This window comes from Pantoea sp. B_9, assembly GCF_008632015.1.
Taxonomy (GTDB): domain Bacteria; phylum Pseudomonadota; class Gammaproteobacteria; order Enterobacterales; family Enterobacteriaceae; genus Pantoea; species Pantoea dispersa.
The window spans coordinates 460,088-517,758 of the sequence record NZ_VWVL01000004.1 but is presented as its reverse complement, the minus strand read 5'-3'; the positions used below and the strand labels follow the sequence as shown (position 1 = coordinate 517,758).

Below are 57,671 nucleotides of genomic sequence, written 5' to 3'. Positions count from 1 at the left end.
ATGACGCAGCTCAGCGGGCACGCTCTCTACGCGCTCGTCGAGCATTTTGACGTAGCCACCGAGCGGAATCAGCGCGATCACGTATTCCGTGCCCTGGCGATCAGTGCGACGCCACAGGGCTTTGCCGAAACCGATCGAGAAGCGTTCTACTTTGACACCGCAGCGACGCGCCACCCAGAAGTGGCCGAACTCGTGCACCGTAATCAGCACGCCGAGCGCCACGATAAAGGCGACAAAACTCCAGAGTATGCTCAACATCGTCGCTTATCCTCAGAGGGTGCGGAACACCAGCAGCAGCAGGCAGGCAAATACCGGCACCGCGGCTGTCAGGCTATCAATGCGATCGAGGATACCACCGTGCCCCGGAATCAGGTTACCGCTGTCTTTGATACCGGCTTCACGTTTGAACATACTTTCCGTGAGATCGCCCAGCACGGAGGCCAGCGTGGCAATCACGGCGCAGATAATCAGCGTGCCCGGCGCCACCGATAGCGGGGCCAGCAGCGCAAACAGCCAGGCGATAATCGCCGATGACAGCAGTCCGCCAAAGAAGCCTTCCCAGGTTTTGCCCGGCGAGACTTTCGGCGCCAGCTTATGCTTGCCGAACAGACGACCAAACATGTAAGCACCGGAATCCGCGCCCCAGACGAGGAACATCACGAACAGCAGCCACCAGGCGCCGGCGAAATGGTCGGTGTCATAGTGATACTGGCGCAGCGCCATCATGCCCCAGAAGAACGGCACCACGGTCAGCACGCCAAACAGCAGGCGCAGCGGACGCGATGCGCGCCACAGCGCAGCGGAGGCCGGATAAAACAGCACGAGAAACAGCGCGACAATCCACCAGCCCAGCGAGGCCCAGAGCGAGCTCTCCATCTGGAACTGGTGCAGATTACGTTGATAGGGTTGCAGGGTGAACAGCATCACCGCCAGCAGCAGGCCGCATAGCACCGCCAGCCAGATACGCTGCTGACGCGTTGCCATCCCCGCCAGCTGCCCCCACTCCCAGGCGGCAAGCATGCAGATGATGATGGTGGTAATCGCAAAACCGGACAGCGGCAACCAAAACAGAGCAGCGATCACCAGCGGAATCAGAATAAACGCGGTGATCAGACGAGACTTCAGCAAAGGTTACCCCCAGGTTGCTCAGGCGCCGCCTGGTGCAGCGCCGCCATAGCGTCGCTCCCGCAGAGAGAATGCATTCAGTGCACCTTCAAAAACGTGTTCATCAAAATCAGGCCAGAGAACATCGGTAAACCAAAACTCAGCATAGGCGATCTGCCACAGCAGGAAGTTGCTGATCCGATGCTCTCCCCCGGTCCTTATCACTAAATCCACCGGCGCCAGCTCCTGCATACACAGATGCGGAGCCAGACTTTCTTCAGTTATCTGGTCAGGACGTAGCAGTCCTTCCTGAACCTGTTCAGCCAGTTTTTTTACACCCTGGATAATATCCCAACGGCCACCATAGTTGGCAGCAATGTTGAGGGTGAGTCCATCATTTTGCTGAGTCAGTTCCTCGGCGCGGCGAATGCGTTCCTGAATGCGGTTATTGAAACGGCTGATATCACCAATAATGCGCAGACGCACATTGTGCTTGTGCAGGCTTTTGACTTCGCTGTCGAGCGCCCAGACAAACAATTCCATTAAGGCCGTCACTTCCTGTACCGGTCGGCTCCAGTTTTCACTGCTGAACGCATAGAGCGTGAGCGCTTCCAGCTTGTTGCTGACCGCAAAGCTGACAGCCCGGCGTACTGATTTTACCCCGGCTTTGTGGCCTGAAATACGCAGTTTGCCCTGATTTTTTGCCCAGCGACCATTACCATCCATAATGATGGCCACGTGACGTGGCGTGCAGTACGACCCGTCATCGATTGTATTGTGATTGTTGGACGACATAACGCGTAATAATTCCTTTCATCAGAAATGCTGTGGTTTCTGAATACATTGCGCCTGCGGCAAACGCCGGAAACTTCACCGGATGACATCGAAACAATGTCGGGCCGTAAAACGCGAGCGAGCGACTATACCATTTTCACCCTGAGCGAACAAATAGCGCCACCATCAACCGGCTAAACGAAAGCGCGGCAGCAACGCCGTGGCCCGCACGCGTGCAATCCGATCAATCTCCATCACGTCATCCACGCTGCCCGGCTCCTGACACTGCAGGGTTGCCAGCACTTCACTGTTGATGGCCGCGATATCGGTAAAGCGAATCTGATGCTGCAGAAATGCCGCTACCGCGACTTCATTGGCTGCGTTCAGCGTGGTGGTGGCCGCCTGTCCGGTTGCGCATGCATCGATTGCCAGCTTCAGGCAGGGATAGCGTGCGTAGTCCGGCTCAGCAAACGTCAGCGCCTTCATTCGGGTGAAATCAAGCGGCGTTACGCCTGCGGTAATACGTGCCGGCCAGGCCATGCTGTGGGCGATTGGCGTGCGCATATCGGGTGAACCCATCTGTGCCAGCACGCTACCGTCGCAGTATCGCACCATGGAGTGAATCACCGACTGCGGATGCAGGATGACCTCCATTTGTGCGTCGGTGGCGTTAAACAGCCAGCGGGCTTCAATGTATTCAAGACCTTTATTCATCATGGTGGCCGAATCAACGGAGATTTTACGCCCCATTGACCAGTTCGGATGCGCACAGGCCTGATCTGGCGACATAGCGGCCAGCTCGGCTAATGGCGTGTCACGAAAAGGACCACCCGATCCCGTAAGGAGAATCGACTCGATGCCATTCTCCCGCAGATCAGCGTACCCCAACTGATGCTGTATGGAAGCGGGCAAACTCTGAAAAATGGCGTTGTGCTCGCTGTCAACCGGCAGCAACTGCGCCTGATGCTGGCGCACCGCCTCCATAAACAAACGGCCGCATGTGACAAGCGATTCTTTATTGGCAAGCAGGACGGTTTTGCCGGCGCGAATGGCGGCCAGCGTCGGTTGTAAACCGGAAGCGCCCACAATGGCGGCCATCACCTGATCGACCTCATCCAGCGCGGCCAGTTCGCAGGCGGCCTGAACGCCGGAGAGCACTTCCGTATCTATGTTGAGTGCTTTCAGTCGTTCACGCAGCGCCGCAGCGGAAGCGTCATCGGACATCGCCGCGTAGCGCGGTTTAAATTGCTGACACTGTTCGGCCATCAGCGCCACATTCTGACCTGCCACCAGCGCAGTCACCTGATAGCGCTCAGGATGCGCCGCCACTACCGCCAGCGTGCTGGTGCCAATTGAGCCGGTCGAACCCAGCAGAGTTAATCGCTTCATGGTGCTGTCCCTGTGAAGTCGTGGTGCGCGCCCGCGCGTACGCCGGGCACAATGTAAAACGCCGCCAGAGTCGTACTACGTCTCTGAACGGCGTTTTGTCAGGCAAATGACGGAATCAGAATTCCATCAGTTCCTTCTCTTTCTCGGCCAGCGCCGCATCAACGTGCTTGATGCGAACGTCGGTCATTTTCTGGATCTCGTCCTGCGAGCGACGTTCGTCGTCTTCGCTGATCTCTTTGTCTTTCAGCAGCGCCTTGATCTTGTCGTTCGCGTCACGGCGCACGTTGCGCACGGAAACACGGCCCTGCTCGGCTTCGCCACGCACAACCTTGATCAGATCTTTACGACGCTCTTCGGTCAGCGCAGGCAGTGGAACACGAATGTCGCTACCGGCTGAGCTTGGGTTGAGGCCGAGGTCAGAAGCCATGATAGCTTTCTCGACTGCCGGACCCATTGAGCGATCGAACACGTTGATTTTCAGCGTGCGTGAATCTTCAACGGTGACGCTGGCCAGCTGACGCAGCGGCGTTGGCGTACCGTAATATTCCACAACGATGCCGTCGAGCAGTGAAGGCGAAGCACGACCGGTGCGCACTTTGCTGATGGTGTTTTTGAATGCTTCCACGCATTTGTCCATGCGCGTTTCAGCATCTTTTTTAATATCGTTAATCACGTTGAAACCCTTGGATTCGGTTTGACCTGGCCACTTCCGGACGCAGCGGAACGGAAACGGTATCGATAAACATCGATCATCCTGAATGCTGCGCGACAGCAGTGCAGCGCGCCAACAGAATATACCTTATTTTATCCTGCGTCGGGTATTAATGCGTAATCAGGGTGCCTTCTTTTTCACCCATCACCACGCGACGCAGCGCGCCAGGCTTGTTCATATTGAAGACGCGGATCGGCAGTTGATGGTCGCGCGCCAGCGTAAAGGCGGCCAGATCCATCACTTTCAGCTCTTTTTCCAGCACTTCACCGTAGGTCAGCTGTTCGTACAGCGTGGCATCCGGATTTTTCACCGGGTCGGCTGAGTAGACGCCGTCGACCTTGGTGGCTTTCAGTACCACGTCCGCTTCGATTTCGATGCCGCGCAGGCAGGCCGCTGAGTCGGTGGTAAAGAACGGGTTGCCGGTACCGGCAGAGAAGATCACCACGCGGTTATTGCGCAGCAGGCTGATGGCTTCTGCCCAGCTGTAGTTATCACACACGCCGTTCAGCGGAATCGCCGACATCAGGCGCGCGTTAACGTACGCACGATGCAGTGCGTCACGCATTGCCAGGCCGTTCATCACGGTCGCCAGCATCCCCATGTGGTCGCCGACCACGCGGTTCATACCTGCCTGCGCCAGACCCGCGCCACGGAACAGGTTACCGCCACCAATTACCACACCCACCTGAATGCCCAGCTCAACCAGCTCTTTCACCTCTTGCGCCATACGGTCAAGTACGCTCGCGTCGATACCAAAACCTTCGGCACCCTGCAGTGCTTCGCCGCTCAGTTTCAGTAAGATACGTTGATATACAGGTTTTGCGTTGGTCGCCATGGTCAATTCTTCCTGGAAGATAAGATGAATGAGAAGTTAAATCTGATCGATCATCCGCTTAGCGCGTGAGAAAAGCTATTGGGATGAGACTGAAAATTGCTGCGCCAAAACGCAGACAAAAAAGAACCGCCTCTCGGCGGTTCCTGCAAACCATTAAGACTGTTTGGACATGGCAGCAACTTCGGCTGCAAAGTCAGATTCGACTTTCTCAATGCCTTCGCCCACTTCGAAGCGGATGAAGTTGATCACGTCAGCGCCTTTCTCTTTCAGCGCCTGGCCAACAGTTTTGCTCGGATCGATAACGAAAGCCTGACCGGTCAGAGAGACTTCGCCGGTGAATTTCTTCATACGGCCTTCAACCATCTTCTCTGCGATCTCTTTTGGCTTGCCAGACTGCATCGCGATGTCCAGCTGAACCTGGTACTCTTTCTCAACCACGTCAGCAGAAACGTCTTCTGGCTTCACGAACTCTGGCTTGCTGGCAGCAACGTGCATCGCAATCTGCTTGCTCAGCTCTTCATCAGCGCCGGTGGTAGAAACCAGTACGCCGATGCGCGCGCCGTGCAGATAGCCGTTCAGCTCAGCACCTTCGAGGACAGCAACACGACGGATGTTGATGTTCTCACCGATTTTCGCAACCAGTGCCACGCGCTCTTCTTCGAACTGCGCTTTCAGAACTTCCACATCAGTCACTTTACCGGCAGCAGCAGCGTCCAGCACTTTGTCAGCAAAGGCCTGGAAACCGGCATCTTTTGCCACGAAGTCAGTCTGGCAGTTCACTTCCAGAATCACGCCATAGTCGCCAGCGATTTTGGTTTTGATCACGCCGTCAGCAGCCACGTTGCCTGCTTTCTTAGCAGCTTTGATCGCACCAGACTTGCGCATGTTCTCGATCGCCAGCTCAATGTCGCCGTTCGCTTCGGTCAGCGCTTTTTTGCAGTCCATCATGCCTGCGCCAGTACGCTCGCGCAGTTCTTTTACCAGTGCAGCGGTAATTTCAGCCATTCCAGAATCCTCGATTCGTCTCGCAGTGCTTTCACACTGTCAGAAACTTGTTGCGGAAAATTTACTTGCCCCGCCAGCCCGAACAGGGTGCGTGACTAAGTGAGATAAATAAAGGGGCCTTCACGGCCCCTTAACAGATCACATCTGATGTCTAAGGGCTCTCAGAAAGAGCGAACCTTATTAAGCTTCAGCAGCTTCTTCAGCCTGCTCAGCCAGGTCCTGTGAACGGCCTTCGCGCACGGTAGTGGCAACGGCAGTCAGGTACAGGCTTACAGCACGGATCGCATCGTCGTTACCTGGGATAACGAAATCAACGCCGTCTGGATCAGAGTTAGTATCAACGATAGCAAATACCGGGATACCCAGGTTGTTTGCTTCTTTGATTGCGATGTGTTCGTGGTCAGCGTCAACAACGAACAGTGCATCCGGCAGACCGCCCATATCTTTGATACCGCCCAGGCTGTTTTCCAGCTTGGCCAGCTCACGAGCACGCATCAGTGCTTCTTTCTTGGTCAGTTTGTCGAAAGTACCGTCCTGAGACTGAGTTTCCAGATCTTTCAGGCGTTTGATTGACTGACGAACGGTTTTCCAGTTGGTCAGCATACCACCCAGCCAGCGGTGGTTAACGAAGAACTGGTCGCAGCTCAGCGCAGACTCTTTTACCGCTTCGGCAGCAGCGCGCTTGGTACCAACAAACAGAATCTTACCTTTACGGGAAGAGATCTTGTTCAGCTCAGCCAGGGCTTCGTTGAACATTGGTACGGTTTTCTCAAGGTTGATGATGTGAACTTTGTTACGCGCACCAAAAATGAATGGCTTCATTTTTGGGTTCCAGTAACGGGTCTGGTGACCGAAGTGAACACCAGCCTTGAGCATGTCGCGCATGGAAACAGTTGCCATGATTACCTCTAAAAGTTTGTTTGGGGTTGGGCCTCCATGTATCCCATACAACCGACCTCTTACGAGGCACCCCGGCGTACGTGTCGATACATGTGTGTTTTAGTACACATAATGAGATTTATGCGTTTCCTGCCCTCTCATACGAGGTGACAGAGAATCGTCGGCGCGCTTTATACCACAATGCGCAGGAATACGCCAACAGTTGTTAGCATGAGCGGCAGGGTATAATCCCGATTTGGCAGCCCATTTGCTGACTGCTAACATGACTGCCACAGAACTCATTATTGTCGAAAATTGCGGCGATTGCGGATTATTTAATGGCCATTTCAATCAAAACCCCAGAAGAAATCGAAAAAATGCGCGTGGCGGGCCGTCTGGCTGCCGAAGTGCTGGAGATGATTGCTCCACACGTCGTGCCAGGCGTCACCACCGGCGAGCTTGACCGTCTGTGCCACCAGCACATCACCGAAAAGCAGCAGGCCATTTCAGCCTGTCTCGGCTACCACGGTTTCCCGAAATCAGTGTGTATTTCGGTCAACGAAGTGGTATGTCACGGTATTCCCAGCGACGATCGCGTGCTGAAAGACGGGGATATCGTTAACGTCGACGTCACGGTGATCAAAGATGAGTACCATGGCGATACGTCAAAGATGTTCATCGTCGGCAAACCGACGATTCAGGGCGAGCGCCTGTGCCGGGTTACGCAGGAGAGCCTGTACATTGCGCTGCGTCTGGTGAAGCCGGGCATTCGCCTGCGTGAACTGGGCCGGGCGATTCAGAAATACGTGGAAGCACAGGATTTTTCCGTGGTTCGCGAGTATTGCGGACACGGCATCGGTAAAGGCTTCCATGAAGAGCCGCAGGTGCTGCATTACGATGCCGACGACAGCGGCGTGGTGCTGCAGGCTGGCATGACATTTACCGTCGAACCGATGGTAAACGCCGGTGATTATCGCATCCGCACCATGAAAGATGGCTGGACGGTGAAAACCAAAGATCGCAGCTTGTCCGCACAGTATGAGCATACTATTGTGGTGACGGAAAACGGCTGTGAAATCCTGACGCTGCGCGCCGACGACACTATTCCAGCGGTGCTGGAAAACAACGCGTAACGCTCGTCATCAGGATAACAGGCCGGCTCAAAACGAACGCCTGTCAGTTTAGGTTCACCCATCCCTGCACCTCCCGTAGCGGCGCCATCAGTTGCGCGTTAACCCGCGCCGCTACTGCGGTGATGTCACGGACGGTGGCTAACTGAACGGCATCACGGCGTTAAGCCCGCTTTTTATGGCGCAGAAGAGGCATGTTGATGAGTGGTAGCGTGACCGAAGCAGTACACAAAGGCCTGACCGATTCCCCCGCCAGCTGGCCAGACGACGCGCTGACGCGCGACAAACTCAAACAGTATCTTGAACAGTTCCAGCAGCATCTGGGCAGCGCTTTTGACGCTGGCAGCGATATCGAATCACTGATTGATGCGCGCACGCTGTTTATCGATCGCCTGCTGCGCCGGCTATGGCGACTGTTTGGCTTTGACCAGATGAAAGAGATTGCGCTGGTGGCGGTGGGCGGCTATGGCCGCGGTGAGCTGCATCCGCTGTCGGACATCGACGTGCTGATCCTGAGCCGTCAGCCACTGGACGAAGCTGCCGCGCAGCGCACCTCAGAACTGCTGACGCTGATGTGGGATCTCAAGCTGGAGGTCGGCCACAGCGTACGCACGCTGGAAGAGTGTCTGCTGGAGGGCTTGTCGGATCTCACCGTCGCCACCAACCTGATTGAGTCGCGCATGCTGACCGGCGACGTGGCGCTGTTTCTCGAACTGCAAAAGAATATCTTCAGCGACGGTTTCTGGCCGTCGTCACGCTTCTTCGCCGCCAAAATTGAGGAGCAGCTGGAACGCCATCAGCGTTATCACGGCACCAGCTACAACCTCGAACCGGATATCAAAAGCAGCCCGGGCGGGCTGCGCGACATTCATACTCTGCAGTGGGTCGCGCGCCGCCACTTTGGCGCCACCACCATGGATGAGATGGTCGGCTTTGGCTTTCTCACTGAAGCCGAACGCAATGAGATCAATGAGTGCCAGGAATTTCTCTGGCGCATCCGTTTCGCGCTGCACCTGACGCTGCCGCGCTACGATAACCGCTTACTGTTCGATCGCCAGCTCAACGTGGCACAGCGCCTCAACTATGGCGGCGAAGGCAATGAGCCGGTTGAGCGCATGATGAAAGATTTCTATCGCGTCACGCGCCGTATCGGCGAGCTGAACCAGATGCTGCTGCAGCTGTTTGACGAAGCCATTCTGGCGCTGTCGACCACCGAGAAGCCGCGCAGCATCGATGAGGATTTTCAGCTGCGCGGTAATCTGATCGACCTGCGCGATCCCACGCTGTTTGAGCGCGAGCCGCAGGCGATTCTGCGCATGTTTTACGTGATGGTGCGTAACGAAACCATCACCGGCATCTATTCCACCACGCTACGCCAGCTGCGCTACGCCCGCCGTCATCTGCAACAGCCGCTGTGTCAGATCCCCGAAGCGCGCCGCACCTTTATGGCGATTCTGCGCCATCCAGGCGCGGTAAAGCGCGCGCTGCTGCCGATGCATCGCCACAGCGTACTGTGGGCTTATACGCCGCTGTGGGGCAATATTGTCGGCCAGATGCAGTTCGACCTGTTTCACGCCTACACCGTGGATGAGCACACCATCCGCGTGTTGCAGAAGCTGGAAAGTTTTGCCGACGAAGCCACGCGCCCGATGCACCCGCTGTGCGTCGAGCTGTGGCCGCGCCTGCCACAGCCGGAGCTGCTGCTGATGGCCGCGCTGCTGCACGATATCGCCAAAGGGCGCGGCGGCGACCACTCGATTCTTGGCGCGCAGGACGCGCTGGACTTTGCTGAGCTGCACGGCCTCAATTCGCGCGAAATGCAGCTGGTGGCGTGGCTGGTGCGTCATCACCTGCTGATGTCGGTGACTGCTCAGCGTCGCGACATTCAGGACCCCACGGTGATTCAGCAGTTTGCTGAAGTGATGCAAAATGAAAACCGGCTGCGCTATCTGGCCTGCCTGACGGTTGCCGACATCTGTGCCACCAATGAAAGCCTGTGGAACAGCTGGAAACAGAGCCTGCTACGTGAGCTGTTCTTCGCCACCGAAAAACAGCTGCGCCGCGGTATGGAGAACAGCCCGGATCTGCGCGAGCGCGTGCGTCATCACCGGCTGCAGGCGCTGGCGCTACTGCGCATGGAAAATCTCAACGAAGAGCGCCTGCACCATATCTGGAGCCGCTGCCGCGCCGACTACTTCCTGCGCCATACGCCCAACCAGCTGGCGTGGCACGCGCGGCATCTGATCAATCATGACCTCAGCAAACCGCTGGTGCTGGTGAGCCCGCAGGCCACGCGCGGCGGCACCGAGATCTTCATCTGGAGCCCGGATCGCCCTTACCTGTTTGCCGCCGTAGCCGGAGAACTCGATCGCCGTAATCTGAGCGTGCACGATGCGCAGATCTTTACCAGCCGCGACGGCATGGCCATGGACACCTTTATTGTGCTGGAGCCGGACGGCAGTCCGCTGGCAGCGGATCGCCATCCGCTGATTATCCAGGCGCTGGAGCAGGCGATCACCCAAACGCAGTGGGTGCCACCGCGTACGCGCCGGCCGTCGTCACGTCTGAAACACTTCAGCGTCGATACCGAAGTCAACTTTTTGCCCACCCATACCGACCGCCGCAGCTATCTGGAGCTGGTGGCGCTGGACCAGCCAGGTTTGCTGGCGCGCGTCGGCGAAGTGTTTGCTGACCTCGGCGTTTCGCTGCACGGCGCCCGCATCAGTACCATCGGCGAACGGGTGGAGGATTTGTTCATCCTTGCCAACAGCGAACGACGTGCGCTGGATGCCGAAATGCGCTCCGTGCTGCAACAACGGTTGACAGAGGTACTTAATCCAAACGATAAAATGTGACCCGGCTTCCATTCTTCACGTTGCCGATGCATTGGCCTGGTGACCCGGCCCATCCGTGGATCTCGCCGCAATGAGCGCGCCACCGTTCTGCAGCATGAAGGATGTTTGCCCGATAATTTTACTCTGCACGCCAACTGGCGTGCATCCGCAATGACAGACTCAGGAATTAAATATGCAACAGTTACAGAGCGTTATCGAATCTGCCTTTGAACGCCGCGCCGACATTACGCCGACCAGCGTAGACAGCGCCACCCGTGAAGCGATCAACCAGGTGATTGGCCTGCTGGACAGCGGTGAACTGCGCGTGTCAGAAAAGATCAACGGCGAATGGGTAACGCATCAGTGGCTGAAGAAAGCGGTACTGCTGTCGTTCCGTATCAACGACAACCAGGTGATCGACGGAGCAGAGACCCGCTTCTACGACAAAGTGCCGATGAAATTTGCCGGCTGGGATGAAGCGCGCTTTAAAAGCGCCGGCTTCCGCGTCGTGCCACCGGCGGCGGTGCGTCAGGGTGCATTCATCGCGCGCAACACCGTGCTGATGCCGTCCTATGTCAACATCGGTGCGTATGTCGATGAAGGCACCATGGTAGATACCTGGGCCACTGTCGGCTCCTGTGCGCAGATTGGTAAAAACGTGCACCTGTCCGGCGGCGTCGGCATCGGCGGCGTGCTGGAACCGCTGCAGGCAAACCCAACTATCATCGAAGATAACTGCTTTATCGGTGCCCGTTCCGAGATCGTTGAAGGCGTGATCGTCGAAGAAGGTTCGGTAATCTCCATGGGCGTTTACATCGGCCAGAGCACCAAAATTTATGACCGCGAAACCGGTGAAGTGCACTACGGCCGCGTACCGGCGGGTTCGGTGGTGGTTTCCGGTAACCTGCCGTCTAAAGATGGCAGCTACAGCCTGTACTGTGCGGTGATCGTGAAGAAAGTCGACGCGAAAACGCTGGCAAAAACCGGCATCAACGAACTGCTGCGCACCATCGATTAAGTTTTTTCTTCCCGCTTATTTTTATACCCACGGGCCTGTATTCAGGCCCGTCATTTTTTCTTTACACTCCTGCCGCTATTACCTGTTTCGCGCCGCGAATTAACAGGTGCGTTTGTTTTTCAAACAGGTCATAATCCGCGCCAGTTAACTCCGGTCGCGCACTGTTCATCCCGGTTTTTGTGTCTACAGTTGATTAAGTATGCCGTAAGCGTTCGGTTCGTTGCGCTTATTACGCAGCCGAATGATGATGATAATCCTGCGCGCTCACTCACTCTCAGATGGAATATAAACGCTATGTACGACAACCTGAAAAGCTTAGGTATCAGCAATCCTGAAGACATTGACCGCTACAGCCTGCGTCAGGAAGCCAACAACGACATCCTGAAAATCTACTTCCGCAAAGACAAGGGCGAGTTCTTCGCCAAAAGCGTGAAGTTTAAATACCCGCGTCAGCGCAAAACCGTGGTGGCCGATCACACCACCCAGGGTTATAAAGAGATTCAGGAAATCAGCCCTAATCTGCGTTACGTGATCGACGAACTGGATCAGATCTGCCAGCGCGATCAGGTAGAAGTGGATCTGAAGCGCAAAATCCTCGCCGATCTGCGCCATCTGGAGAACGTGGTGTCGAACAAAATCGCGGAAATCGAATCCGATCTCGATCAGCTGACCCGCAACGGTCGCTAATTCCCGCCACTTCTCAGGCCAGCCATTGCTGGCCTTTTTTATGCCTGCTCATCAAGCTGCAGCGCCACATACAGCAGCAGCCGATCGTCAAAGTTCGCCAGGTTGAGGCCGGTCAGTTCCGAGATGCGGTTCAGGCGGTACTCCAGCGTATTGCGATGAATAAACAGCGCACGCGCTGTGGCGCTCGGCTGCACGTTATGACTGAACCACGCAACCAGCGTGCGCCGCAGCAAACCGTTATTGTCCATACTTTTCAGCTTTGCCAGCGGACGTGCCAGCTCGCTGGCCTGCCAGCCGCCGCGCAGGCTATCCAGCAGCACTGGCAGCACCAGATCCTGATAGAAGAAGCTCCGCTGCTGCGGCATGCGCTGTTTGCCCACCATCATGGTGGTGCGGGCGGTGCGGTAAGAGCGCGCAATGCTGCCGGGCCCGGTAAAGAAATTGCCGAGCGCGATACGCATCCGCACCTGGCCGCTCTCTTTCATGCGCTGCAGCAATTGATCGACGCGGCGGCGATGATCGTCCTGATCGTAACGGCCATGGGCATTCAGCGCTGGCTTCAGCACTACCATTTCGGTGAGCGAAACAATGGCGATCAGGTTGTCGCGATCGGGCGTGGTCAGCAGCGTCTGTAATTGCTGCAGCTCCGACATCGCGCTATCGACCCCCAGCTGTCCGCTGTCCACTTCCACCACCGCCACCACACGCGGCTGATTGAGATCGATGCCCAGTCGCTGCGCCCATTCGTTCAGCGCTGGCGACAGCGTATCGCTGCGGATCAGGTTCAGCACCAGCTCCTCACGCAGGCGGCTGTCCTGCGCCAGCATATGCAGCAGGCGCGCCTGTTCCAGCATCATCTCTGCCGTCATGCACACCAGCTCGCCGTAGTGGCGTAGCGTGCTGGGCTGGCCGGTGAGGCCAATCACGCCGACGATGTCGCCATCAATGCGCAGCGGCAAATTGATGCCCGGCCGCACGCCGTGCAGGTGTTTAGCCACCGCTTCGTCAATATCAACCACCCTGCCCTGTGACAGCACCAGCAGCGCGCCCTCGTGCAATTCGCCAATACGCTCGCGATCGCCACTGCCAATAATGCGGCCGCGCGCATCCATCACATTGACATTACTGTCGATAATTTTCATGGTGCGGGCAACGATATCATGAGCCAGTCGCGCATCAAGATGATAGGTGGCCATCAAACACTCCAGAATTCGGGACGAACCGACAGAATACGCATCCCGATTGCCCCTGGCATTGTGCAACTGCACATAGCCGCAGGGCGATTACCGGAATTGCGGCAGCGGTCACACTGGGAAGGCACAGATGACTGGGGGCGCAGCAACATACAGGCAATAAAAAAGGCGAGCCGCAGCTCGCCTGAGAGACCAATAAAAGGATCACTGCATCAGCAGATAGAGGCTGCTGTCGCCGCGCTTGACGTTGAGCGCCAGCACCGACGGTTTGGTGTCGAGGATTTTACGCAGCTCACCAAGGTTGCTTACCGCCTGCTGGTTCACACCGAGGATCACATCGCCTTTCTTCAGGCCGATACGTGCCGCAGCGCTGCCGGCTTTCACGCTGTCAACGCGCACGCCCTTCTGGCCGTTGCTGTCAACGTTACTGAGATCGGCGCCTTCAATGCCGGTGTAAATCGTCGCGGACTGCACTTTATCCTGTGAGCTCTGCTGCAGCTCAACCGTCACGTTCAGCGGTTTGCCGTCGCGCAGCAGGCCCAGCTGCAGTTTGGTGCCGACTGGCAGCGAGCCGACTTCCGCACGCAGGGCAGCAAAGCTGGTCAGCGCTTTACCGTTCATAGAGACCACCACGTCGCCCGCTTTTACGCCGGCTTTCGCCGCCGCTGAGTTTGGCAGCACCTGGCTGACAAAGGCACCGCGCTGCGCATCCACTTTCATCGCTTTGGCCAGCTCGGAGTTAAGCTCGGTGCCCATAATGCCCAGCTCGCCGCGTTTCACCTGGCCATACTCCACCATCTGCGCGGTCAGGTTTTTCACCATGGAACTCGGGATGGCAAAGCCGATACCGATGTTGCCGCCGTCCGGTGCGAGGATCGCGGTGTTAATACCGATCAGCTCGCCGTTCAGGTTAACCAGCGCACCGCCGGAGTTGCCGCGGTTGATGGCGGCATCAGTCTGGATAAAGTTTTCGTAATTTTCGACGTTAAGGCCGCTGCGCCCCAGCGCCGAGACGATGCCGGACGTGACCGTTTCGCCCAGGCCGTACGGGTTACCGATGGCCACGGTGTAATCACCGACGCGCAGATTGTCGGAGTCTGCGATCTTAATTGCCGTCAGGTTTTTCGCATCCTGCAGCTGGATCAGCGCGATGTCAGACTGCGGATCTTTGCCGATGACCTTAGCATCGTAGCGACGGCCATCGCTCAGCTGTACCTGAATTTTGGTGGCGTTATCCACCACGTGGTTATTGGTCACCACATAGCCTTTGTCGGCGTTGATAATTACGCCGGAACCGAGCGCGCGGAATTGCTGCTTCTGCGCGTTGGCGCCATCGTCGCTACCCTCACCGCCGCCGCCCTGGCACATGGGTGAACCCTGGAACGGCGATCCGTCCTGACAGAACGGGGAATTATCGCCAAAGAATTGCTGGAACTGCTGCGGCATGCGCGGGGTTTTCACCGTAGTGCTGCCTTCCACGCTGATACTGACCACGGAAGGCATCACTTTTTCCAGCATGGGTGCCAGGCTGGGCAGTTGCTGACTGGAGGAAGACGCTGTCTCCGCCGCGAAAACACTGACAGGGCTTAACGCCATGCCCAGACTAAGCGCCAGCGCACTTAACATTAATGTGCTTTTTTTCATTCGTCTGTGTCTCTCTGAAATTAACGTGCAGACCATTGCTGTGGTCGTGATGATGAGATTAAGTTTTTAGCGCGAAGTTCCTGATAAAGTATTGGGTAAAGGTAAAAATTTATTCTTCGTCTTTACAAAACTGCGCTTATTCCACCGCCATCAACCGACGATACTCATCCCAGGCGTAATTGTCCGTCATCCCGCTGATATAGTCCTGAATCAGCCGCGAGCGATAATAACGTTCCCATAACAATCGCTGATATTTATGCTGCACCACCAGGTTACGCATCTGTTGCTGATAAGCTTTACGATGTTTACCGGAAAGTTTATGAAACAGTCGGGTTTCGATCGGATGTTTCGCGAGAAAATCCTCATTCATTAACGTGGTAAACTGTTCATAATCGAGCTGCATTAGCGACTGATAAATTTCCAGTAATCCTTTAATGACCCGATACCCCTGTAATTCCAGCTGCTCAACTTCAGGGTGATTAAACACCTGCTGGCGCGCCACGGTTTTAAATAATTTTAACAGGCGCCCTTCATCACCGTCGTCTTCCAGCAGCGCATGGTTAAAGTTGCCGGCAAAAATGGCAGGTAAATTATCAACAAAGCGGCGCACCGCATGGCTGACCAGCACGCTCTGGACGTAAACCCGCAGCGACATGAAAAATTGATCGCTAATACTGCGACGCTTTTTCTGATTGGCCTCTTTCCACGCTTCATTAATGGTGCGGCTGAACGCGTCGCCGGGTTTCACCGGGCCCCAGGCGTTGAGCAAAGAATGATAGAGCGTATCGACGGTGAAGATGTCTTTTTCTACGGCGTCATCAAGGTCGGCAATACAATAGGAGATATCGTCAGCCGCTTCCATTATCCATGTCAGCGGATAACGGTGGTGCTCAGGTATATCCGTTGCCGCGCGGAGATCGGCCACATATTCACGTTCGGATAAATAGAAACCCGGCTTTTTCATTAACACGCTGAACTCCGCCGGCTTATCACCCTGCCACCACGCCGGCGCGGTGTATTTTAAAATACACGCTACCTGCGCATAGCTAAGATTTAGCTGCAGCAGGGTATGCACCAGCCGAATGGCCTGCGCATTCCCTTCGAAATGGCACAAATCCTGACGAATCATTGCATTTAACCGGTCGAAATCGGCACGCTGCGCGTCATCCGCCACGCCCGCCACCAGCGGATCCACCAGTTCGGCCGGCAGGTTGTCATCAAACCAGTCATTGATCGCCGCTTCACCAAAATGGCCAAACGGCGGGTTGCCGACGTCGTGCAGCAGGCAGGCCATCTCCACCAGGCTCTCGACCGCGCCCTCAAAGCCATCGAGGCCGTAAGCCGCCAGCCCGCCGCCCTGGGTTTTCAGCGTATGCAGAATCTCTTTGGTGATGTAACGCCCGGTTTGCTGCACCTCAAGCGAATGGGTCAGGCGCGAACGCACGGCCGCATTCCGCTCCAGCGGAAACACCTGGGTTTTTTGTTGCAGACGGCGAATCGCGGCAGAATTAATAATGCGTCCACGATCGCTTTCAAAGTGGCGGGTAATAAAGTATTCGCCTTCGGGATCTTTGCGGCTGGTATAAGGGCGGGTGAAACTGATCTTCTTCCTGAAATTGATCGTCGCCATTGTTACCCCTTATTTTTTCCTGAATTGATCCCCATTGAGCCATGTTAGACTATGCCTCACTTTAGCCTTATACATCCATAACTACAGCGAGATTCTTTATGAAAGCAGGCATTATTGGCGCGATGGAGCAGGAAGTCACACTGCTGCGTGACAAAATTGAAAACCGTCAGACGCTGACGCTGGCCGGCTGCGAAATTTACACCGGTACGCTCAACGGCGTTGAGGTGGCTCTGCTGAAATCGGGCATCGGCAAAACCGCGGCGGCGCTGGGTACCACGCTGCTGCTGGAGCTGTGCAAACCGGATCTGGTGATCAACACCGGTTCCGCAGGCGGTCTGGCACCAACCCTGCAGGTGGGCGATATCGTGGTGTCCGATGAAGTGCGTTATCACGATGCCGATGTCACCGCTTTTGGCTATGAGCCTGGTCAGATGGCGGGCTGCCCGGCGGCGTTTGTCGCGGACAGCGCGCTGATTGCCGCCGCAGAGCAGGTGATCAAACAGCTGGATCTCAACGCGGTGCGCGGTCTGGTGGTCAGCGGAGACGCCTTTATCAATGGCGCCGCGCCGCTGGAGCGTATCCGCAGCACCTTCCCGCAGGCGATTGCGGTAGAGATGGAAGCCACGGCGATTGGTCACGTTTGCCATCAGTTTAAGGTGCCGTTCGTGGTGGTACGCGCTATTTCTGACGTGGCCGATAAAGCGTCGCATCTGAGTTTCGAAGAGTTCCTCAGCGTGGCGGCTAAACAGTCGTCGCTGATGGTGGAAAACCTGCTGGCTCAGCTGGCGCGTGGCTAAATATCTGCTGCTCGGGCTGTGGCTGCTGTGCCACAGCCTGCTGGCCGCACCGCGCGTCATTACCCTGTCGCCGCATCTCACTGAACTGGCGTTTGCCGCCGGCATCACGCCGGTGGCGGTGAGCGCCTGGTCAGACTATCCCGCCGCTGCTCGCCAGCTGGAGCAGGTGGCGAACTGGCAGGGCATTCGCGTTGAACGCATTGTGCAGCTCAGACCGGATGTGGTGCTGGCCTGGCGCGGCGGCAATCCGCTGCGCCAGGTGGAGCAGCTGCAGCGTCTGGGCATCCATGTGGAATGGATCGATCCGCAATCACTCGATCAGATGATTGACGCGCTGGCGGCGCTGCAGCGCTGGAGCCCACAGCCCCAGCGGGCCACCGCGGCCGCACTGGCGTTACACCAGCAGCTGCAGACGCTGCGTCAGCGCTATCAGCAGCAAACGCCAGTGCCGCTGTTTCTGCAGTTTGGCCAGCAGCCGCTGTTTACCGCCGCGCGCAGCACGCTGCAGAATGAGGTCATCACCCTGTGCGGCGGTCGCAATATCTTTGCTGACAGCAGCGTGAGTTGGCCTCAGGTGAGCCGGGAGCAGGTGCTGACGCGGCACCCGCAGGCGATTGTCACTGGCGGTGATGCCAGCCGTGCCGCCAGCGTCGCGCGCTTCTGGCAGCCGCAGCTTAACGTGCCGGTGATTGCGCTTAACGATGACTGGCTGAGCCGGCCGGGTCCGCGCCTGCTGCTGGCGGCAAAGCATTTGTGCGAAGCTTTACATCCGACGAAAAATAAAGCATTACCAGACTAAAGATTCGACGATTCATGTCGAAAATCAAATAACAAGGCACAGCGGCCACGTATGCTCTGTGCCCTTTTAGCGCGTAGCGCACTTTTGACATCACCAGGATTTCACCATGACCAGAGCGCTGCTGCTGGCCATAGGGCTGATCGTGGCTGCACCGATCGGTGCGGCAACCACCACGGGCTCTATCGCCGTCTCGCTGACGATCTTCTCCCGCTGCGATATCTCACGCCCGAGTGAGCAGACGCTGCCGTCTGTTGACTGCGGCCGGCATTTCAGCGCGCAGCCGCGCGTGACACAAAGCGTACTGAACCGCGATGCGTTGCGCCGTGAAACGGCTCGCTTAGTGACAATTGAGTGGTAAATCATGGCTGCCAGAACGGCAGCCAGCCCAGCATCAGATGCTGAAAGAGGAGCCGCAGCCGCAGGTGGTTTTGGCGTTGGGATTGGTCACGATAAAGCGGGAACCTTCCAGACCTTCGGTGTAGTCAACCGATCCACCCACCAGATACTGCAGGCTCATCGGATCAACCACCAGCGCCACACCCTGCTTCTCGATGGTCATGTCGCCGTCATTCATTTGATCGTCAAAAGTAAAACCATACTGGAAGCCACTGCAGCCCCCGCCGGTGATATATACGCGCAGTTTCAGCGCCGGATTCTCTTCATCCGCAATCAGGTTTTTTACTTTTTTCGCTGCTGCATCGGTGAACTGCAGAGGCAGCGCGGCTACGTCGTCACTCATCTTTTACTCCGGGTAAACGTCCAGGTCAGAAAACGACCTCAATTTCGCTATTATCTGCCAGCCGTCCAGTGCAATCAAGTAGCGCCCTTGACACTGTGTGCCGCCAGTTATGGCATAAAGTATAGCAATGTCGCAGGCGCAAGCGGCCGCGCGCCTTTCTTCACCGGCCGCTCTTCCGTAGAATGGCGCCAGATTTTTTCCAGAACAGCAGGAGCCGAACCATGAGTAAGTCAGAAAACCTGTATGCCGAAGCACAACGCCTGATCCCGGGCGGCGTGAACTCCCCGGTGCGTGCCTTTACCGGCGTGGGCGGCGTGCCGCTGTTCATCGAACGCGCCGACGGTGCCTATCTGTATGATGCCGATGGCAAAGCCTATATCGATTACGTCGGCTCCTGGGGACCGATGGTGCTGGGCCACAATAACGCCACCATTCGCAATGCGGTGATCGAAGCCACCGCGCGCGGCCTGAGTTTTGGCGCGCCGACCGAGATGGAAGTGAAAATGGCCGAGCTGGTGTGCGAGCTGGTGCCGAGCATGGATATGGTGCGGATGGTTAACTCCGGCACTGAAGCCACCATGAGCGCCATCCGCCTGGCGCGCGGTTTCACCCAGCGTGACAAAATCATCAAATTTGAGGGCTGCTACCACGGCCATGCTGACTGCCTGCTGGTGAAAGCCGGTTCCGGTGCGCTGACCCTCGGCCAGCCCAACTCGCCGGGCGTGCCGGCGGATTTTGCCCGTCACACCCTGACCTGCACCTATAACGATCTCGACTCGGTGCGCGCGGCGTTTGAGCAGTATCCGCAAGAGATCGCCTGTATCATCGTCGAACCGGTGGCAGGCAACATGAACTGCATCCCGCCGCAGCCGGAATTCCTGCCGGGCCTGCGTGCGCTGTGTGATGAGTTTGGCGCGCTGCTGATTATTGATGAAGTGATGACCGGCTTCCGCGTGGCGCTGGGCGGTGCCCAGGCTTATTACGACGTTACGCCAGACCTGACCTGCCTCGGCAAGATCATCGGCGGCGGTATGCCGGTTGGTGCCTTTGGCGGCCGCCGCGAAGTGATGGCCGCGCTGGCCCCCACCGGCCCGGTGTATCAGGCGGGCACGCTGTCCGGCAACCCGATTGCCATGGCCGCCGGTTTTGCCTGCCTGTCGCAGATTGCGCAGCCTGGCACCCATGCGACCTTAACCGCACTCACCGACCAGCTGTGTGCTGGCCTGCTGGCGGCGGCAGAGGCGGAAAATATTCCGCTGGTGGTGAACCACGTCGGTGGCATGTTCGGTATTTTCTTCACCGACGCCGACAGCGTGACCTGCTACGCCGACGTGACGAAGTGCGATGTGGAGCGCTTTAAGCGTTTCTTCCATCTGATGCTGCAGGAAGGTGTTTACCTCGCGCCATCGGCCTATGAGGCCGGCTTTATGTCCCTGGCGCACAGCCAGGAAGATATTCAGCGCACCGTCGATGCCGCCCGCCGCTGCTTCGCGCAGCTGTAAACCTGCCGGGGCGCCATTCATAGCGCCCCGCTTCACTAAGCGCGCCTTAGCAGCCAGATAAAATACGGCGCGCCGAAGAAGGTCGCCATCAGGCCCGCCGGGATTTGATCCGGGAAGGCCAGCATGCGGCCGCACCAGTCGGCGAACACCAGCAGGCACCCGCCGAGCAGGCCAGCCATCAGCAATTGCGGCAGCGCGCGACGGAAGCCGAGCATGCGCACAATATGTGGTGCCATCAGGCCAATAAAACTCAGCGGACCGATAGTGAGCGTCGCGGTGGCGGTCAGCGCAGCCGCCAGCAACAGCAGGCTGAAGCGCGATCGGTTCAGCGCCATGCCGGCTGAGCGCGCCGTGGCACTGCCGAGCGGCAGCAGCGTCAGCCAGCGGCTGGCCAGCGGTGCCAGCGCCACCAGTATCATGCCCACAACAGCACTCTGCAGCGCCTGCGTCATTGAGATGTTATACGTCGAACCGGAAATCCAGCTCAGCAATCCGGCCATGCGCGGATCGCCGCTCGCCAGCAACACCATCAGTAACGTGACAAACGCACTGTTCAGCGCCATTCCGGCCAGCAGCATGCGTTCCGGTGCAAAACCGCCGCGGCTGGCCACCAGCATAATCACCAGCAGCGTCAGCGCGGCACCCAGCACGCCGGCCGGCAGCAGCCAGGCGACCGCGTTGCCGGGCACAAAGAACAGCATCACCACCACCCCGCAGGCCGCTCCGGAGCTGATGCCCAGCACTTCCGGACTGGCCATTGGATTACCGGTCAGGCGCTGAATCAGCACCCCGGCGACACCCAGCATCGTGCCGACCACCAGCGCCGCCAACACGCGCGGCACGCGCCACGGCAGCAGCTGTTGCAGCATATCGCCGCTGACCCACGTCCAGCCGTGTGCGTCGCGCCCAAACGCAATGCCCGCCAGACTGCACAGCACCAGAATCATCACGCCCGCCAGACACCAGCGCAGCACGGCCTGCCGCTCCTGCGGCACTGTGTCGCCGGCATTCATCGCCGGCGGCAGCGAGCCCGTGCGCAGACGCGGCAGCAGCCACAGCAGAATCGGCACGCCAATCAGCGCGGTAGCCGTCCCGGTTGACACTTCACGCCAGTGCGCGGTCAGCCACAGCACGCACTGATCGGCCAGCCACAGCAGCAGTGCGCCAATCAGCGGCGCCAGCAGCAAGCGGCTCAGCAGACGACGCGCCCCCAGCATCTTCGCCAGCAGCGGCGCGAACAGCCCGATAAAGCCGATGATACCGGCGACGTTAACCAGCTGCGCACTGAGCAGGATCGCCAGCGCCAGCGCGGCAATGCGCGCCGCCGACAGCGCAAGACCGAGGTTTTTTGCCACGCCATCATCCAGCCCCATCAACGTCAGCGGACGCAACAGCGCCAGCGCCAGTGCGAACGCCAGCAGCAGGCGCGGCCACAGCAGCGCCACGTTGTGGCCGTCGAGCTGGTTCAGCGCGCCAGTGCTCCACAGAAACATGTTTTGCAGCTGATCGTGATTGAAGATGGCAAAGATTTGATTAACCGCGCCGGCATACAGGCTCAGTACCAGACCGGCCAGGATCAGCGTCACCGGCGACAGACGCTTGCCCCAGGCGATGCCAAACACCAGCACGCCGACCAGCACCGCACCGCCCATTGCGGCAAACTGCTGCGTCAGCTCCCCGCCCGGCAGCTGCCACAGAGTGGCGACGGTCAGGCCAAGCTGCGCGCCGGAAGATACGCCCAGCGTGGTCGGCTCCGCCAGCGGATTGCGCAGCACCTGCTGAAACAGCAGGCCCGCGAGGCCAAGTCCGGCCCCGACCAGCAGCGCCAGCGCCAGCCGCGACAGCAGGCTGTAGTGGAACACCACCTGACGGATGTTATCGATATCCGGCGCGAACATCGCCTGCTGCCACTGCGCCAATGGCAGCGCCTGGCGCAGGTTGATAAACGTGAGCGCCAGCGCCAGTAAACTGAGCACGCTGAGCAGCGCGACGGGAAACAGACGGTTGCGCATCAGTGCGACTCCAGCGCGCGTTCCAGCACGCGAATAAATTTGATGGCTGAGTAAGTGGCGCCGTAGTACCACACCGCCGGCACCCGCCGGAAACGACCGGAACGGACAAACGGCAGCGCCTGCCACAGTGCGCTTTGCGTCACCTGCTGCATATCGCGTTCGTTATCGTGATCGAAGCAGATCACCTCAACGTCACCGACCTCCGCCAGCCGCTCCAGCCCGACCACCGCACTGCCCCAGAAGTTGGTTTCGCCCTGCCAGGCATTGCGCAGGCCAAGCTGCTCCATCACTTCGAGGAACAGGCTGCCTTTACCGAAGGTAATGGCGTGACGCGGATCCATCAGCGACATCAGCAGCAGCGGACGCTGCGCCCACGGACGTAACCGCTCACGCGCGGCCGCCACTTCACCATCCACCCAGTACAAATGGGCCTGTGCCTGCGCTTCAAGGCCAAGCCGGGCACCCAGCGCATGCAGCGATGTGCGCGCGGTGGTGAACGGTTTGCCATCGCCGCTGTTGAGGTCAAAGCCCATCGTCGGCGCAATGCGCTCCAGCTTGTCGACCGCCGGGCCGTAACCGTTGGAGTGCAGGATCAGCGACGGTGCCAGCTGGGTCATCAGTTCCAGATTAGGTTCGGTGCGTAAGCCGAGATCGAGGGTGCCGGCCGGCAAGACCGGGTCACCCACCCAGATAGCGTAGTTGTGCAGATCGGCCACGCCGAGCGGGGCGACGCCGAGCGCCATCAGCAACTCCACCGGCAGCCACTCCAGCGCCAGGATGCGCTGGCTGTCCGGCGGCGCGGCGCGCAGCGGTGCAAGGTTCATCAGCGGTGAGAGCGCCAGCGCAGTCAGCAGACGGCGACGGGAAATGTCGAACATCACGAGGCCTCAGTAGACAAAGCTGACGGGCGCGCCGCCCTGCGGATGCGGCAGAATGCCCATCGGAATGCCATAAATATCACCCAGCACCCCGGCCTGCATAATCGCTTCCGGTCCGCCTTGCGCGATCACTTCGCCCCCGCGTAGCGCCACCAGCTGGTCACAGTAGCGAGCCGCCATGTTGAGATCGTGCAATACCGCTATCACCGTCAGGCCGCGTTCGTGGCTGAGGCGCTGAATCAACGCCAGCACATCAACCTGATGGGCAATATCCAGCGCAGATGTGGGTTCGTCCAGCAGCAGGCAGCGGCTGTTCTGTGCCACCAGCATCGCCAGCCACGCACGCTGCCGCTCGCCGCCGGACAGGCTGTCCACCAGCCGCCCGGCGAAGGGTTTCAGTCCAACCAGCGCAATCGCCTCGTCTACCCGATCGCGATCTTCCTGGCCGTAGCGCCCCAGCGCACCGTGCCACGGATAGCGCCCAATCGCCACCAGCTCGCGCACCGTCATGCCCTCCGCCGCAGGCAGCTGCTGCGGCAGATAGGCCACCTGTCGTGCAAAAGCTTTACTGCTCCAGGTATCAACCGCCTCACCGTTGAGCATCACGCGCCCTTCGCTGGCGGCATGGTGACGGCCGAGCATCTTCAGCAGCGTGGATTTACCGGAACCGTTATGCCCGATCAGCGCGGTGACTTTGCCCGGAGCGAAAGTCAGCGACAGCGGATGCAGCAGCGTGCGGCCGGGCACACGGAAGCTGACGTTTTCCAGTGAAAAGGTGGTTTCTGCGTGGTGCGGATGCTGCATGATAATCCCTGGTTAACGGGCGCCACAGCGCCCTGTGTTCAGTATCAGAAGCGGAAGGTGGCGGTACCGACGATCTGGCGCTCTGCGCCCCAGTAGCAGGCGTAGTCGCGGTAGCAGCTGGCAACGTATTCGCGATCGAACAGGTTGTTGATGTTGACGCCGACGGTTGAGCCCGGCAAGCCGAAGCGGCCCAGATCGTATTTCAGTGCGGCATCTACAGTGGTGTAGGCGGCGACGTCAAAGTTCTGGTTGGCATTTGCGCCGCTGGCGTACAAGCCTTTGCTTTCACCCACGTAGCGCACTCCGGCCCCCACGGTGAAGCCCGACAGGGCGGTTTCGTGGAAGGTGTAATCGCCCCACAGCGAAGCCATATGCTTCGGCACCTGCACCGGCGTACGGCCTCTCAGCAAGGTGTCTTCGGTGTATTCCGCATCGGTGTAAGAGTAAGCCGCCGTCAGGTTGATGTTGGCGTTAAGCGCCGCTTTGGCTTCCAGCTCGACGCCGCGGGAGCGAATCTCCCCTCCCTGCACACTAAACTGCAGGCTGTTCGGATCTGCCGTCAGGTTTTTGGTTTTAGTCAGCTGATAAACCGCTGCGGTGACCACAATCGGGCGATCTTTTGGTACGTATTTTACGCCAGCCTCATACTGCTTCGCGCGGGATGGGTCAAAAGGTTTCCCATCAACCGTGGTGCCAGTCGTTGGGATAAAGGATTCGCTGTAGCTGAAATACGGCGCGATACCATTATCAAACACATAGTTCACACCACCGCGCCAGGTAAATGCCTGGTCGTGGTTTTTTACTTCGCTGTTACCGTTACGGTTCAGTGCGGAGGTCATCGCATAATCGTATCGCCCGCCCAGCGTCAGCACCCATTTATTCCATTCCATCTGATCCTGCGTATACAGGCCAGTTTGCTCCTGACGGTTCAGATATTGATAGGGGAAGGCGGCACCCACAGCATCATTACCATACTGCGGATCAATCGCGTTGATAGGCGCTGCGGAGGCAAAGGCAGCATTGATATCATTACGGGTGCGCTGATAATCAACCCCCATCAGCAGCGTATGATCGACCGCACCGGTAGCAAATTTTGCCTGCACCTGATTATCGACGGCAAACTGATTCAGTTTCTCATCGGAAATGGCTGAACCACGCGTAATCTGTTGTGATTCAGGCAGATAGCCGTTGCCATAAATACTGCGATAATTCGTTTTCAGCTCGGCATAGCGCAGATTCTGGCGCACCGTCCAGGTATCGTTAAAGCTGTGCTCAAAGTTGTAGCCAACCATTTTGGTGTTGCGCGAGATCTTATTGCTGTCTTCGCCTTCATCAAAATTGGTGGGCAGCTTATAGCTGCTGCCGTCCGGCCGGGTGATGCCCACCACGGTGCCTTCACGCGGCAGCCAGCCGTAATAGCCGGTTTCCGGTTCGTTCTGGAAGTAGGTCAGCAGGTCAATGCGGGTATTGGCATCGGGACGCCAGCTGAACGAAGGCGCAAGGGTATAGCGCTTCTCTTTGTTCATCTCCTGTTGCGCATCGGCGCTGCGCGCCAGGCCGGTCAGGCGATAGCTGTAAACACCGTCATCATCCAGTGAGCCGCCAAAATCGAAGCCGGTGGAGAACAGGTTGTCGGTGCCCATCTGGAACTGGACTTCACGCAGCGTCTCCTGGGTCGGCCGCTTGCTCACCAGTGACACCACACCGCCCGGGTTGCTCTTACCGTACAGCACCGACACCGGACCGCGCAGCAGCTCCGCGCGCTCAAGGAAGTAAGGATCGATAGCGAATTCGGAGTAGTTGTCACCCTGCAGCTTCAGGCCATCCAGATACTGGTTGGTGTTGGTTTCGCTGAAGCCGCGAATCGACAGCGCGTCAATTACGTCCGAGCTGCCGCGGTTACCGGTCAGCACGCCTGGCGTGTAATTGAACGCACCTTTGACGCTGGTCACCGCATGCATTGACATCTCTTCCTGCGTCACCACCGACACCGACTGCGGATTCTTCTCGATTGGCGTATCGGTTTTGGTGCCGGTCGCGCTGTGTTTGGCGGCGATGGTCGGCGACGGTCCCCATGCGCTCTCCTGCGCGACGCCGCTGCCGCCATCCGCCGTCACCACCACGGTATCTTCGGCCAGCGCCTGCATGCTGAGTGTGCCCAGAGTCAGGGAAATCAATAACGCGAGCGGTCGACGGGTGGTCACCGCGCGCAGAGAACAAGGAAAAGTGTTTCGCGCATTCATAGTGGGATCTCATGAAAATAGAACAATGCAGGCGAATGGAAACGAGAATGATTATTAGACGCACGGATTTTAGGCGAAACCTGGCAAGCACCGCAAGATGTAATGCCTGCTGGCGGTGAGTTTGCCAGCGGATCGCACATATCCATGATCGCGGCTAAAAATGGCGGGCAAAGAAAAAGGCGCCGCAGCGCCAGAGGGAGTTAAATTCAGCTTTTATGCAAGACTCAGGCTGGAGCGCCGCCATGTATCTGGCACCGCCACGTGGTGGTAAAACGCTGGCACTGCACAGGCTCTGAAGGTATAAAGCCGGTGCAGTGCCGGATGGCTTATTTACTGCCAAACATATCTTTAATCCAGCCCGCGACGCCGTCAGAGTCTTTCTGCTCGCCCTGCGGCTGTTGCTGTTGCTGCTGTTGCTGTTGCTGTTGCTGCTCTTGCTGTTGCTGCTGCTGAATCTGCTGCTGTTGCTGCTGGCACAGCGCGTTCGGATCCAGCGCCCACACCGGCAGCGAACGCCAGGTGCTGCTGCCGCTGCCGCAGACAAAGTTACCGGCCGAATCGATATTCATCTGAGTGATATCTTCCGGTGGCGTCAGGACCAGTGGCATCGGCGCCTGGTTGTCGAGGTAGCGACGATAGATCTGCATCGCACCGCTGGCACCGTACAGCTTCGAGGTCTGGTTGTTGTCGCGGCCAACCCAGGTGATCGCCACTTCTTTGCCATCAATACCGGCAAACCAGCTGTCGATCAGGTCATTGGTGGTACCGGTTTTCGCCGCCAGATGCGCACCCGGGAAGCGTGCGCCCAGCGCCCGCGCCGTACCGTGATCGGCCACCTGCTGCATGGTATACAGCGTCAGATACGCCGCCTGCGCCGGCTCAACGCGCTGCGCCTGCGGGAAGCTCTGATACAGCACCGTGCCATCTTCCGCGATCACCGAGCGCACCGCCGACAGCGCAGCGCGGTTACCGCCGCTGGCAATTGACTGGAACGCCTGCGCCACTTCAATCGGCGTCAGATTAAGCGCCCCCAGCAGCATGGCCGGTACCGGATGCAGCTGATCTTTTGGCACGCCCAGTTTGGTCCAGGTATCCACTACCGCGTCGAGTCCCAGCGTCATACCGAGGTTAACGGTTGGCACGTTCATCGAGTTAGTCAGCGCATCCACCAGCATCACTTTACCGCTGAAGCGACGATCGTCGTTCATCGGCTTCCACACTGAACCGTTTGGCTGTTTCAGCGCGATCGGCTCGTCGGCGATCCAGCTGTTCAGACGATAGCTGTTTGGCTGGCTGAGGGCGGTCAGATAGGTCGCCGGTTTTGCCAGTGAACCAATCGAGCGACGCGCCTGCAGCGCGCGGTTATAGCCGGCAAACTGTGGATCGGCACCGCCGACCATGGCGCGCACTTCACCACTGAAGCGGTCGACCACCACCATCGCGGTTTCCAGATCTTTCAGCCCGCGCTGTTTCTTCAGCGTAGGAATGCCGTCTTCAACCGCTTTTTCCGCCGCATCCTGCGAAATCGGATCGAGCGTGGTGAAGATCTTCACGCCGGAGAGGTCTTTGACCTTATCACCCAGCTTCGCCTGCAGCTCATTACGCACCATCTGCATAAACGCCGGCTGCGGCGTGATCACCCCACCTTTCGGCTGGACGCCAAGCGGCCGCGCCGACAGCATGTCGTACAGCTCCTGGTCGATCACCTTCTGCTGTTGCAGCAGACGAAGCACCAGGTTACGACGCTCCAGCGCCAGCTGCGGATTACGCCACGGATTGTACAGCGACGCACCTTTAACCATGCCGACCAGCATCGCCTGCTGATCAAGGCTCAGTTCGTCCACCGGGCGGCCAAAGTAGTACAGGCTGGCCAGCGGGAAACCGCGGATTTGGTCATTGCCCGCCTGGCCGAGATACACCTCGTTCAGGTAGAGCTCAAGAATGCGATCTTTGCTGTAGCGCGCATCCATGATCACCGCCATATAGGCTTCACGCGCTTTACGCCACAGCGAGCGTTCGTTGGTGAGGAACAGGTTTTTCACCAGCTGCTGCGTCAGCGTACTGCCGCCCTGCACCGCTTTACCGGCGGTGATATTGGCGAGGAAGGCGCGACCAATCGAGTACGGGCTGATGCCGTCATGCTCGTAGAAGTGGCGGTCTTCGGTGGCGATCAGCGTATCGACCAGCAGATCCGGGAACCCGGCGCGCGGCACAAACAGACGCTGCTCGCCGTTTGGCGACTGCAACATGGTGATCAGCCGCGGATCGAGGCGGAAGAAGCCAAAGTCGCGTCCGGTATCGAGGTTTTTAATCTCGCTCAGCTCGTTGTTGCTGAAGGTGAGACGCGCGTTAATCTGGCCCTCTTTGCTGTCCGGAAAATCAAACGGACGGCGCAGCAGGTCGATGGTGTTGCCTTTCACGCTGAACTCACCCGGACGGGTAATGCGCGACACTTCGCGATACTGCGTGCCTTCCAGCAGCGCAATCATCTCTTTCTTGTCGTAAGCCATGCCCGGTTCGAGGCTGACCATGCGCCCGTACACGGCCGCTGGCAGCTGCCACACTTTACCGTCAATGCGGCTGCGGATTTCCGAATCGAGATAGACGCCCCAGGCGGCCATCACCACGACAAACACCAGGAAGAGTTTAATCAACCAGCCTAACCAGCGGCGTTTGCCACGCGCGGGTCGTTTTCCTTTACCTTTGGGTGGCACCGGCGCACTCTCCTCATCATCTTCGTCAAAATCGTCCTGATCGATATCATCTTCAGGCTCCCTGCGGCGACCCCGGCGCGTAACGTTACGCGGCGGCTTTGGCGCTTTTCCTTTGCGCCCAATAGGTTCGCGATCGTTCCCAGACATGCTTTGTTTTCTCCAGGCATAGCTACGGCAGCGCCGCTACTCTAACTGCTTTCTCGTGCCGCGCATGGCAGAACCCTCTGAATTCGATCCACTGCGGGCTACGAGGAATATTTTTTGGTACGCCTCGTCGGCAAGGCGCTGGCCGGATCGTCCGGCCACGGATGTTTGGGATAGCGCCCTTTCATCTCTTTCTGCACTTCAGGATACGCACCGCGCCAGAACGCCGCGAGGTCACGGGTGATCTGCAGCGGACGGTGCGCCGGCGAAAGCAGCTCCAGCACCAGCGGAACGCGCCCATCGGCAACCGCCGGGTTCTGCGCCTCGCCAAACATCTCCTGCATACGCACCGCCAGCGCGGGGGGCTTTTCCGCGTCGTAGCGAATCGGCAGGCGACTTCCGGTCGGCACAGTGTAATGAGTTGGCAGCACAGTATCCAGCCGCTGCCGCTGTGACCATGTCAGCAAATGTAATAAAGCGCTGACAAGATTAACGCTCTGCAGCCCTTTTAAATCGCGTACTGCGCCCATCTCCGGCAACAGCCAGTGCTCCAGCGAGGCCAGCAGCGTGTCATCATCCAGCGTCGGCCACGCCTCTTCCGGCAGCCACTGCGCGGCGCACTGCAAGCGCACACGCAGCTGCTCTGCCTCTGGCGTCCAGCCGAGCACCGCCAGCCCTTTTTCGCGGATCCAGCGCAGCATCGCCGGATGCAGGATCTCCGGCTCGGGCCGCGCCTGCGGCTGGGCCCGCAGGATCAGCGCGCCAATCGCTTCCCGCTTCCACGCGCGCAGCGTGCCTTTGTCTTCATCCCAGTCGACATCGGTGCGCTGCTCCACCAGCTGCGGGCACTGCTGGCGCAGCGCATCCATCTCTACCGGCAGCGCCAGCAGCATGCGTGCATCGGCGCTGCTGGCCCCCTGCAGCAGGCTCGGGGCAATCAGCCACTCATAGCGGCTCAGGCCGTCGTGCTCATCCAGCATCGCGCCGATACCATTGGCGAGCTGATAGCGCGCGCTGTGACCGCGACGCTGCGCCAGCCGGTCAGCAAATCCGGCGGCCAGCAGCGCCGGGAAGCGATCGGCGTCAACGCGACCTTCGCGCGCGTTCAGCCGCTGCTGCCAGTGCCGCGCGCGCCGCAGCCACTGCGGCTGTGGCTGGTTGAGCGCATCACGCAGATCGACACTGCCGCTGCGCGGCGGATCCTCCAGAATCGCCACCAGCAGCGCCGCGCTGGCGATGGCGTGCACATCGTCGCCGGCGGCGCACAGCATCGCCGTGAGACGCGGATCGCTGCCGAGCTGCGCCATTTTACGGCCGCGCGCGCTGAGCCGCCCTTCGCTATCCAGCGCGCCGAGCCGCTGCAGCTGTTGACGTGCCGCCTGCAGGCTGCGCGCCGGTGGACTATCCAGCCATTGCAGCTGAGCCGCGTCCTGACAGCCCCACTGCAGTAAATCCAGCTGCAGCGAGGCCAGATCGCTGGTGAGTATCTCCGGTTCACTCTGCGCCGCCGCACGCAGCGCCTGCTCCTGCGGCAGCAGATGCAGACAGATCCCCGGCGCCAGGCGACCGGCGCGGCCAGCGCGCTGCGTCATCGATGCCTGGCTGATGCGCTGGGTCAGCAAACGCGTCACGCCGCTGCGCACGTCAAACTGCGCCGCGCGCTCCAGCGCGCTGTCCACCACCAGGCGGATACCTTCAATCGTCAGGCTGGTCTCGGCGATATTGGTGGCGAGCACCACTTTACGCCGGCCCGGCGCGGCCGGCAGGATGGCCCGCCGCTGTGCCTCCAACGACAGCGCACCATATAAAGGAGATAAATCCACCTCATCACTGACGCGCGACGCCAGTTCACGCTTCACCCGTTCAATCTCCGCCACGCCGGGCAGAAACAGCAGCAGCGAACCGGGCTCATCCCGCAGCAACTGTGCCACCTCGCGCGCCACTGCCTCTTCAAACCGCTGCTGCGGATTGAGCGAAGCGTAACGTCGCATCACCGGAAAGCTGCGCCCCTGTGACGCAATAAACGGCGCGTCGGGCAGTAGCGTGCGTAGCTGCTGATTATCCAGCGTTGCCGACATCAGCAGAATTTTCAGGTCGTCGCGCAATCCCTGCTGCACATCAAGCAGCAGCGCCAGCGCAAGGTCAGCCTGCAGACTGCGCTCATGGAATTCGTCGAGGATCACCAGCGATACGCCCTCCAGCAGCGGATCGCGTTGCAGCATGCGCGTCAGAATGCCTTCGGTGACCACCAGCAGACGCGTCGCTGCGCTGCTGCAGTTTTCCCCGCGCAGCCAATAACCTACCGTCTCGCCCGGCTGTTCACCCAGCTGTTCCGCCAGCCGCTGTGCCACGTTACGTGCCGCAAGCCGGCGCGGCTCCAGCATGATGATTTGCCCTGGCAGCTGCGCCTGTTGCAGCAGCTGTAGCGGCAGCCAGGTGGATTTCCCGGCGCCGGTCGGGGCCGCCAGCAGCACCTGTGGCGACTGCGCCAGCGCGGCCAGCAATGCAGGCAGTACCTCGCTTACCGGTAACTCACTCACACTCAACTCCCACTCTGCCTGTGCTAAGATGGCGCGCATTGTACACCACCCGGCGCCAATTACCGGAGTTCAGCATGGCCACGCAACGACTGTTTTTTGCCCTCGAATTGCCTGATGCCCTCCAGCAACAGCTGGTGCAATGGCGGGCCGATTGCTTCGCCGCAGACGCGGGTAAACCGGTGGCGGCGGCGAATCTGCACCTGACGCTGGCGTTTCTCGGTGAGGTCAGCACGGAAACGGCGGAGCAGCTGCAGCAGCTGGCGGCACGCATCCGCCAGCCTGGCTTTACGCTGGATCTCGATGACGCCGGTCACTGGCCGCGTCCCGGCGTGGTGTGGCTTGGCTGCCAGCGCGCGCCGCGCGGTTTACTGCAGCTGGCCAACCTGCTGCGCGCCCAGGCCGCGCGCCATGGCTGTGCGCAGAGTACGCAGCCGTTCCATCCCCACATCACCCTGCTGCGCCACGCTGCGCAGGCCGTGGCGCTGCCGCCGCGCGGTTTTCACTGGCGCGTTGAGGTGAGTCATTTCGCGCTGTTTGCGTCCAGCTTCACGCAGGGACGCACGCGCTATCGCCGGCTGGCGCGCTGGCCACTGTTATCTGCCGCAGGAGCATAAATGCAGTTCGATCCGCCGTTACAATCAGCCCGCTTAATCACCCGCTATAAACGTTTTTTAGCCGATGTCATTACGCCTGAAGGTGACACCTTTACCCTGCACTGCGCCAATACCGGTGCGATGACCGGCTGCGCCACACCAGGCGACACCGTGTGGTACTCCACCTCGGCCAGCGCGACGCGCAAATATCCGCATAGCTGGGAAATAACGCAAACCGCGCAGGGCCACTGGATTTGCGTCAATACCCTGCGCGCCAACCAACTGGTGCGCGAGGCGCTGCTGCGCGACGCAATTCCGGAATTATCCGCTTATAGCCACTGCCAGGCTGAGGTGAAATACGGCACGGAAAAAAGCCGAATTGACTTCCTGTTGCAAGCGGAGGGCAAAGCCAACTGCTATATTGAAGTCAAGTCCGTCACCCTTTTACAAAATGGTAAAGGCTATTTTCCGGATGCGGTGACGGCTCGTGGACAGAAACATCTGCGCGAATTAAGCACTATCGCGGCAGAAGGCCACCGGGCCGTTTTGTTGTTTGCTGTTCTGCACACGGGGATTGAGGACGTTTCCCCGGCGCACCATATCGATGCGCAATACGCAGAACTACTGGTACAGGCGCAGCGCTGCGGTGTGGAAGTGTTGGCGTATCAGGCTCAGATTTCACCGGCAGAAATGTTACTTACCCGGCCGTTAACGGTAACGATTAACGCACAGTTGTAATATTTAACGTTATTTGCTGTGATAAGAATGTTCTGAGCGGTGCGCTAAATACGCTGTTCCTCACAGGCTTGTCAAGGTGCGTTCATGAATAATTGCCAACCTTGATTGCTTCTGCTATTTATAGCGGCCTGTTTTTTTCCCTGATGGGAATCGATATGCCCCGCATGCGTCGGGTTGCAGGCAAAGGCTTTCGCAATCTGAAACAGAACGGGTAGTGCGTGTTATCCAGGAGAAACAACATGCAAGAAGGGCAAAACCGTAAAACATCGTCCCTGAGTATCCTCGCCATCGCTGGGGTGGAGCCGTATCAGGAGAAACCGGGCGAAGAGTATATGAATGACGCCCAGCTGAGCCATTTCCGCAAGATTCTGGAAGCCTGGCGCAACCAACTCAGGGATGAAGTAGACCGTACTGTGTCGCATATGCAGGACGAAGCTGCCAACTTCCCGGATCCGGTTGACCGTGCCGCCCAGGAAGAGGAGTTCAGCCTGGAGCTGCGTAACCGCGATCGTGAGCGCAAACTCATTAAAAAGATTGAGAAAACGCTCAAGAAAGTGGAAGACGACGACTTTGGCTACTGCGAATCCTGTGGAGTCGAAATTGGTATCCGCCGTCTCGAAGCGCGTCCGACCGCCGATCTCTGCATTGACTGCAAAACGCTGGCAGAAATCCGCGAGAAGCAGATGGCAGGCTAATGGCCGTTAACAGACTGTCGCCGCACAGCCGGGAAAACCACTGTTTTCCCGCCGTGCGGTGTACCACAGCATGATGTCCGCCACGCTTCCCTGCATCGGGCGTTTCGCCCCCTCTCCTTCCGGTGATCTTCATTTCGGTTCGCTGATAGCTGCATTAGGCAGCTACCTGAGCGCGCGCGCGCAGCAGGGCCGCTGGCTGGTGCGCATTGAAGATATCGATCCGCCGCGTGAAGTCGCCGGTGCCGCAACGCGCATCCTGCGTCAGCTGACGCATTATGGGCTGCACTGGGACGGCGACGTGCTGTGGCAGTCGCAGCGCCACGAGGCCTATCGCGCGGCGCTGAGCTGGCTGCGCGAACATCGTCAAAGCTACTTCTGTACCTGCCCGCGCAGCCGCATCCAGCAGCTGGGCGGCTTTTACGACGGTCACTGCCGCGATTTACATCTGCCGCCGGAGGGCGCCGCGCTGCGGCTGCGTCAGCATGCGCCTGTATACGGTTTTGACGATCGCCTGCGCGGCCACCTGCAGGCGGAGCCGCGTCTGGCGCAGGAAGACTTTATTATTCACCGTCGTGACGGCCTGTTCGCCTATAACCTTGCGGTGGTGGTCGATGACCATTTTCAGGGCGTGACGGAGATTGTGCGCGGTGCGGATTTGATTGAGCCAACGGTGCGCCAGATTGCGCTGTATCAGCAGTTTGGCTGGCCGGTGCCGGCTTATCTGCATCTGCCGCTGGCAATTAACCCGGACGGTAATAAATTGTCGAAGCAGAACCACGCGCCAGCCTTACCGGACGGCGATCCGCGACCGGTGCTGGTGCAGGCGCTAAGCTTCCTGGGGCAGTCGGTTTTACCAGGCTGGCAGGACCATGGGCTGGAGGCGCTGCTGGACCATGCCGTTACATACTGGGATAGCGCATCGATTCCGCGGCATGATGCGCAACAACCGGATGAGGCGACAACGCCATTCCTAAATGGTTCGCAACAGGCTATGATTAGCCGCTGATTTTATTCACACCCATTTTCTCACTGTCGAGGTGTCCCATTTTTACCCGAGTCGCTAATTTTTGCCGGAGAGTCCTCAAGCGTGATGAGGAGGCCCCTGAAGAGGTGGAAACCGTAAGTCTGATGACCGTTATCCCCCGGGAAAGCCACAATATCTCACGCAAAGATATCAGCGAAAACGCTCTCAAAGTGCTGTATCGCCTGAACAAAGCCGGATACGAAGCCTATCTGGTTGGCGGCGGCGTGCGCGATTTGCTGCTGGGTAAAAAGCCGAAGGACTTTGACGTGACCACCAACGCCACGCCGGAGCAGATGCGTAAGCTATTCCGCAACTGTCGCCTGGTCGGGCGTCGCTTCCGTCTGGCGCATGTGATGTTCGGTCCGGAAGTGATCGAAGTCGCCACGTTCCGCGGCCATCATCAGGAAGAGAGCGTCGACGATCGCAACGGTTCGCAGCGCGGTCAGAACGGCATGCTGCTGCGCGACAACATTTTTGGCAACATTGAAGATGATGCGCAGCGCCGCGATTTAACCATCAACAGCCTCTATTACAGCGTGGCTGATTTCACCGTACGCGATTACGTCGGTGGCCTGCAGGATCTGCAGGAAGGCATCATCCGCATGATTGGCGATCCGGAAACGCGCTATCGCGAAGATCCGGTGCGTATGCTGCGCGTGGTGCGCTTCGCCGCCAAGCTGGACATGAGCATTGCGGCGGAAACCGCCGAGCCGATTCCCCGCCTCGCCACGCTGCTGAATGACATTCCGCCGGCGCGCCTGTTTGAAGAGTCGCTGAAGCTGCTGCAGGCCGGTTACGGTTATCGCACCTATCTGATGATGCGCGAATACCAGCTGTTCCAGCCGCTGTTCCCGACGCTGGCGCGCAACTTCACCGAACAGGGCGACAGCCCGATGGAGCGCATGCTGGCCCAGGTGCTGAAAAACACCGATACCCGCCTGCACAACGATATGCGCGTGAATCCGGCGTTCCTGTTTGCGGCGATGTTCTGGTATCCGCAGCTGGAGTCAGCCGAGCAGATTGCGCAGGAGAGCGGCCTGACCTATTTCGATGCGTTTGCGCTGTCCATGAACGAAACGCTGGATGAAGCCTGCCGTGCGCTGGCGATTCCGAAACGTATCACCACGCTGATTCGCGATATCTGGCAGTTGCAGCTGCGCATGTCCCGCCGTCACGGTAAGCGCGCATGGAAGCTGATGGAGCATCCTAAATTCCGCGCCGCCTACGACCTGCTGGCGCTGCGTGCGGAAGTCGAGAACAACGCCGAGCTGCTGCGCCTCAGCCAGTGGTGGGGCGAGTTCCAGTCGGCGGTGCCGACACAGCAGAAAACCATGCTCAACACCCTGGGTGACGATCCTGCTCCGCGCCGTAAACCACGCCGTCCGCGCCGTCGTCCAGCTGGCCCGCGTCGCGACAGCAACCACAGCGCGTCATGACGCGGGTCTATCTCGCCTTAGGCAGTAATCTCGCCGATCCGCTGCATCAGGTTGATGCAGCGCTGGCCGCGCTGGATGCCATTCCCGATACCCACCGCGTAGCCACCTCCGCGTTTTATCGCACGCCACCGTACGGACCGCCGGATCAGCCGGATTATCTCAACGCCGTGGTGGCGCTGGAGACCACACTGGCCGCGGAAACGCTGCTCGATCACACCCAGCGCATTGAGCTGGAGCATGGCCGGGTGCGCAAAGCCGAACGCTGGGGACCGCGCACGCTGGACCTCGATATTATGCTGTTCGGCAATGCGGTGATCCACACGCCGCGCCTGACGGTGCCGCACTACGATATGCACAACCGCGCCTTCATGCTGGTGCCGCTGCTGGAGATCGCGCCGACACTGCGCCTGCCGAACGGCCAGCCGCTGGCCGGCATTCTGGCGACGCTGGACCGCAGCAGCATCCGCTTGTGGTCCGCCTGACGCGGCAGAATCGCACGCACGTCGTATCGCCTTTGCAATCAATCCAGTACACTGCGCGCATCAGAAAATGCTGGAGATTGCGATGAAACCCACCACCCTCTCTCACTTACGCCAGCTGAAAGCCAGCGGCCGCAAGTTCGCCACGCTGACCGCCTACGATTTCAGCTTCGCGCGCCTGTTTGCCGACCAGGGCATTCCGCTGCTGCTGATTGGCGATTCGCTCGGCATGACCGTGCAGGGCCATGATTCCACGCTGCCGGTGACGGTCGACGATATTGCTTATCACACCGCCGCGGTGCGGCGCGGTGCGCCCAACGCGCTGGTGATGGCCGACCTGCCGTTTATGAGTTACGCCACGCCGCAGCAAACCTTTGACAGTGCCGCGCAGCTGATGCGCGCCGGCGCCAACCTGGTAAAACTGGAAGGCGGCGCCTGGCTGGCAGAGACCGTGCGCATGCTGACCGAGCGCGCCGTGCCGGTGTGTGGTCATCTGGGATTGACGCCGCAGTCGGTTAATATCTTCGGTGGCTACAAGGTGCAGGGGCGCGATGAAGCGGCAGCCGAGCGCCTGCTGGCGGATGCGCTGGCACTGGAAGCAGCCGGTATGCAGCTGCTGGTGCTGGAGTGCGTGCCGGTCGCGCTGGCTGAGCGCGTCACAAAAGCGTTGTCGGTACCGGTAATCGGCATCGGTGCCGGTAACGTCACCGACGGCCAGATTCTGGTGATGCACGACGCGTTTGGTATTACCGGCGGCCACATTCCAAAATTTGCCAAAAATTTCCTTGCGGAAACCGGCGACATTCGTGCGGCAATTCGCCAGTATATGGCCGACGTTGAGGCAGGCACCTACCCTGCTGCCGAACACAGTTTCCAGTAAATCAGGAGATTTGCAGTGCTGATCATTGAAACGCTGCCGCTGCTGCGCCGTGAGATTCGACGCTGGCGCCAGGCAGGTAAACGCATCGCGCTGGTGCCCACTATGGGCAACCTGCATGAGGGGCATCTGACGCTGGTGGATGAAGCACGCCAGCGCGCAGATATCGTGGTGGTATCGATCTTCGTTAACCCGATGCAGTTTGATCGCGCCGACGACCTGGCGCGCTATCCGCGCACGCTGCAGGACGATTGTGAAAAACTCAATCGCCACAGCGTCGACCTGGTCTTTGCCCCGGCGCCGGCCGATGTCTATCCGCAGGGTCTCGACAGCCAGACGTTCGTTGAAGTCCCGGGCCTCTCCTCGCTGCTGGAGGGCGCCAGCCGTCCCGGTCATTTCCGCGGCGTGGCCACCATCGTCAGCAAGCTGTTTAATCTGGTGCAGCCGGATATCGCCTGTTTTGGCGAAAAGGATTTTCAGCAGTTGGCGATCATCCGCAAGATGGTGGCGGACATGGGCTTTGACATTGACATCGTTGGCGTGCCGACGGTGCGCGCCAAAGACGGTCTCGCGCTCAGCTCACGTAACGGCTATCTTACTGCCGATGAACGCAAGCTGGCGCCGGTGCTCAGCCAGGTGATGAACAGCATGGCGCAGCGCCTCAGCAACGGCGAGCGGCACGTGGATGAGATTATTGAGCACGCCGAACAGACGCTGCGCGATCAGGGCCTGCGCCCGGACGGCCTGGCCATCTGCGATGCCGATACGCTGCAGCCGCTGACGGTCGACAGCCAGCGCGCAGTGATTCTGATGGCCGCCTGGCTCGGCAATGCGCGTTTGATTGATAATCAGCAAGTGGATCTGACGGTTTAACGCCGTCGTTTATGGGCAGCATGTACCCGCTACACACTGCGCGGTAGAAACCGGCCGCGCACGGGTATAACAAAGGTATCACGCTATGATTCGTACCGTATTACAAGGCAAACTGCACCGCGTAAAAGTGACGCAGGCGGATTTGCATTATGAAGGCTCATGCGCCATCGATCAGGATTTTCTTGATGCCTCCGGCATTCTGCAATACGAAGCCATCGACATCTATAACGTCACCAACGGCCAGCGCTTCTCTACCTATGCCATAGCCGCCGAGCGTGGCTCGAAAATCATTTCGGTCAACGGTGCCGCCGCGCGCTGTGCCTGTCAGGGCGATCTGCTGATCATCTGTTCTTATGTGCAGGTGGAAGATGAAGTGGCACGCAGCTGGCAGCCGAAAGTGGCCTACTTCGACGGCGATAACGAAATGAAGCGTATCGCTAAAGCGCTGCCGGTGCAGGTGGCCTGATCATCCCGCGCGCTGTACGGACAGCGCGCCTTTCCCTTATACGCCCGCCAGCTGCGGCTGCCCTTTGCGCTTCAGCGTAAACAACCAGTCAAACCATCCTTTTGCCCGCAGTACGCACAGCGCCGTTGGCAACGCCAGCGCGACGCTGAACGCCAGCACAAAATGCAGGTCAGCCAGCCACGCAGAGTGGCCGTCGTGGCGCAGCAATTTACTGCACACCTGAATCGCCAGATAGTGCGACAGATAAAACACAATCGAATGGCGGCCAACGTAGTTAACCGCCCGCAGATTGATACGGCAGGCCAGCGCAACGAACAGCGGGATTGAGGGCAGCGCCAGCGGCAGCAGCCACGGCGAATGCTGACGCAGCCCGCCCCACAGGCTGAACGCCGCGAGCAGCATAAAGGCGATCAGCGACAGCAGCAGCGGCGTACGACGCTGCGCGAACGCGGCAATATCAATATCCTGGCGCACCAGCCAGTCGGCGCTGTAGAAGAAGGCAAACAGCACCAGCGACTTGTTCAGATGCAGGTTGTCGAAACTGGCAAACAGCGAGTCAGGCGGCACCGGCGGCAGCAGCACCGCACCGGCAACGCACAATGTCAGCACCAGCGCCGCGGGCAGGCGGCGCGCCGGGATAATCAGCACAAAGAACAGAAACAGCGAGTGCAGAAACCAGGTGATATCGCCGCCGCTCAGATGGCCGAGCGCGATGGCCAGCGGCGACTGTGGGTGATTGGCCATCGCGCTGAAGGTCCACTTCAGCCCGCCGTAGATCAGCGCCCAGACGGCAAACGGATAGAGAATGCTGCTGACTTTGTTTCGCAGATAGCGCGCCTGCCCGTGGCGTAAACCGCTGGCGACGAACAGTCCGGAGACAAAGCACATCAGCCCCATACGCACCGGCGCCAGCAGCTGATTCACCAGCTCGTTAAAGGCAGTGAAGTGCCCGGCCTGCTGGTTCACTGCAATCATGCAGTGCAAAAAAATCACCGCCAGAATGCTCATGCCGCGTAAATTATCAATCCATGATACCCGATTCACTCTTCGCTTCCCCGCTGCTTTTTTGGTCAGCGGCCACTATGGGGAAAGCCACGGGCTGAAAGCACAAGACGCGTCTGGAATTGCGAAGAGTGGGTAAAAAAAAGCCGCCGCCGGACGACGCCGGCAGCGGCTTCTTATTCGGAGCTGCGCCTCAGGTGCGCAAGCCGCGTCCGCGCTGAATCAGCGCATACACCAGCACGTAAAACACTACGATAAACGCCACCAGCACTGACAGCGTCAACACCAGCGGAACATCGTTGATGCCAAGGAAGCCATAGCGGAACCCGCTAATCATGTACACCACCGGATTGAGCTTCGACACCGCCTGCCAGAACGGCGGCAGCAGCGCCAGCGAGTAGAATACGCCACCGAGGTAAGTTAACGGCGTCAGCACGAAGGTCGGGATCAGGCTGATATCGTCAAAGGTGCGCGCAAACACCGCATTCAGCAGGCCCGCCAGCGAGAACAGAATCGCCGTCAGCAGCAGCGTGATCGCCACCATCGGCCACGAGAATACGTGGAACGGCACGAAAAACAGCGACACCGCCGTCACCAGCACGCCCACGCACACGCCGCGCGCTACGCCGCCGCCGACATAACCGGCGATAATAATGTGCGTCGGCACCGGCGCCACCAGCAGCTCTTCAATGTTGCGCTGGAACTTGGCGCTGAAGAATGACGAAGCGACGTTGGCGTAAGCGTTGGTGATCACCGCCATCATAATCAGGCCCGGCACGATAAACTGCATATAGCTGAAGCCGTGCATATCGCCGATACGTGAGCCGATCAGATTGCCAAAGATAATGAAGTACAGCGTCATGGTGATCACCGGCGGCACCAGCGTCTGAATCCAGATGCGGGCAAAACGGTTGATCTCTTTGCTCCAGATACTCTTGAGCGCCACCCAGTACAGATGCGTCATGCGGTTACTCCTGTTTTTCCCTGCGTCAGGCTGACGAACAGCTCTTCCAGACGATTCGCTTTATTGCGCATGCTGAGCACCTGCACGCCCTGCGCGCTCAGCTGGCTGAATACGCTATTCAGCCCCTGTTCACGCATCACTTCCACTTCCAGCGTTGAGGTATCAACCAGACGATACTGGAAGCCCTCCAGCTGCGGCAGCGGGCTGCGCGGCGCCAGGTCGAGGATAAAGGTTTCCGACTGCAGCTTGGACAGCAGCCCTTTCATTGAGGTGTTCTCCACCAGCTCGCCGCTCTGGATGATGCCGATGTTACGGCACAGCATTTCCGCCTCTTCCAGATAGTGGGTGGTCAGGATGATGGTGGTGCCTTTGGCGTTCAGCTCTTTCAGGAACACCCACATTGAGCGACGCAGTTCGATATCCACACCAGCCGTCGGCTCATCAAGAATCAGCAGTTTCGGTTCATGCATCAGCGCCCGGGCAATCATCAGCCGGCGCTTCATGCCGCCGGACAACATGCGCGCCCGTTCGTTACGCTTGCCCCACAGGTCGAGCTGATTGAGGTATTTTTCCGCGCGCTTGTTCGCTTCGGCGCGTTCCACGCCGTAATAACCGGCCTGATTAACCACAATCTGCATCACGGTTTCAAACGGGTTAAAGTTGAATTCCTGTGGCACCAGCCCAAGCTGCCGCTTGGCGTTGACCACATCTTTCTGCAGGTCATAGCCAAACACGCGCACGCTGCCGCTGGATTTGTTCACCAGCGAGCTGATAATGCCAATGGTGGTGGACTTACCGGCACCGTTAGGGCCCAGTAAGGCATAAAAGTCGCCTGCTTCCACGTTGAGATCGAGGCCTTTCAGCGCCTGTACGCCGCCGGGATAGGTCTTGGTCAGCCCGGAAAGTTCCAGTGCATAAGTCATTGCGAGTCCGTACCCTGTTGTAGTGACATCATAGCCATATGAAATGATAGTGCGCTCGCGTCGAGCGTGCGGGGTTATTCAGCGATAACGGTTGTGAAATCAAAGGAATTGCGCAGAGTGATAACCCACCACACTCTACCACTCTGCGTGCCGCAGGAAAACGCGTGCCGAGCCCGTAAGTCATTGAGTTACGGGCTGCGCATTTTATCGCAGGCGGAGGGAATCAGCCTTGGAAGATTGTGCGGTTATTCGTCCAGCAGCGTAACTTTGCCGATATACGGCAAATGGCGGTAGCGCTGTGCGTAGTCGATACCGAAGCCGACCACGAACTCATCCGGAATGGTAAAGCCGATAAACTCAACCGGCACCTCAACCTCGCGGCGCTCCGGCTTATCCAGCAGCGTGCAGATCGCCAGTGATTTTGGCTCACGCAGCTGCAGAATTTCACGCACTTTGCTCAGGGTGTTACCGGAGTCGATGATGTCCTCGACGATCAGCACATCTTTGCCGCGAATGTCTTCATCGAGATCTTTGAGGATTTTCACGTCGCGCGTGGAGGACATGCCGCTGCCGTAGCTGGAGGCGGTCATGAAGTCGACTTCGTGCGCGACATCAATGGCGCGGCACAGGTCAGCCATAAACATGAAGGAGCCGCGCAGCAGGCCGACCAGCACCATTTCGCTGCCGCTGTTGCGGTAGTGCTCGCTGATCTGCTTGCCCAGTTCGGCAATACGGGTTGCGATCTCCTGCTCAGAGATCATCACGTCGACGGTGTGTTTCATTGCATTCGCCTAAGAAGGTTTTCAGAAAGCCGCGCATTCTATCATAGTCGACGCACAGGCTAACGCCGCGCACAGAACGCAAACGTTATCGTGGCGAAATTTATTGCGCTGGCGTTAACTGTAAGCATCCTGCCCCGCTCTCTCTGGAGATCCCTATGGCCGCTTCATCAGGTAAAAAAACGCAGATCGGCACGCGTGAACTGCATCCGGAAACGCAGATGCTCAACTACGGTTACGATCCGCGCCTGTCAGAAGGTGCGGTGAAGCCGCCGGTGTTTCTGACGTCAACCTTTGTGTTTAACAGCGCCGAAGAGGGCAAAGAATTTTTCGATTTCGTTGCCGGCCGCCAGCAACCGCCGGCGGGCAAAAGCGGCGGGCTGGTCTATTCCCGCTTCAACCACCCTAACAGCGAGATCGTCGAAGATCGGCTGGCCATTTATGAAGGTGCCGAAAGCGCCGCGCTGTTCTCTTCCGGCATGTCGGCGATTGCCACCACGCTGCTGACCTTTGCCCGTCCCGGCGAAGTGATCCTGCACTCGCAGCCGCTGTACGGCGGCACCGAAACGCTGCTGAGCAAAACGCTGCACGATCTGGAGATCAAAGCGGTGGGATTCAGCGACGGCACCGACGAAGATAAAGTGTATGAAGCCGCGAAGCTGGCGTGGCAGCGCGGGCGCGTCGCGATGATTCTGATTGAAACACCGGCCAACCCCACCAACAGTCTGGTAGACATCCAACTGATGCGTCAGGTGGCGGAGGTGATCACCCAGCAGCAGGGCTCCCGGCCGATTCTCGCCTGCGACAACACCCTGCTCGGCCCGCTGTTTCAGCGTCCGCTGCAGCACGGCGCGGATATCTCGCTCTACTCGCTGACCAAATATGTCGGCGGTCATTCCGATTTGATTGCCGGCGCCGCGCTGGGCAGCCGGGCGTTAATCAACAAAGTGCGTTCGCTGCGCAGCGCGATTGGCACCCAGCTCGATCCGCACTCCAGCTGGATGATTGGCCGCTCGCTGGAAACGCTGTCGCTGCGCATGGAGAAAGCCGCCAGCAATGCGGAACAGGTCGCGGCATTTTTACGCGATCACGCGCAGGTGGCGAAACTGCACTGGCTACCCTATCTCGACGCCAGCAGTCCGGCAGGAGAAACCTGGCAGCGCCAGTGCAGCGGTGCCGGTTCCACCTTCTCCTTTGATATCGAGGGCGGCCAGGCTGCGGCATTCCGCTTTCTCAACGCGCTGGCGCTGTTCAAACTGGCGGTGAGCCTCGGCGGCACCGAGTCGCTCGCCAGCCATCCCGCCAGCACCACCCATTCCGGCGTACCGCAGGAGGTGCGGGAGCGCATTGGCATCACCGACGCGACGGTGCGCCTGTCGATCGGCATCGAACATGCCGATGATTTGATTGAGGATATCCGCCTGGCGCTGGAAGCAGCCGTCAGCTCACCGTAAAGCCCAGCATCATGCCGGTATCCTCATGCTCCAGCAGATGGCAGTGCGCCATATAGGCATTTTCGCTATCGGCGACGTAGTTGAAGCGCACCAGCACTTCACTGCGCCAGCCGTTGACGCTGACCATATCTTTCCAGCCGGCGCGATGCGCCGCAGGCGGCTTGCCGTTCTCGGACAGAATGCGGAACTGCGTGCCGTGAATGTGGAACGGATGCAGCATGGCGTCGCCTTCGCCGGAGATGGTCCATTTTTCATATTTGCCCAGCGGCACGGCAAACATGGGCTTTTCCATGTTGAAGGCCTGGCCGTTGATTTTGTTGCCGTTGTGGAAATCATATGCGGCGCTGCTGGCGTGGTTACCCTGATCCATCGCCATATCGCCGTGATCCATGTTGCCATGATCCATCGCGCCATGGTCCATGTTCATGCTGCCATGATCCATCGCTTTGCCCGCGCCGTGCTGGCTGCCCATCGCTTTGGCACCGTAGCGCTGCTGCAGCGCCTGCATGCCCTGCTGATCCAGCTGCGGATCCATCATCAGCTGTAGCCAGCGGCTCTGCAGCCCTTCCGTTGCCGGCAGCGGCGGCACATCCACCAGCTGGTCCGGCAGCGTACCGCTGGCCATCACGCGCAGCGGCAGAATCTGCACCAGCGGCAGCGGCTGATCGAACGGCGCCAGCGTCATGCCCATCTGCGTGACCGGCAGCGTTACGATATCAAAGGTTTTGCCGTCTGAAGTATCCACCAGCACTTCAAAGCGCTCGCCCGGCAGCAGCGGCAGGCTCTCCACCTTCACCGGTTCAGCCAGCAGGCCACCGTCGCTCGCCACCACGTACAGCGGACGTTTATCGCTGGCGGCGATGTGCAGCGAGCGCGCGTTGCAGCCGTTGAGCAGGCGCAGGCGCAGCCAGCCGCGCGGCACCGCGTGCTGCGGATACGGCACGCCGTTGGTCAGCATCAAATCGCCAAACCAGCCCACGGCGGCGCGCATGATATCCAGCTGATAATCGATACGCGTGCCGTCCTGAGTGAGCTGCTTATCCTGGAAAATCAGCGGCACATCATCTTCGCCCCACTGCATCGGCAGCCGCAGCTTGCCGGACGCCTCATCTTCCAGCAGTACCAGTCCCGCCAGCCCCTGCGCCACCTGATAGCCGGTTTTGCCGTGCTGATGCGGATGGAACCAGCAGGTCGCCGCCGGTTGATCGGGGGTAAAACTCACCTGACGCGTGGCGCCGGGCGCAATCAGCGCCTGCGGACCGCCATCCACCGCGCCGGGAATTTCCAGCCCGTGCCAGTGCAGCGTGGTGGCTTCCGGCAGGCGATTATGAATATTGACGGTGACACTTTTCTCACGCTGCAGGCGCAGCGCCGGGCCGAGCAGGCTACCGTTGTAACCCCAGGTTGGGACGGATTTGCCGTTCCACTGGCTGCTGCCGGTCATGGCGGTCAGCGTGTACTGGCCGTGTGCATCGGGCTCCAGCATCGACGGGATGGGCAACAGCGGGCGCGTAGCGGCCATCAGTGAGCGGCTCCACAAGGGCAGCGCGCCGGCTGCACTGAGGGCGGCGGTCAGCTTGAGAAAATGACGACGTTGCATATTCATATCCTTATCGTGAATAGGGGCACAGCGTAAACCTTTCCCCTGCGGGAGGGTCAAGCGATGAAAGCGCCCGCCGGGATAAAAAACGCGCCAGTGGCCCATTTAGCCAAATTTAGCGGAATCCCGGCAATAACTGTGCTAACGTCATTAAATTGTCCCTTGTTGAGAACGATTATGACGAAAAGCATCAAGATCCTGCTGCTGGCGGGACTCCTTGGCTTCTCCTCCACCAGTTTTGCCCTGAGCGAATCCGAAGCAGAAGATCTGGCTGACCTCACCGCGGTGTTTGTCTATCTGAAAAATGATTGCGGCTATCAGGATCTGCCCGACGCGCAGATTCGTAAAGCACTGGTGTTTTTTGCCCAGCAAAACCGCTGGGATCTGAGCAATTACAGCGCTTACAACATGAAATCCCTCGGTGAAGAGAGCTACAAAGATTTGAGCGGTATCGCCATCACCAACGACAAAAAGTGTAAGTCGCTGGCGCGCGATTCCCTCAGCCTGCTTGCCTACGTGAAATAATCCTCCGCCCTGCGCTGCTGTTAACGCCCTGACCGTGCAAGCACGGTCATAATTCGTTATGCTTTTTTCTGGCATTATTGCGCGTTAACAGCATAAGGAGCGCTCCGGCATGGCCGACAAAGAGACCTGGCATGAGACGCTGCATAGCGGCTTTGGCCAATATTTCAGCGTAGACAATCTGCTTTACCGCGATAAAACCGCGCATCAGGATCTGGTGATCTTTGAGAACGCCGCCTTTGGCCGCGTGATGGCGCTGGACGGCGTGGTGCAAACCACCGAGCGCGATGAGTTTATCTATCATGAAATGATGACGCACGTGCCGATTCTGGCGCACGGCAATGCCCGGCGCGTATTGATTATCGGCGGCGGTGACGGCGCGATGCTGCGCGAGGTCGCCCGGCATCAGCGCGTTGAGCACATCACCATGGTGGAAATTGATGCCGGCGTGGTGAATTTCTGTCAAACCTATCTGCCTAATCACAGCGCCGGCGCCTTTGACGATCCGCGTCTGCAGCTGGTAATCGACGATGGCGTTAACTTCGTCAGCCAGACGCAGGAACGGTTTGATGTGATCATCTCCGACTGTACCGATCCAATCGGTCCCGGCGAGAGTCTGTTCACCTCGGCGTTTTATGCCGGCTGCAAACAGGCGCTCAATCCCGGTGGCGTGTTTGTCGCGCAGAACGGCGTCTGCTTCCTGCAGCAGGATGAAGCGGTCAACAGCCACCGTAAACTCAGCCACTATTTCGCTGACGTCAGCTTTTATCAGGCGGCGATTCCGACCTACTACGGCGGCATCATGACCTTCGCCTGGGCGAGCGACGATCCGGCGCTGCGCCAGCCGGACCTTGCGACGCTGCAGTCACGTTTTGCCGCGGCCGGACTGCCCTGCCGTTACTACACGCCACAGCTGCACATCGGCAGCTTTGCCCTGCCGCAATACCTTTTAAACGCGCTCAGCTGACCTCAGGAGGTGAACCCAATTGCAAAAGCTAAAACTACATGGCTTCAATAATCTGACCAAAAGCCTGAGTTTTTGTATCTACGACATTTGCTATGCCAATAGCGAAGCCGAACGTGATGGCTATATCGCCTATATTGATGAGCAATATAACGCCAACCGCCTGACGGAAATCCTCACCGAGACCTGCTCAATCATCGGTGCTAACGTGCTGAATATCGCGCGCCAGGATTATGAGCCGCAGGGTGCCAGCGTGACGATTCTGGTCAGTGAAGAGCCGATCAATCCGCAGGATATCGATAATTCCGAGCATCCCGGCCCGCTGCCCAGTTCGGTGGTGGCGCACCTCGACAAGAGTCACATCTGCGTGCACACCTATCCGGAAAGTCACCCGGAAGGCGGTTTATGTACCTTCCGCGCCGACATTGAAGTCTCGACCTGCGGCGTGATTTCGCCCCTGAAGGCGCTGAATTATCTCATCCACCAGTTGGAGTCGGATATCGTGACCGTGGATTACCGCGTGCGCGGCTTCACGCGCGACGTCAATGGCGTGAAGCATTTCATCGACCATGAGATCAATTCCATTCAGAACTTCATGTCCGAGGATATGAAAGCGATGTACGACATGGTGGACGTTAACGTTTATCAGGAAAACATCTTTCATACCAAGATGTTGCTGAAAGAATTTGATCTGAAGTATTACCTGTTCAACACCAAACCTGAAGAGCTGAGCCCGCAGGAACACAAGCGCATTACCAATCTGCTGTGGAAGGAGATGCGTGAGATTTACTACGGACGCAATATTCCGGCGACGGGATTGAAGTTGTTGTAACTCAGCGCCAGCAGTGGGTGAAGGCTGCGCCGCGGTAGCGCAGCGCACGTCATTCACCCGCTGATGCAGGCGGCACATTTACGCGGTCAGCTGCAGGCCAATGCCGCGCTCGCGCAAATCACGGCATACCGCTTCATCAAGGCGGGAATCGGTCACCACATCGGTCAGGCTATCAATCGGTGCCGCGCAGTACAGCGACCATGAGCCATATTTACTGCTGTCGGCCAGCAGAATGCGCCGGCGCGCGTTGGCCAGCAGATCCATCTTCAGCCCGGCTTTGTCTTCCGTCGGCGTGGTAATACCGCGCTCAATACTCCATGAGTTACAGCTGACAAACGCGATGTCCGGATTGATACTGCGCAGCAGGCGCCGGCCGTGCTCACCAATGCACGACTGACTGGAGTCGTCGATGCGGCCGCCGATGATGGTGGTCTCAATCTGTTTAAACTCCGACAAAAACAGCGCAATGTGCAGATCGGCGGTGATCACCCGCAGCTGCAAATGGGTCAGCTGTCGTGCCAGTTCCAGCATGGTGGTGCCGGCATCCAGCACTACCGCATCGCCGGACTGCACATAGCTGGCGGCGAACTGGGCGATGGCCTGCTTCTCCGCCAGGTTACGCTGCATCTTCTCCAGCGTGGTCGGCTGCGTCGGGATAAAGCGGTTCAGCGTGACGCCGCCGTGGCTGCGGCTAATCACCCCTTCCTTGTCCAGCTTAATCAGATCGCGGCGAATGGTGGCTGGCGAAGCAGAAATGGCGCTCACCAGCTGTTCAACAGTGACCAGATTATGACTTTTGAGATAGTCCATAATCTGGTCGAGACGGCTTTGTCCCTTCATATTTCCCTATGCAAGCTGCATCGCGAGTTTTATCGAGATCGCCATGCTCGCAGAGTTCGCTTTACCTGTCCAGGCGATATCAAATGCCGTGCCGTGGTCGGCGGAAGTGCGGATAAACGGCAGTCCCGCCGTGATGTTGACGCCATCGTAAAATCCAAGCAGTTTCAATGGGATATGCCCCTGATCGTGGTACATCGCCACTACCATATCGTACTGCCCCTGCTGGCACTGTAAAAACACCGTATCCGGCGGGCACGGGCCATGGACATCAATGCCCTGCTGCTTCATTGCCTGGATCGCTGGCGTCACCGTGGTGATCTCTTCATCACCAAACAGGCCATTCTCGCCCGCGTGCGGATTGACCCCGGCGACCGCGATGCGCGGTTGGTCATAGCCCACGCGGCGCAGGAAGCTGTCAGCCATGCCGATCACCGTCTGAATACGTTCGCCGTTCAGCGTGTCGAGGAACTTACGCAGCGCGATGTGCGTGGTCACGTGGATAACTTTCAGATGGTCGGTATACAGCACCATGGCGTAATTTTTGGTCTGGGTCAGCTGCGCCAGCAGTTCGGTATGGCCGGGATAAAGGTGGCCCGCCGCGTGCAGCGCCTCTTTGTTCAGCGGGGCGGTGGCAATCGCCTGCACGTCGCCCGCCAGCGCCAGTTCGGTGGCGCGCTTCACGCAGCGCCAGGCCAGATCGCCGGCCTGCTTCTGTACCTTGCCCGGCTGCAGCGCGTCAGGATCGGCCAGCGGCTCATCGATGACGTTAATGATGCCCGGTGCGAAATGCGCATCCTGCACGCTGTCCAGCACGCGCAGCTCGGCCTGCGGCGTAATGTTCAGCGCCAGTACCCGACGCAGCGTCGCGGCACAGCCGACCACCACCGCCGGAATGCCCGCCAGCTCCCCTTCTGCCAGTGCTTTAATGATGATTTCCGGGCTGATGCCCGCCGGATCGCCCATGGTCACCGCAATAGTGTTATTCACTCGACTTCTCCTCAATAAAACGAATGGCTTCTGCCAGGGTGTTTTCATCACCAAAGCCACCCGCTTTGGTCATCACCGGCAGGTGTAATTCACTGTTAAGCAGAACCCCGTGCGGCACACAGCCCGCCACCTGGCCCTGAATCTGAAAGCCGCTGGCCCCGAATGCCTGCGCCACTGCGATGGCCACGTCACCGCCGGAAAGAAACAGGCCGGCAGGCTGAATGTGTGCGCAGACGGCGCGCGTCAGCTGCGCCAGGAACTGGCAGATGCGCTCGCCGAGCTGCTGGCGCGTAATCTGCTGCTGCTGACACAGCTGCGCAATCGCGTGGCGCTGGTCAGCCTGTTGCGTAGTGCGCACCACACAGTGCACGCCCTCGCGCAGCGCCTGGACCATCGCCTGCTGCCAGGCCGCCGCCTGCGGCCATGCCGGTGTGGCAAACAGCTGGCAAATATCAATATCAATCAAGCGGATGTCACGCTGGCTGGCGAGCCTGGCGATTTGCTGCTGCGCCATGGCGCTCATCGAACCGACTATCGCCAGCACCGGGCGAGAGGGCCGCGCAGCAAGATGCGCACCCAGCGCATCGCTTAACCCGGACGCGCCGACCAGCAGCGGACGTTCCGGCAGCGTCGCGGCAGCCGCGATAATGGCGTCGATATCCGCCTGCTGTTCCGCGTCCAGTACCAGCAGGCCCTGACTGGTCGCCAGCCGTGCGGCCAGCGTGCCGCTGCGTACCGTGGCAAGATCGATCTGCTCGCCCGGCAGGTCGCATTGCATCTGCAGGCGCGTCAGCACGTTACTGCTGGTCACCGGGGTTTTAGGATCGCTGGCAAATTCGGTATCAGTCAGGCGCTGTTGATGGATCCACACTTCCCCGCCGCGCGTGATGCGGCCCAGCTTAGGCACCGCCGGCACCACCAGCGCCAGCCGTTTCGCGCTGACCTGCAGCGCGGCCGCCACCTCAGCGCCTGGATTGCCGCGCAGCGTTGAGTCAATCTTCTTAAACAGCCAGCCGTGTTGCGCTATCTGCTGATGCGGCTGCATGGCGGCATGTGTACGGCTGGCGGCTTCCGCTGCGCTGACCGCACGGCTATCGGTGCTGATCACCAGCACATCCGCTGCGCCGGCCTCCGGGGGTGTCAGGTTATTGAACAGCACGTGGACGCGCGCGCCGGCCAGCGCGAAACCGCTGCCTGCGTCATTGGCGCCGGTAAAATCGTCGGCAATCACCAGAACGGGCGTTTTCCATGGCGATGAAGTCATTCTCTCTCCTGTCACGGCCCCTTGCCGTGCTGCATTTGATTATATTCAATCATGATTGATTATATGTGAGCAAGATCAAATTAATTGAAATCGATATCGCCTATAAATTTAGCCTCAGAAAGGGATACATCCCGCACAGCATTGAGCAAACCTAATCATAATGTGCAAAACCGTTATAAGGGCATGACATGAATATCAACAGCACCGTGATCAGTGGCTATCAGGCTCTGAACGATCTCAGCTATTTACTGCAGGATAAGCAGAAGGCGTTGCTGGTCACAGATAAAAACATTCTGGGTATTCCGGCGGTGCAGGCGCTTATCGCCCGGCTGCAGCAGCAGATCGCCAGCCTGAGCCTGGTTGATACGGTGCCGCCCGAGCCGAGCCAGCATGATGTGGCGGCGATTGTTGCGGCGCTGCCGCACGGCGACGTCGATCTGGTGATAGGCATTGGCGGCGGCAGCGTGCTGGATGTGGCGAAGCTGCTGTCCGTGCTATGCGTGGCCGATGCGCCAACCCTGACGGCGCTGCTGGCCGGTGAGAAGCCGCACACGCGTACCGCTTCTTTACTGATCCCAACCACGGCCGGCACCGGCTCGGAAGCCACGCCCAACGCCATCCTTGCCATCCCGGAGAAAGAGACCAAAGTCGGTATTATTTCGCCGGTGATGCTGCCGGACTACGTGGCGCTGATTCCGGAACTGACCACCAGCATGCCGGCGCACATCGCCTCGTCGACCGGAATTGATGCGCTGTGCCACCTGATTGAGTGCTTCACCGCCACCGTGGCCAATCCGGTGAGTGATAACTATGCGCTGATCGGCATGAAAAAGCTGTTCGCCAGCCTCGAAAAGACCCTTGCCGAACCGGACAACCTGGAAGCACGGCTGAATATGTTGTGGGCGTCCTACTACGGCGGAGCGGCGATCGCCCATGCCGGGACGCACCTGGTGCACGCCATGTCCTATCCGCTGGGCGGCAAGTATCATCTGCCGCACGGCGTGGCCAACGCCATTCTGCTGGCGCCGTGCATGCAGTTTGTGCGTCCGGCGGCGGTGAGCAAGTTCGCGCAGGCCTACGATCTGCTGCCGGATGCCGATAGCGCACTGGATGAAGAGGCCAAATCGCACGCACTGGTGGCCTATTTCGCCGCGCTGGTGCAGCGCCTTAAACTGCCGGCCAGCCTGGAAGCGCTGGGTATCGGGCCGGATCATCTGCCGTATCTGGTCGAAGCCGCGCTGGACGTGCAGCGCCTGATGAAGAATGTACCGATGAAAGTCAGCGCCGACGATGTGCGCAACGTCTACCTGACGCTGTTTCCGGCGTTAAATCACTCAGCATGAGCGGGGGAATCATGAGCAACACCATTCAGGGCGTACTGACCGCCATCGTCACCACTTTTGATCGCGACGGAGCCTACAATCCTGCCGCGCAGCGTGAACAGATTCGGCGTCAGCTGAGCGCCGGTAACGGTATTTTCTGCGGCGGCACCAACGGGGAGTTTTTCGTGCTGAACGAGCAGGAGAAGCTGGCGGTGACCGAGACCTGCGTCGACGAAGTAAACGGCAGCGCACCGGTGGTAGCGCACATTGGCGAGATCTCGACGCGTGAGACTATCCGGCTGGGCAGGCAGGTAGCAAAGCTGGGTGTGGATGCCGTCTCGGTGATCACCCCTTACTTTGTCCCGCTTAAACAGGAAGAGCTGATTGATCACTACCGTGCCGTGGCCGACGCCCTCGACGTCCCGCTGTTTCTCTACAACATTCCGGCGCGCACCGGTAATACGCTGCAGCCGGAAACCGTGCGCACGCTGGCAGCGCATCCCAACATCATTGGCATCAAAGACAGTGCCGGCAGCTACGAAAGCCTGAGCGGCTTTCTGCAGGCAGCGGCAGGTATTGCGCATTTCAATGTACTGAACGGGCCGGATTCACTGATTCATCAGGGCTTCGTCGATGGCTGCTCCGCCTGTATTTCCGGGCTGGCTAACGTGGCACCGAAAGAGATTAACGCCATCTGGGCGCGCTTCCATGCCGGTGACATCGCCGGATCGCGCGCCGCTCAGGAGAACGTCACCGGCCTGCGTACCGATCTCTACAGCATTGGTTTTTCCCCGGCGGCGGTGAAAAAAGCCGTGGCGCTGCTCGGCTATGAGGTTGGCGACAGCCGCTATGCGGTGCGCTTCTCTGCGGAGGAAGAGCAGAAGATCCGCCAGATCGTGAATCAGTATTTGCAGTAAAGCCAGGAAATTCAAAGCACTTACCGCACGCAGCTGTGGTAGCGGCGCGATTCATCGCGCAATACAGGCGCCGCTACCCCCTGCCGCCATCAGGGTTAGGGTTAATCTGACGGTGGCGGGGCGGATTCAGGCAGCGATGGCTGCTGTTATTAACACCGGGACGCATTTGCTATGAAAGTCATCTGTACTTCACCTTCGTTCGCCCGCTACGACGCCGCGCCGATCGACACACTGCGCCAGCAGGGCTTTGAGCTGATTACGCTGCCCGCCGACGCGCCACTCAGCGCGCTGGCGCCGCATCTCGCCGACACCGTCGCCCTGATCGTGGCCTTTACCGAGGTCAACGATGCGCTGCTGTCGCTGGCACCGCAGCTGAAAATTGTCTGCAAGCACGGCGTGGGCGTCGATAACATCGATCTCGACGCGACGCGTGCGCGCGGTATTTACGTGACGAACGTGCCGGACGCGAACAAACACGCGGTTGCCGATTTCGCCTTTGCGCTGATTCTCAATAGTGCGCGCCAGATCACCACCGCCGCAATAGAGACCCGCGCCGGCCACTGGCCACGCATTTTTGCCACCGACGTCTACGGCAAAACGCTCGGCATCATCGGCCTGGGCAATATAGGAAAGCAGGTGGCACTGCGCGCTAAAGGCTTCAATATGCGCATCCTCGCCTTCGATTTTTACCCCGATGACGCCTTCGCCGCCGAACACGGCGTGACGTTTGTCAGCCTCGATCAGCTGACGGAGCACAGCGACTTCATCACCTTACATATGCCGCTCACCGACCAGACAAAAAACCTGTTCGACGCTGCGCGCCTGAAGCGCATGAAGAAGAGCGCGTTTCTCATCAACGCGTCACGCGGTGGCGTGGTGAATGAGCAGGATCTCTACCAGGTATTGCAGGATAACGTGATTGCCGGTGCGGCGGCGGATGTCTTTGTGCAGGAGCCGCTGGCGCAGCATCCGCTGTTCACCCTGAGCAACTTTATCCCCACGGCGCACCTTGCCGGTTATACCGACGGTGCCATCAGCGCCATCGGCGAACGCTGCGTGACACAGATTGTCCAGTGTATAAAACAGGGCGAACGCCCGATGAATGTCATGAACGGGCTGGCCTGACGCCGCCCTCCTCTGTCACCCTTTTCGCGTGGATAATGATTATGACCAACACCGCACGCTCAACACGCATCAGATGGTGGATCGCTGGCCTGATGTGGCTGGCCATTGCCATTAACTATATTGATCGTACCGTACTCTCTGCCGCCGCACCGCACCTGATCACCGAGCTCGACATCAATCCGGAGATGATGGGCTTTATCATGGCGGCGTTTTTCTGGTCTTATGCGCTGTTGCAGATCCCGGCAGGCTGGTTTGCCGACCGCTTCGGCCAGAAAAAAGGCCTCGGCATCGCTGTCGGCTGGTGGTCGATCGCCACCATGGCAATGGGGCTCGCCACCGGCTTTAAATCGCTGCTGGCGCTGCGTCTGGCGCTCGGCGTGGGTGAAGCAGCGGCTTATCCCAGCAACGCCGGTATTACCGCGCGCTGGTTCCCGGATCGCGAGCGCGCCACCGTCTCCGGCCTGTTCGACAGCGCATCAAAATTTGGCGGGGCCGTCGCCATGCCGCTGATCGTCTTTATGATCGCGCTGTTCGACTGGCGTCTGACCTTTCTGGCGATTGGTGCCGTCGGGCTGATCTGGGTCATCGCCTGGTACTTCATTTATGCCGAGAACCCGGAAGACCACAAAGCGATTAGCACCGATGAAGTGCGCCTGATCCGCGATGGCCAGGCGCAGAAGCACGGCGATAAGAACGTGCGGCCGATGAAGTGGTACAAGCTGCTGCGCTACCGCAACATCTGGGCGATGTGTATTGGCTTCTTCACCATCAATTACACCTCCTACTTCTTTATCACCTGGCTGCCAACCTACCTGGTGAAAGACAAAGGGATGGATTTCCTGAAAATGGGCATGGTGGCGGCGCTGCCGCTGATCTGCGGTATGGTGATTGAGGTGCTGGCGGGCTGGGCGTCGGACCGTATGGTGCACAAAAAAGTGCTGTCGCTGACCGCCACGCGCAAGCTGTTTCTGACGATTGGCCTGCTGATGGCGCTGTGCATCGGGTTCGCGCCGTTCACCGATTCCGTGTTCATGACGGTACTGCTGCTATGTATTGCTAAGTCCGGCACCACCGTCGCGGCCTCTCAGGTGTGGGCGCTGCCGGGCGATGTTGCGCCCACCAACAGCGTGTCAATTGTTGCCGGGCTGCAGAATACCGTCTCCAATATGGGCGGCGCGGTCGGACCAATCATTACCGGCGCTATCGTCGGTGCCACCGGCCACTTTACCTGGGCGCTGGTGTTCTCGGCGGTGCTGGTAGTGATCGGAATCCTTAACTACCTGTTCCTGCTCGGCAAGGTCGAACCGATTGTGGATGAGGAACCTTTATCCCACGCCCGTTCCGCCATTAACGGCGTGTAACCAGCGTAACGGCAGTGGCGCCCCGGCTGCGGGCGCCCGTTAACGGCCGGCCATAAACCGGCGATAAGCAGCAATCACCGCAAGAAAATCCTCCACGCCGCAGAACGACAGGCTCTCCTCATCGTAATAAGTCATGCCCTCTTCCAGGCCGTCATCCTCTAACGCCAGCTGATTGGCGCGGATCATCACCTCTTCCTCATCCAGCCACAGCGTATATTCGTGCCCGACGCGCTGCCACTGCTGCTGCGTGCCTTTGACTGCACGCACCGCGGCTTCGACTTCATCCAGCAGCGCAAAGTTCTCTTTCACCTCTTCATTGAACCAGTGCCCCACCGCTTCGTGGTCCATCGACATGCGCACCCGGACCTGACCGGTCACGTCACGCAGAAATTCATATTCCATGTTGGCCTCATACCAGTGGCGCGCCAGACGGCACGCTTTCGTGCATTTTGTGCGCAGCGCGCGCAAGAAAGTGGGATCGCGCTCGCATTATGCCTGGAGACGGCGAGGGAAAAAAGCGCATAAAAAAAGGGACGATGCGCTCGTCCCTTTTTCACTGGCAGGCGTATTTTACACCGCGGTCTGGAAAATCACTCCGTCCGCTTTTTCGGTGTACTGGCCCAGCTGATCGAAGTTCAGATAGCGGTAGGTGTCGGCAGCGGTTTTATCCACCTGCACCATAAACTGCTGATACTCGTCCGGCGTAGGCAGTTTACCCAGCAGGGAAGCGACCGCGGCCAGCTCGGCTGATGCCAGGAACACATTGGCACCGGTACCCAGGCGGTTCGGGAAGTTACGGGTCGAGGTGGAAACCACCGTCGCGCCGTCTTTCACGCGCGCCTGGTTACCCATGCACAGTGAACAGCCCGGAATCTCGATACGCGCACCGCTCTTACCAAAGACGCTGTAGTAGCCCTCTTCTGTCAGCTGCGCGGCATCCATCTTGGTTGGCGGCGCTACCCACAGGCGGGTCGGCAGCTGGCCTTTGTGCGCGTCCAGCAGTTTACCTGCCGCACGGAAGTGACCAATGTTGGTCATGCACGAACCGATGAACACTTCGTCGATCTTCTCACCCTGCACGTCAGACAGCCAGCGCGCGTCGTCCGGATCGTTCGGCGCACACAGGATGGGCTCTTTGATTTCCGCCAGATCGATTTCGATTACCGCTGCGTATTCCGCATCGGCATCGGCTTCCAGCAGTTGCGGATCGGCCAGCCATTTTTCCATGCCCTGAATACGGCGCTCCAGCGTACGACGGTCGCCGTAGCCTTCGGAGATCATCCACTTCAGCAGTACGATGTTGGAGTTCAGATACTCGATGATCGGCTCTTTATCCAGCTTGATGGTACAACCCGCCGCAGAACGCTCGGCCGAGGCATCGGTCAGCTCAAATGCCTGCTCAACTTTCAGCTTCGGCAGACCTTCGATTTCCAGCACGCGACCGGAGAAGATGTTTTTCTTGCCTTTCTTCTCAACGGTCAGCAGGCCCTGCTTGATGGCGTACAGCGGAATCGCGTGCACCAGATCGCGCAGCGTGATGCCCGGCTGCATTTCGCCTTTGAAGCGCACCAGCACTGACTCCGGCATATCCAGAGGCATTACGCCCGTCGCTGCGGCAAACGCCACCA

53 protein-coding genes (2 of these 53 running past the window's edge) are annotated in these 57,671 nt (G+C 58.9%); 25 read left to right on the top strand and 28 right to left on the bottom strand.

Annotated elements, in window-relative coordinates:
- From rseP to rpsB, 8 genes are all read right to left on the bottom strand, one after another.
- On the bottom strand, window positions 1–258 hold the 5' portion of the coding sequence (rseP, locus tag F3I21_RS15455; RefSeq protein WP_058759530.1) for a sigma E protease regulator RseP. The gene continues 1,092 nt to the left of window position 1, outside the view; only the first 258 of its 1,350 coding nucleotides appear in the window; it begins with the start codon at window positions 256–258; its stop codon lies beyond the left edge, outside the window.
- Between the two features lie 12 nt (window positions 259–270).
- Window positions 271–1,128 (bottom strand): phosphatidate cytidylyltransferase, encoded by an 858-nt coding sequence (gene cdsA, locus F3I21_RS15450; protein WP_010616187.1) that lies wholly within the window; start codon window positions 1,126–1,128, stop codon window positions 271–273.
- Window positions 1,129–1,146: 18 nt separating this feature from the next.
- Window positions 1,147–1,899, bottom strand: a complete 753-nt coding sequence (gene ispU / locus F3I21_RS15445; protein WP_058759529.1) for a (2E,6E)-farnesyl-diphosphate-specific ditrans,polycis-undecaprenyl-diphosphate synthase — start codon at window positions 1,897–1,899, stop codon at window positions 1,147–1,149.
- A gap of 165 nt (window positions 1,900–2,064) precedes the next feature.
- A complete protein-coding gene (ispC, locus tag F3I21_RS15440; protein WP_150059270.1) occupies window positions 2,065–3,267 on the bottom strand; it encodes a 1-deoxy-D-xylulose-5-phosphate reductoisomerase in 1,203 nt (400 codons plus the stop codon).
- Between the two features lie 115 nt (window positions 3,268–3,382).
- Window positions 3,383–3,940 (bottom strand): ribosome recycling factor, encoded by a 558-nt coding sequence (frr, locus tag F3I21_RS15435; RefSeq protein WP_021507488.1) that lies wholly within the window; start codon window positions 3,938–3,940, stop codon window positions 3,383–3,385.
- 148 nt (window positions 3,941–4,088) lie between these two features.
- Window positions 4,089–4,814: a UMP kinase gene (gene pyrH / locus F3I21_RS15430; protein ID WP_010616191.1), complete on the bottom strand. Its 726-nt coding sequence runs from the start codon at window positions 4,812–4,814 to the stop codon at window positions 4,089–4,091.
- 153 nt (window positions 4,815–4,967) lie between these two features.
- Entirely contained in the window at window positions 4,968–5,819 is an 852-nt protein-coding gene (tsf, locus tag F3I21_RS15425) for a translation elongation factor Ts (RefSeq protein ID WP_058759527.1), read from the bottom strand.
- A gap of 180 nt (window positions 5,820–5,999) precedes the next feature.
- On the bottom strand, window positions 6,000–6,719 hold the full coding sequence (gene rpsB, locus F3I21_RS15420) for a 30S ribosomal protein S2 (RefSeq protein ID WP_031279692.1): 720 nt from the start codon (window positions 6,717–6,719) through the stop codon (window positions 6,000–6,002).
- 317 nt (window positions 6,720–7,036) lie between these two features.
- Between rpsB and map the strand changes: the two genes are divergently transcribed.
- The 4 genes from map (at window position 7,037) to F3I21_RS15400 (ending at window position 12,367) form a co-directional block, all read left to right on the top strand.
- Window positions 7,037–7,831, top strand: a complete 795-nt coding sequence (gene map, locus F3I21_RS15415) for a type I methionyl aminopeptidase (protein ID WP_021507491.1) — start codon at window positions 7,037–7,039, stop codon at window positions 7,829–7,831.
- A gap of 197 nt (window positions 7,832–8,028) precedes the next feature.
- Complete coding sequence (gene glnD, locus F3I21_RS15410) at window positions 8,029–10,683, top strand: bifunctional uridylyltransferase/uridylyl-removing protein GlnD (protein ID WP_021507492.1); 2,655 nt, start codon at window positions 8,029–8,031, stop codon at window positions 10,681–10,683.
- A 172-nt stretch (window positions 10,684–10,855) separates the two neighbouring features.
- A complete protein-coding gene (gene dapD, locus F3I21_RS15405) occupies window positions 10,856–11,680 on the top strand; it encodes a 2,3,4,5-tetrahydropyridine-2,6-dicarboxylate N-succinyltransferase (protein WP_021507493.1) in 825 nt (274 codons plus the stop codon).
- Window positions 11,681–11,974: 294 nt separating this feature from the next.
- The gene (locus F3I21_RS15400; protein ID WP_010616197.1) at window positions 11,975–12,367 is read left to right on the top strand and encodes a DUF3461 family protein; all 393 of its coding nucleotides are present in this window, start codon (window positions 11,975–11,977) and stop codon (window positions 12,365–12,367) included.
- Window positions 12,368–12,405: 38 nt separating this feature from the next.
- Here F3I21_RS15400 and F3I21_RS15395 read toward each other — a convergent pair whose 3' ends face one another.
- The 3 genes from F3I21_RS15395 to dgt form a co-directional block, all read right to left on the bottom strand.
- Window positions 12,406–13,563 (bottom strand): CdaR family transcriptional regulator, encoded by a 1,158-nt coding sequence (locus tag F3I21_RS15395; protein ID WP_150059269.1) that lies wholly within the window; start codon window positions 13,561–13,563, stop codon window positions 12,406–12,408.
- A 201-nt stretch (window positions 13,564–13,764) separates the two neighbouring features.
- On the bottom strand, window positions 13,765–15,204 hold the full coding sequence (gene degP, locus F3I21_RS15390) for a serine endoprotease DegP (protein ID WP_150059268.1): 1,440 nt from the start codon (window positions 15,202–15,204) through the stop codon (window positions 13,765–13,767).
- Window positions 15,205–15,340: 136 nt separating this feature from the next.
- Complete coding sequence (dgt, locus tag F3I21_RS15385; RefSeq protein ID WP_150059267.1) at window positions 15,341–16,834, bottom strand: dGTPase; 1,494 nt, start codon at window positions 16,832–16,834, stop codon at window positions 15,341–15,343.
- Window positions 16,835–16,932: 98 nt separating this feature from the next.
- On the opposite strand from dgt, the gene mtnN reads away from it, so the two are divergent.
- From mtnN to F3I21_RS15370, 3 genes are all read left to right on the top strand, one after another.
- A complete protein-coding gene (gene mtnN / locus F3I21_RS15380; RefSeq protein WP_021507498.1) occupies window positions 16,933–17,631 on the top strand; it encodes a 5'-methylthioadenosine/S-adenosylhomocysteine nucleosidase in 699 nt (232 codons plus the stop codon).
- Complete coding sequence (gene btuF, locus F3I21_RS15375; protein WP_058759523.1) at window positions 17,624–18,430, top strand: vitamin B12 ABC transporter substrate-binding protein BtuF; 807 nt, start codon at window positions 17,624–17,626, stop codon at window positions 18,428–18,430. Before mtnN ends, btuF begins: the two co-directional genes overlap by 8 nt.
- A gap of 106 nt (window positions 18,431–18,536) precedes the next feature.
- Window positions 18,537–18,788: a hypothetical protein gene (locus tag F3I21_RS15370; protein ID WP_021507500.1), complete on the top strand. Its 252-nt coding sequence runs from the start codon at window positions 18,537–18,539 to the stop codon at window positions 18,786–18,788.
- Between the two features lie 33 nt (window positions 18,789–18,821).
- Here the strand turns inward: F3I21_RS15370 and erpA are convergent, their stop codons facing one another.
- Window positions 18,822–19,169, bottom strand: a complete 348-nt coding sequence (erpA, locus tag F3I21_RS15365) for an iron-sulfur cluster insertion protein ErpA (protein WP_021507501.1) — start codon at window positions 19,167–19,169, stop codon at window positions 18,822–18,824.
- Window positions 19,170–19,390: 221 nt separating this feature from the next.
- Between erpA and hemL the strand changes: the two genes are divergently transcribed.
- Window positions 19,391–20,671, top strand: a complete 1,281-nt coding sequence (gene hemL / locus F3I21_RS15360) for a glutamate-1-semialdehyde 2,1-aminomutase (RefSeq protein ID WP_150059266.1) — start codon at window positions 19,391–19,393, stop codon at window positions 20,669–20,671.
- Window positions 20,672–20,706: 35 nt separating this feature from the next.
- On the opposite strand, the gene fhuB is transcribed toward hemL, so the two are convergent.
- The 6 genes from fhuB to hrpB form a co-directional block, all read right to left on the bottom strand.
- Window positions 20,707–22,683, bottom strand: coding sequence for a Fe(3+)-hydroxamate ABC transporter permease FhuB (gene fhuB, locus F3I21_RS15355; RefSeq protein ID WP_059010409.1), 1,977 nt, complete (start codon window positions 22,681–22,683; stop codon window positions 20,707–20,709).
- Window positions 22,683–23,561: a Fe(3+)-hydroxamate ABC transporter substrate-binding protein FhuD gene (gene fhuD, locus F3I21_RS15350; protein ID WP_150059265.1), complete on the bottom strand. Its 879-nt coding sequence runs from the start codon at window positions 23,559–23,561 to the stop codon at window positions 22,683–22,685. Before fhuD ends, fhuB begins: the two co-directional genes overlap by 1 nt.
- 9 nt (window positions 23,562–23,570) lie before the next feature.
- Window positions 23,571–24,365: a Fe3+-hydroxamate ABC transporter ATP-binding protein FhuC gene (gene fhuC / locus F3I21_RS15345; protein ID WP_150059264.1), complete on the bottom strand. Its 795-nt coding sequence runs from the start codon at window positions 24,363–24,365 to the stop codon at window positions 23,571–23,573.
- 44 nt (window positions 24,366–24,409) lie between these two features.
- Window positions 24,410–26,608: a ferrichrome porin FhuA gene (gene fhuA, locus F3I21_RS15340; protein ID WP_150059263.1), complete on the bottom strand. Its 2,199-nt coding sequence runs from the start codon at window positions 26,606–26,608 to the stop codon at window positions 24,410–24,412.
- Between the two features lie 326 nt (window positions 26,609–26,934).
- Complete coding sequence (gene mrcB / locus F3I21_RS15335) at window positions 26,935–29,469, bottom strand: bifunctional glycosyl transferase/transpeptidase (protein WP_150059262.1); 2,535 nt, start codon at window positions 29,467–29,469, stop codon at window positions 26,935–26,937.
- 98 nt (window positions 29,470–29,567) lie between these two features.
- Complete coding sequence (hrpB, locus tag F3I21_RS15330) at window positions 29,568–32,045, bottom strand: ATP-dependent helicase HrpB (RefSeq protein WP_150059261.1); 2,478 nt, start codon at window positions 32,043–32,045, stop codon at window positions 29,568–29,570.
- Window positions 32,046–32,080: 35 nt separating this feature from the next.
- On the opposite strand from hrpB, the gene thpR reads away from it, so the two are divergent.
- From thpR to panD, 9 genes are all read left to right on the top strand, one after another.
- Window positions 32,081–32,620 (top strand): RNA 2',3'-cyclic phosphodiesterase, encoded by a 540-nt coding sequence (thpR, locus tag F3I21_RS15325; protein ID WP_058770594.1) that lies wholly within the window; start codon window positions 32,081–32,083, stop codon window positions 32,618–32,620.
- The gene (sfsA, locus tag F3I21_RS15320) at window positions 32,621–33,337 is read left to right on the top strand and encodes a DNA/RNA nuclease SfsA (protein WP_021507511.1); all 717 of its coding nucleotides are present in this window, start codon (window positions 32,621–32,623) and stop codon (window positions 33,335–33,337) included.
- A 239-nt stretch (window positions 33,338–33,576) separates the two neighbouring features.
- On the top strand, window positions 33,577–34,032 hold the full coding sequence (dksA, locus tag F3I21_RS15315; RefSeq protein WP_021507512.1) for an RNA polymerase-binding protein DksA: 456 nt from the start codon (window positions 33,577–33,579) through the stop codon (window positions 34,030–34,032).
- Window positions 34,033–34,102: 70 nt separating this feature from the next.
- Entirely contained in the window at window positions 34,103–35,038 is a 936-nt protein-coding gene (gluQRS, locus tag F3I21_RS15310; protein ID WP_370515549.1) for a tRNA glutamyl-Q(34) synthetase GluQRS, read from the top strand.
- A gap of 38 nt (window positions 35,039–35,076) precedes the next feature.
- Complete coding sequence (gene pcnB / locus F3I21_RS15305; protein ID WP_206099480.1) at window positions 35,077–36,492, top strand: polynucleotide adenylyltransferase PcnB; 1,416 nt, start codon at window positions 35,077–35,079, stop codon at window positions 36,490–36,492.
- Window positions 36,489–36,974 (top strand): 2-amino-4-hydroxy-6-hydroxymethyldihydropteridine diphosphokinase, encoded by a 486-nt coding sequence (folK, locus tag F3I21_RS15300; RefSeq protein WP_058780459.1) that lies wholly within the window; start codon window positions 36,489–36,491, stop codon window positions 36,972–36,974. The genes pcnB and folK overlap by 4 nt, the downstream gene beginning before the upstream one ends.
- Before the next feature lie 82 nt (window positions 36,975–37,056).
- Entirely contained in the window at window positions 37,057–37,851 is a 795-nt protein-coding gene (gene panB, locus F3I21_RS15295) for a 3-methyl-2-oxobutanoate hydroxymethyltransferase (RefSeq protein WP_088516660.1), read from the top strand.
- Between the two features lie 15 nt (window positions 37,852–37,866).
- The gene (panC, locus tag F3I21_RS15290) at window positions 37,867–38,721 is read left to right on the top strand and encodes a pantoate--beta-alanine ligase (protein ID WP_021507517.1); all 855 of its coding nucleotides are present in this window, start codon (window positions 37,867–37,869) and stop codon (window positions 38,719–38,721) included.
- 85 nt (window positions 38,722–38,806) lie between these two features.
- Window positions 38,807–39,187: an aspartate 1-decarboxylase gene (panD, locus tag F3I21_RS15285; RefSeq protein WP_021507518.1), complete on the top strand. Its 381-nt coding sequence runs from the start codon at window positions 38,807–38,809 to the stop codon at window positions 39,185–39,187.
- A gap of 36 nt (window positions 39,188–39,223) precedes the next feature.
- Here panD and F3I21_RS15280 read toward each other — a convergent pair whose 3' ends face one another.
- The 4 genes from F3I21_RS15280 to hpt form a co-directional block, all read right to left on the bottom strand.
- Entirely contained in the window at window positions 39,224–40,231 is a 1,008-nt protein-coding gene (locus F3I21_RS15280) for an acyltransferase (protein WP_058780458.1), read from the bottom strand.
- A 151-nt stretch (window positions 40,232–40,382) separates the two neighbouring features.
- The gene (locus F3I21_RS15275) at window positions 40,383–41,153 is read right to left on the bottom strand and encodes an ABC transporter permease (RefSeq protein WP_021507520.1); all 771 of its coding nucleotides are present in this window, start codon (window positions 41,151–41,153) and stop codon (window positions 40,383–40,385) included.
- Complete coding sequence (locus F3I21_RS15270) at window positions 41,150–42,076, bottom strand: ABC transporter ATP-binding protein (RefSeq protein WP_021507521.1); 927 nt, start codon at window positions 42,074–42,076, stop codon at window positions 41,150–41,152. Before F3I21_RS15270 ends, F3I21_RS15275 begins: the two co-directional genes overlap by 4 nt.
- Before the next feature lie 245 nt (window positions 42,077–42,321).
- Window positions 42,322–42,858: a hypoxanthine phosphoribosyltransferase gene (hpt, locus tag F3I21_RS15265; protein ID WP_150059260.1), complete on the bottom strand. Its 537-nt coding sequence runs from the start codon at window positions 42,856–42,858 to the stop codon at window positions 42,322–42,324.
- 155 nt (window positions 42,859–43,013) lie between these two features.
- On the opposite strand from hpt, the gene F3I21_RS15260 reads away from it, so the two are divergent.
- Window positions 43,014–44,309, top strand: coding sequence for a cystathionine gamma-synthase family protein (locus F3I21_RS15260; RefSeq protein ID WP_058759511.1), 1,296 nt, complete (start codon window positions 43,014–43,016; stop codon window positions 44,307–44,309).
- Here F3I21_RS15260 and cueO read toward each other — a convergent pair.
- Window positions 44,296–45,909 carry a multicopper oxidase CueO gene (cueO, locus tag F3I21_RS15255; protein ID WP_150059259.1) on the bottom strand — a complete coding sequence of 538 codons (1,614 nt, stop codon included), beginning with the start codon at window positions 45,907–45,909 and terminating at the stop codon, window positions 44,296–44,298. The two genes, F3I21_RS15260 and cueO, sit on opposite strands and share 14 nt — an antisense overlap.
- A 177-nt stretch (window positions 45,910–46,086) precedes the next feature.
- Here cueO and F3I21_RS15250 point away from each other — a divergent pair, with 177 nt between their 5' ends.
- From F3I21_RS15250 to speD, 3 genes are all read left to right on the top strand, one after another.
- Window positions 46,087–46,434 (top strand): YacC family pilotin-like protein, encoded by a 348-nt coding sequence (locus tag F3I21_RS15250; protein WP_021507525.1) that lies wholly within the window; start codon window positions 46,087–46,089, stop codon window positions 46,432–46,434.
- A gap of 109 nt (window positions 46,435–46,543) precedes the next feature.
- Window positions 46,544–47,398 (top strand): polyamine aminopropyltransferase, encoded by an 855-nt coding sequence (gene speE, locus F3I21_RS15245; RefSeq protein ID WP_150059258.1) that lies wholly within the window; start codon window positions 46,544–46,546, stop codon window positions 47,396–47,398.
- A gap of 19 nt (window positions 47,399–47,417) precedes the next feature.
- Entirely contained in the window at window positions 47,418–48,227 is an 810-nt protein-coding gene (speD, locus tag F3I21_RS15240) for an adenosylmethionine decarboxylase (RefSeq protein ID WP_021507527.1), read from the top strand.
- 78 nt (window positions 48,228–48,305) lie between these two features.
- Here the strand turns inward: speD and F3I21_RS15235 are convergent, their stop codons facing one another.
- The 3 genes from F3I21_RS15235 to F3I21_RS15225 are packed head-to-tail and all read right to left on the bottom strand — an operon-like array spanning window position 48,306 to window position 51,318.
- Window positions 48,306–49,067 (bottom strand): DeoR/GlpR family DNA-binding transcription regulator, encoded by a 762-nt coding sequence (locus F3I21_RS15235; protein WP_022547144.1) that lies wholly within the window; start codon window positions 49,065–49,067, stop codon window positions 48,306–48,308.
- 6 nt (window positions 49,068–49,073) lie between these two features.
- Window positions 49,074–50,102, bottom strand: coding sequence for a D-threonate 4-phosphate dehydrogenase (locus F3I21_RS15230; RefSeq protein WP_370515548.1), 1,029 nt, complete (start codon window positions 50,100–50,102; stop codon window positions 49,074–49,076).
- Window positions 50,047–51,318, bottom strand: coding sequence for a four-carbon acid sugar kinase family protein (locus tag F3I21_RS15225; protein ID WP_150059257.1), 1,272 nt, complete (start codon window positions 51,316–51,318; stop codon window positions 50,047–50,049). Before F3I21_RS15225 ends, F3I21_RS15230 begins: the two co-directional genes overlap by 56 nt.
- A gap of 188 nt (window positions 51,319–51,506) precedes the next feature.
- On the opposite strand from F3I21_RS15225, the gene F3I21_RS15220 reads away from it, so the two are divergent.
- The 4 genes from F3I21_RS15220 (at window position 51,507) to F3I21_RS15205 (ending at window position 56,043) form a co-directional block, all read left to right on the top strand.
- Complete coding sequence (locus F3I21_RS15220; RefSeq protein ID WP_058770605.1) at window positions 51,507–52,661, top strand: iron-containing alcohol dehydrogenase; 1,155 nt, start codon at window positions 51,507–51,509, stop codon at window positions 52,659–52,661.
- 11 nt (window positions 52,662–52,672) lie between these two features.
- Window positions 52,673–53,557 carry a dihydrodipicolinate synthase family protein gene (locus tag F3I21_RS15215; protein ID WP_127833687.1) on the top strand — a complete coding sequence of 295 codons (885 nt, stop codon included), beginning with the start codon at window positions 52,673–52,675 and terminating at the stop codon, window positions 53,555–53,557.
- A gap of 171 nt (window positions 53,558–53,728) precedes the next feature.
- A complete protein-coding gene (locus tag F3I21_RS15210) occupies window positions 53,729–54,682 on the top strand; it encodes a phosphoglycerate dehydrogenase (RefSeq protein ID WP_150059256.1) in 954 nt (317 codons plus the stop codon).
- 41 nt (window positions 54,683–54,723) lie between these two features.
- Window positions 54,724–56,043, top strand: coding sequence for an MFS transporter (locus tag F3I21_RS15205; RefSeq protein WP_058780450.1), 1,320 nt, complete (start codon window positions 54,724–54,726; stop codon window positions 56,041–56,043).
- A 39-nt stretch (window positions 56,044–56,082) separates the two neighbouring features.
- On the opposite strand, the gene yacL is transcribed toward F3I21_RS15205, so the two are convergent.
- Window positions 56,083–56,445, bottom strand: a complete 363-nt coding sequence (yacL, locus tag F3I21_RS15200; RefSeq protein ID WP_031279698.1) for a protein YacL — start codon at window positions 56,443–56,445, stop codon at window positions 56,083–56,085.
- A gap of 168 nt (window positions 56,446–56,613) precedes the next feature.
- Window positions 56,614–57,671 carry the 3' portion of a bifunctional aconitate hydratase 2/2-methylisocitrate dehydratase gene (gene acnB / locus F3I21_RS15195; RefSeq protein ID WP_088516643.1) on the bottom strand. Its footprint extends 1,540 nt past the window's final position, so only the last 1,058 of its 2,598 coding nucleotides appear in the window; the start codon falls outside the window, past its right edge — the gene reads right to left on this strand; the stop codon is at window positions 56,614–56,616.

Coding starts and splice junctions, on each gene's coding strand:
- hpt (WP_150059260.1), bottom strand. CDS start 42,858: ATGAAACACACCGTCGACGTGATGATCTCTGAGCAGGAGATCGCAACC.
- panD (WP_021507518.1), top strand. CDS start 38,807: ATGATTCGTACCGTATTACAAGGCAAACTGCACCGCGTAAAAGTGACG.
- F3I21_RS15235 (WP_022547144.1), bottom strand. CDS start 49,067: ATGAAGGGACAAAGCCGTCTCGACCAGATTATGGACTATCTCAAAAGT.
- F3I21_RS15400 (WP_010616197.1), top strand. CDS start 11,975: ATGTACGACAACCTGAAAAGCTTAGGTATCAGCAATCCTGAAGACATT.
- ispU (WP_058759529.1), bottom strand. CDS start 1,899: ATGTCGTCCAACAATCACAATACAATCGATGACGGGTCGTACTGCACG.
- F3I21_RS15370 (WP_021507500.1), top strand. CDS start 18,537: ATGACCAGAGCGCTGCTGCTGGCCATAGGGCTGATCGTGGCTGCACCG.
- gluQRS (WP_370515549.1), top strand. CDS start 34,103: ATGATGTCCGCCACGCTTCCCTGCATCGGGCGTTTCGCCCCCTCTCCT.
- mrcB (WP_150059262.1), bottom strand. CDS start 29,469: ATGTCTGGGAACGATCGCGAACCTATTGGGCGCAAAGGAAAAGCGCCA.
- cueO (WP_150059259.1), bottom strand. CDS start 45,909: ATGCAACGTCGTCATTTTCTCAAGCTGACCGCCGCCCTCAGTGCAGCC.
- dapD (WP_021507493.1), top strand. CDS start 10,856: ATGCAACAGTTACAGAGCGTTATCGAATCTGCCTTTGAACGCCGCGCC.
- sfsA (WP_021507511.1), top strand. CDS start 32,621: ATGCAGTTCGATCCGCCGTTACAATCAGCCCGCTTAATCACCCGCTAT.
- dgt (WP_150059267.1), bottom strand. CDS start 16,834: ATGGCGACGATCAATTTCAGGAAGAAGATCAGTTTCACCCGCCCTTAT.
- F3I21_RS15205 (WP_058780450.1), top strand. CDS start 54,724: ATGACCAACACCGCACGCTCAACACGCATCAGATGGTGGATCGCTGGC.
- glnD (WP_021507492.1), top strand. CDS start 8,029: ATGAGTGGTAGCGTGACCGAAGCAGTACACAAAGGCCTGACCGATTCC.
- fhuB (WP_059010409.1), bottom strand. CDS start 22,683: ATGCGCAACCGTCTGTTTCCCGTCGCGCTGCTCAGCGTGCTCAGTTTA.
- F3I21_RS15250 (WP_021507525.1), top strand. CDS start 46,087: ATGACGAAAAGCATCAAGATCCTGCTGCTGGCGGGACTCCTTGGCTTC.
- F3I21_RS15260 (WP_058759511.1), top strand. CDS start 43,014: ATGGCCGCTTCATCAGGTAAAAAAACGCAGATCGGCACGCGTGAACTG.
- degP (WP_150059268.1), bottom strand. CDS start 15,204: ATGAAAAAAAGCACATTAATGTTAAGTGCGCTGGCGCTTAGTCTGGGC.
- F3I21_RS15275 (WP_021507520.1), bottom strand. CDS start 41,153: ATGACGCATCTGTACTGGGTGGCGCTCAAGAGTATCTGGAGCAAAGAG.
- tsf (WP_058759527.1), bottom strand. CDS start 5,819: ATGGCTGAAATTACCGCTGCACTGGTAAAAGAACTGCGCGAGCGTACT.
- fhuA (WP_150059263.1), bottom strand. CDS start 26,608: ATGAATGCGCGAAACACTTTTCCTTGTTCTCTGCGCGCGGTGACCACC.
- F3I21_RS15230 (WP_370515548.1), bottom strand. CDS start 50,102: ATGAAAACACCCTGGCAGAAGCCATTCGTTTTATTGAGGAGAAGTCGA.
- hrpB (WP_150059261.1), bottom strand. CDS start 32,045: ATGCGCGCCATCTTAGCACAGGCAGAGTGGGAGTTGAGTGTGAGTGAG.
- yacL (WP_031279698.1), bottom strand. CDS start 56,445: ATGGAATATGAATTTCTGCGTGACGTGACCGGTCAGGTCCGGGTGCGC.
- F3I21_RS15220 (WP_058770605.1), top strand. CDS start 51,507: ATGAATATCAACAGCACCGTGATCAGTGGCTATCAGGCTCTGAACGAT.
- rpsB (WP_031279692.1), bottom strand. CDS start 6,719: ATGGCAACTGTTTCCATGCGCGACATGCTCAAGGCTGGTGTTCACTTC.
- F3I21_RS15210 (WP_150059256.1), top strand. CDS start 53,729: ATGAAAGTCATCTGTACTTCACCTTCGTTCGCCCGCTACGACGCCGCG.
- speE (WP_150059258.1), top strand. CDS start 46,544: ATGGCCGACAAAGAGACCTGGCATGAGACGCTGCATAGCGGCTTTGGC.
- fhuC (WP_150059264.1), bottom strand. CDS start 24,365: ATGCAGCATCCGCACCACGCAGAAACCACCTTTTCACTGGAAAACGTC.
- folK (WP_058780459.1), top strand. CDS start 36,489: ATGACGCGGGTCTATCTCGCCTTAGGCAGTAATCTCGCCGATCCGCTG.
- map (WP_021507491.1), top strand. CDS start 7,037: ATGGCCATTTCAATCAAAACCCCAGAAGAAATCGAAAAAATGCGCGTG.
- fhuD (WP_150059265.1), bottom strand. CDS start 23,561: ATGTTCGACATTTCCCGTCGCCGTCTGCTGACTGCGCTGGCGCTCTCA.
- mtnN (WP_021507498.1), top strand. CDS start 16,933: ATGAAAGCAGGCATTATTGGCGCGATGGAGCAGGAAGTCACACTGCTG.
- F3I21_RS15215 (WP_127833687.1), top strand. CDS start 52,673: ATGAGCAACACCATTCAGGGCGTACTGACCGCCATCGTCACCACTTTT.
- erpA (WP_021507501.1), bottom strand. CDS start 19,169: ATGAGTGACGACGTAGCCGCGCTGCCTCTGCAGTTCACCGATGCAGCA.
- F3I21_RS15395 (WP_150059269.1), bottom strand. CDS start 13,563: ATGGCCACCTATCATCTTGATGCGCGACTGGCTCATGATATCGTTGCC.
- ispC (WP_150059270.1), bottom strand. CDS start 3,267: ATGAAGCGATTAACTCTGCTGGGTTCGACCGGCTCAATTGGCACCAGC.
- hemL (WP_150059266.1), top strand. CDS start 19,391: ATGAGTAAGTCAGAAAACCTGTATGCCGAAGCACAACGCCTGATCCCG.
- F3I21_RS15270 (WP_021507521.1), bottom strand. CDS start 42,076: ATGACTTATGCACTGGAACTTTCCGGGCTGACCAAGACCTATCCCGGC.
- panB (WP_088516660.1), top strand. CDS start 37,057: ATGAAACCCACCACCCTCTCTCACTTACGCCAGCTGAAAGCCAGCGGC.
- F3I21_RS15225 (WP_150059257.1), bottom strand. CDS start 51,318: ATGACTTCATCGCCATGGAAAACGCCCGTTCTGGTGATTGCCGACGAT.
- dksA (WP_021507512.1), top strand. CDS start 33,577: ATGCAAGAAGGGCAAAACCGTAAAACATCGTCCCTGAGTATCCTCGCC.
- pyrH (WP_010616191.1), bottom strand. CDS start 4,814: ATGGCGACCAACGCAAAACCTGTATATCAACGTATCTTACTGAAACTG.
- thpR (WP_058770594.1), top strand. CDS start 32,081: ATGGCCACGCAACGACTGTTTTTTGCCCTCGAATTGCCTGATGCCCTC.